The 55762-nt window shown below is 71.8% G+C and carries 50 protein-coding genes and 1 pseudogene; 27 read left to right on the top strand and 24 right to left on the bottom strand.

Going from position 1 to position 55762, the window contains the following annotated elements; genetic code table 11:
- Positions 1-146 precede the first annotated feature (146 nt).
- A complete protein-coding gene (locus ACZ6KY_RS03065; protein WP_469308566.1) occupies positions 147-1187 on the bottom strand; it encodes an NAD(P)-dependent alcohol dehydrogenase in 1041 nt (346 codons plus the stop codon).
- Positions 1188-1361: 174 nt separating this feature from the next.
- Between ACZ6KY_RS03065 and ACZ6KY_RS03070 the strand changes: the two genes are divergently transcribed.
- Positions 1362-2276 (top strand): helix-turn-helix domain-containing protein, encoded by a 915-nt coding sequence (locus ACZ6KY_RS03070; protein ID WP_469308955.1) that lies wholly within the window; start codon positions 1362-1364, stop codon positions 2274-2276.
- Positions 2277-2403: 127 nt separating this feature from the next.
- On the opposite strand, the gene ACZ6KY_RS03075 is transcribed toward ACZ6KY_RS03070, so the two are convergent.
- From ACZ6KY_RS03075 to ACZ6KY_RS03095, 5 genes are all read right to left on the bottom strand, one after another.
- Entirely contained in the window at positions 2404-3174 is a 771-nt protein-coding gene (locus ACZ6KY_RS03075; RefSeq protein ID WP_469308567.1) for a globin domain-containing protein, read from the bottom strand.
- Between the two features lie 75 nt (positions 3175-3249).
- A complete protein-coding gene (locus tag ACZ6KY_RS03080; protein ID WP_469308568.1) occupies positions 3250-3933 on the bottom strand; it encodes an ABC transporter ATP-binding protein in 684 nt (227 codons plus the stop codon).
- A gap of 41 nt (positions 3934-3974) precedes the next feature.
- Positions 3975-5441, bottom strand: coding sequence for an ABC transporter permease (locus ACZ6KY_RS03085; RefSeq protein WP_469308569.1), 1467 nt, complete (start codon positions 5439-5441; stop codon positions 3975-3977).
- Between the two features lie 190 nt (positions 5442-5631).
- A complete protein-coding gene (locus ACZ6KY_RS03090; protein WP_469308570.1) occupies positions 5632-6900 on the bottom strand; it encodes a L,D-transpeptidase in 1269 nt (422 codons plus the stop codon).
- Between the two features lie 227 nt (positions 6901-7127).
- On the bottom strand, positions 7128-7472 hold the full coding sequence (locus ACZ6KY_RS03095; protein WP_469308571.1) for a hypothetical protein: 345 nt from the start codon (positions 7470-7472) through the stop codon (positions 7128-7130).
- A gap of 110 nt (positions 7473-7582) precedes the next feature.
- Between ACZ6KY_RS03095 and ACZ6KY_RS03100 the strand changes: the two genes are divergently transcribed.
- On the top strand, positions 7583-7915 hold the full coding sequence (locus tag ACZ6KY_RS03100) for a hypothetical protein (RefSeq protein WP_469308572.1): 333 nt from the start codon (positions 7583-7585) through the stop codon (positions 7913-7915).
- Positions 7916-7953: 38 nt separating this feature from the next.
- Positions 7954-8706 (top strand): DUF2625 family protein, encoded by a 753-nt coding sequence (locus ACZ6KY_RS03105; protein ID WP_469308573.1) that lies wholly within the window; start codon positions 7954-7956, stop codon positions 8704-8706.
- A gap of 199 nt (positions 8707-8905) precedes the next feature.
- Here ACZ6KY_RS03105 and ACZ6KY_RS03110 read toward each other — a convergent pair whose 3' ends face one another.
- The 5 genes from ACZ6KY_RS03110 to ACZ6KY_RS03130 all read right to left on the bottom strand — a co-directional run bounded on the left by ACZ6KY_RS03110 (position 8906) and on the right by ACZ6KY_RS03130 (position 15268).
- Positions 8906-10729: a DEAD/DEAH box helicase gene (locus ACZ6KY_RS03110; RefSeq protein WP_469308574.1), complete on the bottom strand. Its 1824-nt coding sequence runs from the start codon at positions 10727-10729 to the stop codon at positions 8906-8908.
- Positions 10730-10864: 135 nt separating this feature from the next.
- Positions 10865-11068: a cold-shock protein gene (locus ACZ6KY_RS03115; RefSeq protein WP_261702157.1), complete on the bottom strand. Its 204-nt coding sequence runs from the start codon at positions 11066-11068 to the stop codon at positions 10865-10867.
- Between the two features lie 244 nt (positions 11069-11312).
- Positions 11313-12851 (bottom strand): histidine ammonia-lyase, encoded by a 1539-nt coding sequence (hutH, locus tag ACZ6KY_RS03120; RefSeq protein WP_469308956.1) that lies wholly within the window; start codon positions 12849-12851, stop codon positions 11313-11315.
- 191 nt (positions 12852-13042) lie between these two features.
- Positions 13043-14197, bottom strand: a complete 1155-nt coding sequence (locus ACZ6KY_RS03125; protein ID WP_469308575.1) for a GGDEF domain-containing protein — start codon at positions 14195-14197, stop codon at positions 13043-13045.
- A 243-nt stretch (positions 14198-14440) separates the two neighbouring features.
- Entirely contained in the window at positions 14441-15268 is an 828-nt protein-coding gene (locus ACZ6KY_RS03130) for an enoyl-CoA hydratase/isomerase family protein (RefSeq protein ID WP_469308576.1), read from the bottom strand.
- Between the two features lie 203 nt (positions 15269-15471).
- On the opposite strand from ACZ6KY_RS03130, the gene ACZ6KY_RS03135 reads away from it, so the two are divergent.
- Positions 15472-17628, top strand: coding sequence for a hypothetical protein (locus tag ACZ6KY_RS03135; protein ID WP_469308577.1), 2157 nt, complete (start codon positions 15472-15474; stop codon positions 17626-17628).
- A gap of 73 nt (positions 17629-17701) precedes the next feature.
- Here ACZ6KY_RS03135 and ACZ6KY_RS03140 read toward each other — a convergent pair whose 3' ends face one another.
- Positions 17702-18784, bottom strand: coding sequence for an adenylate/guanylate cyclase domain-containing protein (locus ACZ6KY_RS03140; protein WP_469308957.1), 1083 nt, complete (start codon positions 18782-18784; stop codon positions 17702-17704).
- 476 nt (positions 18785-19260) lie between these two features.
- Positions 19261-20133: a biotin--[acetyl-CoA-carboxylase] ligase gene (locus ACZ6KY_RS03145; protein ID WP_469308578.1), complete on the bottom strand. Its 873-nt coding sequence runs from the start codon at positions 20131-20133 to the stop codon at positions 19261-19263.
- A gap of 134 nt (positions 20134-20267) precedes the next feature.
- Here ACZ6KY_RS03145 and ACZ6KY_RS03150 point away from each other — a divergent pair, with 134 nt between their 5' ends.
- The 4 genes from ACZ6KY_RS03150 to ACZ6KY_RS03165 all read left to right on the top strand — a co-directional run bounded on the left by ACZ6KY_RS03150 (position 20268) and on the right by ACZ6KY_RS03165 (position 23188).
- A complete protein-coding gene (locus tag ACZ6KY_RS03150) occupies positions 20268-21860 on the top strand; it encodes an acyl-CoA carboxylase subunit beta (protein WP_469308579.1) in 1593 nt (530 codons plus the stop codon).
- Positions 21861-21891: 31 nt separating this feature from the next.
- A complete protein-coding gene (locus tag ACZ6KY_RS03155) occupies positions 21892-22101 on the top strand; it encodes an acyl-CoA carboxylase epsilon subunit (protein ID WP_469308580.1) in 210 nt (69 codons plus the stop codon).
- A 153-nt stretch (positions 22102-22254) separates the two neighbouring features.
- On the top strand, positions 22255-22383 hold the full coding sequence (gene mmpB, locus ACZ6KY_RS03160; RefSeq protein WP_469308581.1) for a morphogenic membrane protein MmpB: 129 nt from the start codon (positions 22255-22257) through the stop codon (positions 22381-22383).
- A gap of 184 nt (positions 22384-22567) precedes the next feature.
- Positions 22568-23188: a Maf family protein gene (locus tag ACZ6KY_RS03165; RefSeq protein ID WP_469308582.1), complete on the top strand. Its 621-nt coding sequence runs from the start codon at positions 22568-22570 to the stop codon at positions 23186-23188.
- 200 nt (positions 23189-23388) lie between these two features.
- Here ACZ6KY_RS03165 and ACZ6KY_RS03170 read toward each other — a convergent pair whose 3' ends face one another.
- Complete coding sequence (locus tag ACZ6KY_RS03170) at positions 23389-23976, bottom strand: hypothetical protein (RefSeq protein ID WP_469308583.1); 588 nt, start codon at positions 23974-23976, stop codon at positions 23389-23391.
- A 355-nt stretch (positions 23977-24331) separates the two neighbouring features.
- Here ACZ6KY_RS03170 and ACZ6KY_RS03175 point away from each other — a divergent pair, with 355 nt between their 5' ends.
- Both ACZ6KY_RS03175 and ACZ6KY_RS03180 read left to right on the top strand, forming a co-directional pair.
- Entirely contained in the window at positions 24332-26104 is a 1773-nt protein-coding gene (locus ACZ6KY_RS03175; protein WP_469308584.1) for an acetyl/propionyl/methylcrotonyl-CoA carboxylase subunit alpha, read from the top strand.
- A 477-nt stretch (positions 26105-26581) separates the two neighbouring features.
- The gene (locus ACZ6KY_RS03180; RefSeq protein WP_469308958.1) at positions 26582-27127 is read left to right on the top strand and encodes a TetR/AcrR family transcriptional regulator; all 546 of its coding nucleotides are present in this window, start codon (positions 26582-26584) and stop codon (positions 27125-27127) included.
- Between the two features lie 149 nt (positions 27128-27276).
- Here ACZ6KY_RS03180 and ACZ6KY_RS03185 read toward each other — a convergent pair whose 3' ends face one another.
- Entirely contained in the window at positions 27277-28209 is a 933-nt protein-coding gene (locus ACZ6KY_RS03185; protein ID WP_469308585.1) for a DeoR/GlpR family DNA-binding transcription regulator, read from the bottom strand.
- Between the two features lie 203 nt (positions 28210-28412).
- The gene (locus ACZ6KY_RS03190) at positions 28413-29861 is read right to left on the bottom strand and encodes an NAD(P)H-quinone dehydrogenase (protein ID WP_469308586.1); all 1449 of its coding nucleotides are present in this window, start codon (positions 29859-29861) and stop codon (positions 28413-28415) included.
- A gap of 107 nt (positions 29862-29968) precedes the next feature.
- Between ACZ6KY_RS03190 and ACZ6KY_RS03195 the strand changes: the two genes are divergently transcribed.
- From ACZ6KY_RS03195 to ACZ6KY_RS03210, 4 genes are all read left to right on the top strand, one after another.
- Positions 29969-30406: a gamma-glutamylcyclotransferase family protein gene (locus ACZ6KY_RS03195; RefSeq protein ID WP_261709132.1), complete on the top strand. Its 438-nt coding sequence runs from the start codon at positions 29969-29971 to the stop codon at positions 30404-30406.
- Positions 30407-30709: 303 nt separating this feature from the next.
- A complete protein-coding gene (locus tag ACZ6KY_RS03200) occupies positions 30710-31534 on the top strand; it encodes a purine-nucleoside phosphorylase (RefSeq protein ID WP_469308587.1) in 825 nt (274 codons plus the stop codon).
- A 94-nt stretch (positions 31535-31628) separates the two neighbouring features.
- Entirely contained in the window at positions 31629-33260 is a 1632-nt protein-coding gene (locus tag ACZ6KY_RS03205) for a phospho-sugar mutase (RefSeq protein WP_469308588.1), read from the top strand.
- A gap of 171 nt (positions 33261-33431) precedes the next feature.
- The gene (locus ACZ6KY_RS03210) at positions 33432-34652 is read left to right on the top strand and encodes a hypothetical protein (protein ID WP_469308589.1); all 1221 of its coding nucleotides are present in this window, start codon (positions 33432-33434) and stop codon (positions 34650-34652) included.
- A gap of 63 nt (positions 34653-34715) precedes the next feature.
- On the opposite strand, the gene ACZ6KY_RS03215 is transcribed toward ACZ6KY_RS03210, so the two are convergent.
- Both ACZ6KY_RS03215 and ACZ6KY_RS03220 read right to left on the bottom strand, forming a co-directional pair.
- On the bottom strand, positions 34716-36398 hold the full coding sequence (locus ACZ6KY_RS03215; protein ID WP_469308590.1) for a hypothetical protein: 1683 nt from the start codon (positions 36396-36398) through the stop codon (positions 34716-34718).
- Positions 36399-36514: 116 nt separating this feature from the next.
- Positions 36515-37192 (bottom strand): PH domain-containing protein, encoded by a 678-nt coding sequence (locus tag ACZ6KY_RS03220; protein WP_469308591.1) that lies wholly within the window; start codon positions 37190-37192, stop codon positions 36515-36517.
- Between the two features lie 516 nt (positions 37193-37708).
- Here ACZ6KY_RS03220 and deoC point away from each other — a divergent pair.
- Genes deoC through ACZ6KY_RS03235 form a run of 3 tightly spaced genes read left to right on the top strand, consistent with a single transcriptional unit; the run spans position 37709 to position 41074 of the window.
- Positions 37709-38704 (top strand): deoxyribose-phosphate aldolase, encoded by a 996-nt coding sequence (gene deoC / locus ACZ6KY_RS03225; protein WP_469308959.1) that lies wholly within the window; start codon positions 37709-37711, stop codon positions 38702-38704.
- Between the two features lie 6 nt (positions 38705-38710).
- The gene (locus ACZ6KY_RS03230) at positions 38711-40168 is read left to right on the top strand and encodes an aldehyde dehydrogenase family protein (RefSeq protein ID WP_469308592.1); all 1458 of its coding nucleotides are present in this window, start codon (positions 38711-38713) and stop codon (positions 40166-40168) included.
- On the top strand, positions 40169-41074 hold the full coding sequence (locus tag ACZ6KY_RS03235) for an aldehyde dehydrogenase family protein (RefSeq protein WP_469308593.1): 906 nt from the start codon (positions 40169-40171) through the stop codon (positions 41072-41074).
- A 182-nt stretch (positions 41075-41256) separates the two neighbouring features.
- On the opposite strand, the gene ACZ6KY_RS03240 is transcribed toward ACZ6KY_RS03235, so the two are convergent.
- Positions 41257-41667, bottom strand: coding sequence for a hypothetical protein (locus ACZ6KY_RS03240; RefSeq protein WP_469308594.1), 411 nt, complete (start codon positions 41665-41667; stop codon positions 41257-41259).
- A gap of 240 nt (positions 41668-41907) precedes the next feature.
- Between ACZ6KY_RS03240 and ACZ6KY_RS03245 the strand changes: the two genes are divergently transcribed.
- Complete coding sequence (locus tag ACZ6KY_RS03245) at positions 41908-42546, top strand: uridine kinase family protein (RefSeq protein ID WP_469308595.1); 639 nt, start codon at positions 41908-41910, stop codon at positions 42544-42546.
- A gap of 286 nt (positions 42547-42832) precedes the next feature.
- Here the strand turns inward: ACZ6KY_RS03245 and ACZ6KY_RS03250 are convergent, their stop codons facing one another.
- A complete protein-coding gene (locus tag ACZ6KY_RS03250; RefSeq protein ID WP_469308596.1) occupies positions 42833-43627 on the bottom strand; it encodes a SigE family RNA polymerase sigma factor in 795 nt (264 codons plus the stop codon).
- A 296-nt stretch (positions 43628-43923) separates the two neighbouring features.
- On the opposite strand from ACZ6KY_RS03250, the gene afsQ1 reads away from it, so the two are divergent.
- From afsQ1 to ACZ6KY_RS03275, 5 genes are all read left to right on the top strand, one after another.
- Positions 43924-44601 carry a two-component system response regulator AfsQ1 gene (gene afsQ1, locus ACZ6KY_RS03255; RefSeq protein ID WP_355851816.1) on the top strand — a complete coding sequence of 226 codons (678 nt, stop codon included), beginning with the start codon at positions 43924-43926 and terminating at the stop codon, positions 44599-44601.
- A complete protein-coding gene (locus ACZ6KY_RS03260; RefSeq protein WP_469308597.1) occupies positions 44598-46178 on the top strand; it encodes an ATP-binding protein in 1581 nt (526 codons plus the stop codon). Before afsQ1 ends, ACZ6KY_RS03260 begins: the two co-directional genes overlap by 4 nt.
- Positions 46175-46864: a hypothetical protein gene (locus ACZ6KY_RS03265; protein WP_469308598.1), complete on the top strand. Its 690-nt coding sequence runs from the start codon at positions 46175-46177 to the stop codon at positions 46862-46864. The genes ACZ6KY_RS03260 and ACZ6KY_RS03265 overlap by 4 nt, the downstream gene beginning before the upstream one ends.
- Before the next feature lie 63 nt (positions 46865-46927).
- Complete coding sequence (locus ACZ6KY_RS03270) at positions 46928-47479, top strand: VanZ family protein (protein ID WP_469308599.1); 552 nt, start codon at positions 46928-46930, stop codon at positions 47477-47479.
- A gap of 114 nt (positions 47480-47593) precedes the next feature.
- A complete protein-coding gene (locus tag ACZ6KY_RS03275) occupies positions 47594-47797 on the top strand; it encodes a PspC domain-containing protein (protein WP_469308600.1) in 204 nt (67 codons plus the stop codon).
- Between the two features lie 172 nt (positions 47798-47969).
- Here the strand turns inward: ACZ6KY_RS03275 and ACZ6KY_RS03280 are convergent, their stop codons facing one another.
- Both ACZ6KY_RS03280 and ACZ6KY_RS03285 read right to left on the bottom strand, forming a co-directional pair.
- Positions 47970-48323, bottom strand: a complete 354-nt coding sequence (locus ACZ6KY_RS03280; RefSeq protein ID WP_469308601.1) for an ATP-binding protein — start codon at positions 48321-48323, stop codon at positions 47970-47972.
- A gap of 143 nt (positions 48324-48466) precedes the next feature.
- Positions 48467-49621, bottom strand: a complete 1155-nt coding sequence (locus ACZ6KY_RS03285; protein ID WP_469308602.1) for an adenosine deaminase — start codon at positions 49619-49621, stop codon at positions 48467-48469.
- 288 nt (positions 49622-49909) lie between these two features.
- Between ACZ6KY_RS03285 and ACZ6KY_RS03290 the strand changes: the two genes are divergently transcribed.
- The gene (locus ACZ6KY_RS03290) at positions 49910-50671 is read left to right on the top strand and encodes a dienelactone hydrolase family protein (protein ID WP_469308603.1); all 762 of its coding nucleotides are present in this window, start codon (positions 49910-49912) and stop codon (positions 50669-50671) included.
- Positions 50672-50820: 149 nt separating this feature from the next.
- Here ACZ6KY_RS03290 and ACZ6KY_RS03295 read toward each other — a convergent pair whose 3' ends face one another.
- Positions 50821-51783, bottom strand: a complete 963-nt coding sequence (locus ACZ6KY_RS03295; protein ID WP_469308604.1) for a LysR family transcriptional regulator — start codon at positions 51781-51783, stop codon at positions 50821-50823.
- A 62-nt stretch (positions 51784-51845) separates the two neighbouring features.
- Between ACZ6KY_RS03295 and ACZ6KY_RS03300 the strand changes: the two genes are divergently transcribed.
- On the top strand, positions 51846-53168 hold the full coding sequence (locus ACZ6KY_RS03300; protein ID WP_469308605.1) for an MFS transporter: 1323 nt from the start codon (positions 51846-51848) through the stop codon (positions 53166-53168).
- A 140-nt stretch (positions 53169-53308) separates the two neighbouring features.
- Positions 53309-54385 carry a sigma-70 family RNA polymerase sigma factor gene (locus ACZ6KY_RS03305; RefSeq protein ID WP_469308606.1) on the top strand — a complete coding sequence of 359 codons (1077 nt, stop codon included), beginning with the start codon at positions 53309-53311 and terminating at the stop codon, positions 54383-54385.
- Between the two features lie 39 nt (positions 54386-54424).
- On the opposite strand, the pseudogene ACZ6KY_RS03310 reads toward ACZ6KY_RS03305, so the two are convergent.
- A pseudogene (locus ACZ6KY_RS03310) lies at positions 54425-54664 on the bottom strand (STAS domain-containing protein); the annotation flags it as partial.
- A gap of 122 nt (positions 54665-54786) precedes the next feature.
- Here ACZ6KY_RS03310 and ACZ6KY_RS03315 point away from each other — a divergent pair.
- Positions 54787-55707, top strand: a complete 921-nt coding sequence (locus tag ACZ6KY_RS03315) for an AEC family transporter (RefSeq protein WP_469308607.1) — start codon at positions 54787-54789, stop codon at positions 55705-55707.
- Positions 55708-55762: the final 55 nt, after the last annotated feature.

A 55762-nucleotide genomic window follows, 5' to 3' on the forward strand; every position in this document is an offset into this window, starting at 1 on the left:
CTGTTTTTCTCCGCCCCCCCCCCCCCCACCCGCCCCCCCCCCCCCCCCCCCCCCCCCCCCCCCCCCCCCCCCCCCCCCCCCCCCCTTTCCCCCCCCCCCCCCCCCCCCCGCCCAGGAGCCTTGCGTGTCAGGACGGCGCGATCAAACTAGATCGTGGCCGTGTCGATCACGAAGCGGTAGCGGACGTCGCTCGCCAGCACCCGCTCGTACGCCTCGTTGATCTCGCTCGCGTCGATCAGCTCGATCTCGGCGCCGAAGCCGTGCTCGGCGCAGAAGTCCAGCATCTCCTGGGTCTCCTGGATGCCGCCGATGCCGGAGCCCGCGAGGGTCTTGCGGCCGCCGATCACCGAGAAGAGGTTCAGCCGGACCGGCTCCTCGGGCGCGCCCACGTTCACGAAGGCGCCGTCCGTCCGCAGCAGGGCGAGGTAGGCGTCCAGGTCCAGCGGGGCGGAGACGGTGGACAGGATCAGGTCGAACGTGCCGCGCAGCTCCTTGAAGGTCGCCGGGTCGCTGGTGGCGTAGTAGTGGTCGGCGCCGAGCTTGAGGCCGTCGTCCTTCTTGCGCAGCGACTGGGAGAGGACCGTGACCTCGGCGCCGAGCGCGTGGGCGATCTTGACACCCATGTGGCCGAGACCGCCCATGCCGAGGACGGCGACCTTCTTGCCGGGGCCCGCGTTCCAGTGCTTGAGCGGGCTGTACGTGGTGATGCCGGCGCAGAGCAGCGGCGCGGCCACGTCGAGGGAGATGCCGTCGGGGATGCGCAGGGTGTAGTTCTCGTCGACGACGATCTTCTCGGAGTAGCCGCCGTAGGTGGGCTCGCCGTCCTTGCCGACGGAGTTGTACGTGCCCACGCCGCCGCCGGTGCAGTACTGCTCCAGACCGGCCTCGCAGTTGTCGCACTCACGGCAGGAGTCGACCAGGCAGCCGACGCCCACCCGGTCGCCGACCTTGAACTTGGTGACACCGGAGCCGACCTCGGAGACGATGCCGGCGATCTCGTGGCCCGGCACCATCGGGAAGGTGGCCTCTCCCCAGCCCTCGCGGGCCTGGTGGATGTCGGAGTGGCAGATGCCGGCGAACTTGATGTCGATCAGGACGTCGTGCTCTCGGACCTCGCGGCGCTCGATGGTGGTGCGCTCCAGCGGGGCCTTGGCGGCGGGAGCGGCGTACGCGGCGACAGTGGTCATGCCGGGGTTCTCCTCGGGAGGGGGGTGGACCGTGCCCGGCTGTCTTCCGTCGGGCACGGCAACCAGCCTGCCCGATCCCTCAGGATTCACCCAGGTCACGGTTCTGCGTATGTCCACTGGTCCTACTACTGGCGGGGTCAGGCTCCGCAGCGTACGACCGTGAATACTGGACGGATGGACGAACAGCTCTCCGCGGGGCCCGCCGGGGAGGCGGCCCACCCGCTCGACCGGCGCGCCGAACTCAGCGAGTTCCTGCGCAGCCGCCGCGCCCGGCTGAAGCCGGAGGACGTCGGGATGCCCGACTTCGGGCGGCACCGCCGGGTGCCCGGACTGCGCCGCGAGGAGCTGGCCCAGCTCGCCGGTGTGTCCGTCGCCTACTACACGCGCCTGGAGCAGGGCAACGGGCGCAATGTGTCGGCCGAGGTCCTGGACTCCATCGCGCGGGCGCTGCGGCTGACGGACGCCGAGCACAACCACCTCACGCACCTCGCGAAGCCCAAGCAGCACAAGAAGAAGCAGGCGGCCCGGCCGCAGCAGGTGCGCGGTGCCCTGCGTCAGCTGCTCGACACGCTCGACGGCGTCCCGGCGTACATCACCGGACGGCGCTCCGACGTGATCGTCTGGAACCGGATGGCCGCGGCCGTCTTCGGGGACTGGTCGGAGCTGCCGCCGCAGGAGCGGAACTGGGCCCGGATGGTCTTCCTCAGGCCCGAGTACCGGGACCTGTTCGTGGAGTGGGAGCAGAAGGCGATCGACATCGTCTGCCTGCTGCGCATGGACGCGGGCTGCCATCCCGACGATCCGCGGCTGGCCGCGCTGGTCGGGGAGCTGTCCGTGAAGAGCGAGGACTTCCGGCGGCTGTGGGCGACGCACGACGTGAAGGAGAAGAGCCACGGGGTGAAGCTGCTGCGGCATCCGCTGGTGGGCGACCTCGCGTTGCAGTTCGAGTCGTTCCGGCTGGTCGGCGATACCGAGCTGGCCCTGGTCACGTACCACGCGGAGCCGGGGTCGAGCTCGGCGGAGGCGCTGCGGCTGCTGGCGTCCTGGGGAACGGACGCGACCCGCGCGGGCACGTCCTCATCCCAGTGACCGGCCCCCGCCGGCCACTCCGGCAACCACCCCGCCGACCCTCGCATCGCGGCCTCGCGCGGGGCCACGGCTCACGGATCGCCGGCTCTCGAACGTCGATCACTGATCGCTGATCGCCGGTCACGGCTCACGGTTGGTACGGCGGTGCGGCCCCCCAGGTCCACTTCGGTACCGGCTGTTCCGCCGGCGGCTTCGCGTCCGGGCCGGAGTAGTGAACGGCCAGCCGCGTGCCCCACTCGGTGTACGCGAGGAAGGCGGAGCGGAACTCGGCGTCGGTGGGCAGGTCCGCGTCGTCGGCGGCGTCCTGGAGCAGGTTGACCCAGCGGCGGCGCTGGACCTCCGTGATTCCCTTGCCCAGGTGTCTGGCGACCATGTGACCGTGACCGCCCTGGGTCTCGGAGTACGCCGGCGGTCCGCCGAAGACCTCGCCGAGCCAGAGGGCGACATGAACGGCGTGTTCGGGCGCGAGGTCCGCGAACAGGGGCGCGAGGAGATCGTCTTTGAGGACCTTGTCGTAGAACGCCTCGGTGAGACGGGTGAAGGCCTCGGCTCCGCCCGCCCAGGCGTAGAGCGTGGGCACGGAGGCGCCCCGGCCCCGCACCGATGTCGGCTTGTAGTGCCGCATCTCCTCGATGCTGCCGACGTAGGGGCTGATCTCGGCGAGGAAGTCGGCGAAGAGCTCCGAGTTGCGGAAGCCCTCGACGTGGTCCTCCGTCGACGTCCAGGTGATCCTGAGGATGAAGTGCTCGAAGTCCTCCTCGCAGCGCGCGAGTTCGTAGTCCACGCACTGCGGGGCCGCTGCGAGCCGGCCGGCGGCCCGGGTGTAGGCGGCCAGGAACTCGGCCGACTGCCGCTCGGGAATCCGGTACCGGATGTATTCGACTGTCGAAACGGTCATGCCCCCACACAAACACGAACGGCCACCGGAAGTCCTGTTTCCGGTGGCCCGTTCGCTGCGGGCTCACTTCCCCCGCTACGCTCCGGCGTTCTCCTTGACGGTGATCTTTCCCTTGCGGATCGTCGCGACCCGCGGGGCCTTCTTCGCTATCGAGGAGTCGTGCGTGACCATGATGAAGGTGAGCCCGTGCTCCTTCCACATGGCTTCGAGTACGTCCATGATCTCGTCGCGCATGGACTCGTCGAGGTTTCCGGTGGGCTCGTCGGCGAGCAGCACCTTGGGCTGCTTGACCAGGGCGCGCGCGATGGCCACCCGCTGCTGCTGACCGCCCGAGAGTTCGGCGGGCAGATGTCCGAGCCGCTCGGCGAGCCCCACGGACTCCAGTGCGGCGGCGGCCCGTTCGCGCCGTTCCTTCGCCTTCACACGCAGCGGTACGAGCGCGGTCTCGACGTTCTCCTGGGCGGTGAGCGTGGGGATCAGGTTGAAGCTCTGGAAGACGAAGCCGATGTTCTCGCTGCGGACCTTGGTGAGTCTCGCCTCGGACAGCTTCGCCATGTCGGTGCCGTCGAGTTCGACACTGCCCAGGGTGGGACGGTCGAGCCCGCCGAGCATCTGGAGCAGGGTGGACTTGCCGCCGCCGGTGGGGCCCTGGATGACGAGCCGGTCACCGTCCGCGATCGTCAGGTCGACTCCGTCGAGCGCGTTGATCGTTTCCTTGCCCCGCTGGTAGCGCTTGGTGACGCCTCTGAGTTCGTACATGGTGCGACTCCTGGGATACGTAAGTACGTAAGGGGCGGGGCTTATTCGACGCGGCGCAGGGCGTCCGCGGGACGCAGCCTGGAGGCGCGCCAGCCGCCGAAGGCGCCGGCGATCAGACCGCCGGTGACGGCCAGGGCGACCGCGACGGCGATGATGTCGACGCTGACGGGCGCGGTGAGCGCGACGTCGAGGGCCTTGGAGGCGGTCTGCCGCCCCGGGCCGCCGAAGCCGCCGCCGCCACCGCCGCCGAAGCCGCCACCCCGGCCGCCGCCCGTGCTTCCGAGCTGTGCCTGGAGGGTGGGGCTGATCTCGGTGACGACGTAGGCGCCGGCGAGGCCGAGGGCGATACCGAGGGCGCCGCCGACCAGACCGTTGACGATGGCCTCGCCGACCACCTGGCGGGTCACCCGGCTCGACGTCCAGCCGAGCGCCTTGAGGGTGCCGAACTCGCGCACCCGGCGGGAGACCGCGGAGGAGGTGAGCAGACCGGCGACCAGGAACGCGGCCACGAGCACCGCGATCGACAGCCACTTGCCCACGTTTGACGCGAGGTTGGAGGCCGTGGAGAGGGAGCCGGAGACCGTGCTCGCGAGGTCCGCGGAGGTGGTGACCGTCGTGCCCGAGATGTTCTTCTGGATGGTGCTCTTGACGCCGGAGATCTGCTGCGAGTCGGACGCCTTGACGTAGATCGTGGTGACCTTGTTCTTGGAGTCGCTGAGCGTCTGTGCCTGCTGGAGCGGGATGTAGAGGTTGGCCGCCGCGTCACCGCTGTCGGGCGTCGCGATGCCGACGATCTTGTACTTGACGCTCTTGATGGTGACGGTGCCACCGAGCTTGAGCTTCTTCTCCTTGGCGTACGACGTGTCCGCGACGACGACCTTGGCGTTCGTCTCGGAGGTCTTGAACGTACGGCCGCTGGTGATCTTCGACGAAGTCAGCGGGCCCAGCGCGGGCTTGGTGACGTCGGTGCCGTAGACCGAGTAGTTGTTGACGTCGAAGTTGGCGCCGCCGCCCTTGACGGTGCCCTGCGGCGAGGGCTGGGCACCACCCCGACCGCGCTGCCCGCTACCGCTGTTGGGGTTCTGCTGGAACTGACCGCGGGTGAACTGGCCGTTGATCCTGATGACTTGGAGGCTCAGTCCGCCGACGGCGTCCGCGACGCCCTTCTGGGTGTCGACCTTGGCGACGGTGGAGGAGGCCAGGGTCTGGAAGCCCTGGACCAGGACGCGGTCGCTGCTCTGCTCCTTGTCGGAACCGTTGTCGTTCGCGCCGAAGTTGAAGCGCGGGCGCTGGCTGGTGCTGGTGGCCGGCGCGGCGGCCTTGGTGACCGTCATGTCGGTCCCCAGCCCGTAGAGCGACTGGAGGACCTTGCCCTGGGCCGTCTGCATGCCCGAGGACACCGAGCTGACCACGATGACCAGGGCGATGCCCAGGGCGAGCCCGGAGGCGACGACGAGGGCCGCCTTTCTGCGGCGGCGCAGTTCGCGCCTCAGGTAGGTGAAGAACATGGCCGCAAGCTAGGTACGGCATGTGATGAAGCCATAAGGCCGAAATAAGAGAACGATGAGAAGGCTGTGGCCGGGCCCAGAAACCTTTGGGAAACGCCGATGCGGCGGCGGCCCGTGGGGGCCGCCGCCGCATCGGCGTCGGGTCGTGCGTCCCGGTCCCGGTCCCGGACCGTCAGATCGTGCCTCGGTCTCAGACCGCCGAACCGGCCTTCCAGGCCGCCCAGTCCAGGTTCCAGCCGTTGAGGCCGTTGTCCGGGGCGATGGCCTTGTCGCCGGTGTTCTTGACGACCACGACATCACCGATCAGCGAGTGGTTGAAGAACCACGCGGCGGGCGTGTTGGGGTCGCCCGCGCCCTTGGTGTCGGACAGGCCCACACAGCCGTGGCTGGTGTTGACGGAGCCGAAGACCGACTTCGCGCCCCAGTAGTTGCCGTGGATGAAGGTGCCGGAGTTCGACAGACGCATCGCGTGCGGCACGTCCTTGATGTCGTACTCGCCCTTGCCGTCGTTCTTCTTGAAGCCGACCGTCGAGCCGTCCATCCGGGTCTCCTTGAACTTCTCGGAGATCACCATCTGGCCCTGGTACGTCGTGTGGTCCGGAGCACCCGCGGAGATCGGGATGGTCTTGACGACCTTGCCGTCCTGGGTGACCTTCATCGTCTTGGTCTGGGCGTCGACGATGGAGACCTGGTTGCGGCCGACCTTGAAGGTGACCGTCTTCTGCTGCACGCCGTAGACACCGCTCGCGCCCTGGACGCCGTCCAGGTTCAGCTTGAGGGTGACGGTGGAGCCGCCGGTCCAGTAGTTCTCGGGGCGGAAGTCCAGGCGGTTGGCGTTGAACCAGTGCCCGACGACCTCCTGGCCGCTGCTGGAGGAGACGGTGATCCCCTTCTGCACCGCGGCCTTGTTGGTGATCGCCTTGTCGAAGTTGATCGAGACCGGCATGCCGACACCGACGGTGGAACCGTCCTCCGGCGTGAAGTTGCCGATGAAGCTGTTGGCCGGGGAGACCGTGCTGAACGACGCGTTCTCGTTGGCCGTGCGGCCCGCGGAGTCGGCGGCCACGGCGGCGATCTTGTAAGTGGTGGCGCGGTCCAGCCGGTTGAGGGGCTTCCAGCTCTTCTTGTCCGCTGATATCTGACCGGCCACGGCGGTGCCGGTGGCGGTCTTCATCGTGACGGACGTGAGCGAGCCCTTGCTGACCGTGACCGCGGTGCCGTTGTTGATCGAGGCGTTGTCGGAGCCGTCCGCGGGCGTGATCTTGATCTGGGCCTCGGAGGTCTTCTTGGCTGCCGCCTCGTCGACCTTGGCCTGCGACGTGGGGTCGCCGCCGTCCGATGCGCTGGCCTTGCTTCCGCCTCCGCTGCACGCAGAGAGCACCAGCACCCCGCCGAGCAGTGCGGACGCGGTCATCAGACGCTTGCGCCGCTTACTGTCCGTCATCACACGCTTCTCCATCGTTGCCGAATCCCGAAAGGACCACGGGAGCCCCGTAAGTACTGTCAACGCCGCAACCGGTTCGTCCCGTTCCACTTCACGCGGAAGTGTGGCCCATGCCACGTTCGCCGCGTTCGGATACGCGGACCGAAGTACCGAAGTGGTGCGGAGGCTGCCAGTGCGTCACCGAGGACGGGGGAACCCCGGACGACGACGGCCGGCCGGGGTCATGCTCTTCCCGAACCGCGTCAGCCGCGCACGTCTTGCTCGTCGCCCTCGTCAGCATCATCCTCGTCGATGTCCCAATCCGGCGAATCGGGATCGTAGTCAATGGGCTCACTGCTCCACGAAGCCTGGGCCAGTTCGATGCCTGGCACCTCGCTGACCAGGTCGAACGGGTCCACGAGATAGGCCAGGGCCTCGGCCGTGTCTTCCGTCACTGCGCCCTCGGCGTGCGACCGTTCATCGGCCGGCAAGTCCGTGTCGTCGCCGATCCGGCGCAGCGCGGCCTTGGTGACGGCGTCGGCGTCATCGATTTCCAGCACAAGTTCGACACGAAGCCGGACAAACCGTGATGTCTCAGGGGTACTCATGGGAGGGAGCGTACGGCCCCTGGGATGCGCGACTTTCCCGCGACCCGCGCCTTTCATTAGCATCGCCCCACACGGCCAATTCGCAAGCGCCACAAGGGGATCGATATTTCGTGTCCGCCGCACGTCGATCGTTGCTGACCGCCACCGCAGCGGGGACCCTCCTGGGAGCCCTGTGGTTCGTCCCGTCCGCCAACGCGTCCCAGGACATACCCACTCCGAGCGCGACGACGCCGACGTCCGCACCGAGCGTCACCGCCGCGACACGGAACTCCACGGAGCCGGACACCGGGCCGCACACGCTGTCCGGCGACGCCGGGACCCGGCTCGCCGACACCGGCGCCGTGGACACGACGCCGTATCTCTTCGGCGGCACGCTCTTCCTCTGCCTAGGTGCCGGATTCGTGACGTATTCCGTGCGCCGTGAGCGCATGATTGCCTACTGAGCGCATCGACCGCGCTCCGGACAACCCACAGGGAAGCCATGCGAGAGCTGAGCGAGCTGACGGACGTCGAGGAACCGGCCTGGCCGCTGCTGGCCAAGGCGCTCGCCGCCAGCGGAGTGTCCATGGAAGTACCTCCGGTGGACCCCGGTCTGGGCCGCGCGAGCCTGCACCAACTGCAGATCACCGCTCGGTCCTGGCTGGGCGGGATGGTGCTCAACTGCGGCGGCGTGGTGCTGGACAGCGGCTGGCTGCGGATCTACGGCAGTCCCGGCGAGGACCTGTCGACGGGGGTGCCGGACGGTACGACGGACCTTCCCTCGCTGGCCGAGGTCAACGGATTCCCCGAGCGGTTCGACCCGGACTGGCGCCCGCGGGACGGCGGACTCGTCGTCGGCCACGACGTGCTGGGCGGGGTGTTCGTCCTCAACGGCACCGACCCGGAGTCCGTGGGGCGTCCCGGGCATCCGGGCGAGGTCGTGTACTTCGCGCCGGACTCACTGAAGTGGGAGGCGCTCGAAGTGGGCCACGGGGCATGGCTCCAGTGGCTCCTCAGTGAGGGCACGGACCAGTTCTACGACACCCTGCGCTGGCCCGGCTGGCGGGCGGAGTCCGGGGCGCTGACGGGCACGCAGGGACTGTCCGTGATGCCGTTCCTGTGGTCGGCTGAGGCACGGCGCGACCTCATGTCGACGAGCCGCCGCGCGGTGCCGCTGGCCGAACTCCTCAGCCTGCACCGGGACTTCGCCCTCAAGCTGGACGGCGTGGACCCGGGTTTCCTCGGCGACGTCTGAACTCCCGCGGTAATCGGCCCGGTTGCCGGGCACGGCACGAACCCCGCGACCGCCGGCCATAGGTGACCGGTCATGGCTGGTCACGACCAGTCACGTCCGGTCACGGCTGGAGGAGGCGTGCCCGGGCGCCGGGCACGCGGCGGCCCCGCGCCCCGGAGGGGGCACGGGGCCGCGGTGAAGCCGAACGGATCCGATCCGGTCAGGCGGCCCGGCGGCCGCCACCGCTCTGGCCGCCACTCTGACCACCGCGCTGCGGAGCGCGACCGCGACCGCCGGAGCGACCGGCACCCGCGCCGCCACCGGCCTCCGTACGACGACCGGCGCTACCGCCCGCCTCCGTACGACGCCCGGCGCCACCGGCTTCCGTACGACGGCCCGTGCCGCCGCCGGGCTCCGTACGACGGCCCGCGGATCCTGCTCCGCCCGTCTCCGTACGACGGCCCGCGGATGCTCCGCTGGTGCTCGTGCGGCGTCCGGTGGCCGTGCCACCCGTCGCGCCGCCGGTGCCCGGACGTCCGCCGCGCTGCTGACGGCCCTGGCCGTCCGACCCGGCGCCCGAGCGCGCGGCCGTGCCGCCGCCCGCGACCGAAGGCCGCCTGGCGCCGCCCCCGGTGGGGGCACGGCGCGCCTTGGGCCGCTGCTTCGGCTGCTCGGCCTGCTGCGGGACCTCGATGACGACCGGGACCCCGGAGGGCTCGCGGGCGCCGGTGAGGCGGGCGAGTTCCTCGTCGCTGGACTTGACGCGGGCGGTGCGCGGCGTGATGCCGGCGTCCAGCATCAGCCGGGTCATCTCACGCTTCTGCTCGGGGAGCACGAGAGTGACGACGCTGCCGGACTCTCCGGCGCGGGCGGTACGGCCGCCGCGGTGGAGGTAGTCCTTGTGGTCGGTCGGCGGGTCGACGTTGACCACGAGGTCGAGGTCGTCGATGTGGATGCCGCGGGCGGCCACGTTGGTGGCGACGAGCGCGGTGACCTGACCGTTCTTGAACTGGTCGAGGGTGCGGTTGCGCTGCGGCTGGCTGCGCCCGCCGTGCAGGGCGGAGGCCCGGACACCGCTGGCGAGCAGCCGCTTGGTGAAGCGGTCGGCGCCGCGCTTGGTGTCGACGAAGAGGATCACCCGGCCGTCGCGGGCGGCGATCCGCGTCGCGACCGCCTTCTTGTCGGTCTCGTCGGCGACGTGCAGCACGTGGTGCTCCATGGTCGTCACCGCGCCCGCGGACGGGTCGACGGAGTGCACCACGGGGTCGGTGAGGAACATCTTGACGAGTTTGTCGATGTTCTTGTCGAGCGTGGCCGAGAAGAGCAGCCGCTGGCCGCCCGGCTCGACCTGCTTGAGCAGCGCGGTGACCTGCGGCATGAAGCCCATGTCGGCCATCTGGTCGGCCTCGTCCAGCACGGTGATCGCGACCTGGCCGAGAGCGCAGTCGCCCCGCTCGATGAGGTCCTTGAGCCGCCCGGGGGTGGCCACGAGGACCTCGACGCCACGGCGCAGCGTGCCGGCCTGGCGGCCGATCGACATGCCGCCGACGGCCGTGGCCACACGCAGGTTGACCGCGGTGGCGTACGGCGTGATCGCGTCGTCGACCTGCTGGGCGAGTTCGCGGGTGGGGACGAGGACGAGCGCGAGCGGGTTCCTCGGCTCGGCACGGCGGCCGGCGGTGCGGGCGAGGAGCGCGAGCCCGAAGGCGAGCGTCTTGCCGGAGCCGGTGCGTCCCCGGCCGAGCACATCGCGCCCGGCGAGGGAGTTGGGCAGCGTGGCGCCCTGGATCGGGAAGGGATCGGTGACACCCTGGGCCGCGAGGGTCTTCGTCAGGGCGGCGGGCATGTCCAGCGCGTCGAAGGACTCGACGGCGGGCAGCGCCGGTGTGACGGTCTCGGGCAGGGAGAACTCCTGCGGCGGCGTCACCTTGCGGGTGGCGCCACCTCGGCCGGCGCCCCGGCCTGCGCTCTTCGCGGAGCCGGCGGTCTGCGCGGCACGGGCGTTTGCCGGCCGCTTACGGACGGGACGTTCGGATCGAGTCATGCTGGATCTGGATTTCCTTCCTGGGCCCCACGGACTGCACACACAGCGCTCACCGACTGCATGAGCTGTCACAGCGCTGAGCCGGGACCCGCACCCGAAGGGGCGGGACCCGGCTCTGGAAAAGCGCGCCTCGAACTAGGCGGGGAGGATGTTCTCCGCCTGCAGGCCCTTCTGGCCCTGCGTGACCTCGAAGGAGACCTTCTGGCCCTCGACGAGCTCACGGAAGCCGGAGCTGGCGATGTTCGAGTAGTGGGCGAAGACGTCGGGGCCGCCGCCGTCCTGCTCGATGAAGCCGAAGCCCTTTTCCGAGTTGAACCACTTCACGGTGCCAGTAGCCATGTTGTTCTCCTGAACAGGTAGTGGGCCCCCATCCGGAGATGCACCGGGTAATGCCGGAGATGCCGGTAAAACAAAACGCGCCTGCGGAGGATTCCGATCAGGCGCACAAAGTAAATGGGTACCAAAAACGTATCAATGAGACAGTAGCACACGCCGAGGCGAGGGTGCGAGGCGAGGTACGTGGGCCGGGACACACCCGGCCCACGTACGACGGAACGCCATCGGCACAGCGCTGGGACCTGTCCTAGGCGAGCGGGCCGGTCACCGGCTCCACCGCGGCCACCACGCCGCCGGCACGCACGAACGCGTCCGCCGCCGCCAGGTCGGGGGCGAGGAAGCGGTCCGGGCCGGGGCCCTGGACGCCGGCCGCGCGGACGGCGCCGATGACCGCCCGCGACGCCGGGGCCGGGGTCAGGCCCTCGCGCAGCTCGATCGCGCGCGTGGCGGCGTACAGCTCGATCGCCACGATGCGGGTCAGGTTGTCCACGGAGGCGCGCAGCTTGCGCGCGGCCGACCAGCCCATGGAGACGTGGTCCTCCTGCATGGCGGAGGAGGGGATGGAGTCCGCGGACGCCGGTACGGCCAGCCGCTTCATCTCGCTGACCAGTGCGGCCTGCGTGTACTGGGCGATCATCAGGCCCGAGTCGACGCCGGCGTCGTCCGCGAGGAACGGCGGCAGGCCGTGCGAACGGTTCTTGTCGAGCAGCCGGTCGGTACGGCGCTCGGCGATCGAGCCGAGGTCGGCGGCGGCGATGGCGAGGAAGTCGAGGACGTAGGCGACCGGGGCGCCGTGGAAGTTGCCGTTCGACTCGACGCGGCCGTCGGGCAGCACGACCGGGTTGTCGACGGCGGAGGCCAGCTCGCGCTCGGCGACCGTGCGGGCGTGCGCGAGGGTGTCGCGGCCCGCGCCGGCGACCTGCGGGGCGCAGCGCACGGAGTAGGCGTCCTGGACGCGCGGGGCGCCGTCCTGGTGGTGGCCGGTGAGCTCCGAACCCTTCAGCACGGCCAGCATGTTGGCGGCGCTGGCACCCTGGCCGGGGTGCGGGCGGATGGCGTGCAGTTCGGGCGCGAGGACCTTGTCCGTGCCGAGCAGCGCTTCGAGGGAGAGCGCGGCGGCGACGTCGGCCGACTTGTACAGCGTCTCCAGGTCGGCGAGGGCCATGACCAGCATGCCGAGCATGCCGTCGGTGCCGTTGAGGAGGGCGAGGCCCTCCTTCTCGCGCAGTTCGACGGGGGCGATGCCGTGGGCGGCGAGGAGTTCACCGGCCGGCCGGACGACTCCGTCGGGGCCCTCGGCGTCGCCCTCGCCCATCAGCGTCAGGGCGCAGTGGGACAGCGGCGCCAGGTCTCCGGAGCAGCCGAGGGAGCCGTACTCGTGGACGACCGGGGTGATGCCCGCGTTCAGGATGTCCGCCATGGTCTGCGCGACCTCGGGCCGCACACCGGTGTGGCCGGAGCAGACGGTCTTGAGCCGCAGGAACATCAGCGCGCGGACGACCTCGCGCTCGACGCGCGGGCCCATGCCGGCGGCGTGCGAGCGGACGATGTTGCGCTGGAGCTGGGCGCGCAGTTCCGGGCTGATGTGCCGGCTCGCCAGGGCGCCGAAGCCGGTGGAGACGCCGTAGACGGGCTCCGGCTTCGCGGCCAGCGCCTCCACGATCTCGCGGGCCGCGGCGAGGGCCGCCACCGCCTCACCGGAGAGCTCGATCCGGGCGCCGTCGCGCGCCACGGCGAGAACGTCGGACGCGGTCACTCCGGACGTCCCCACCACCACAGTGTGCATATCCATATTCAGGAGCGTACGCAGTGAATTCGATGATGTCACTAGCGGGTGACCCGTTGACCCCTTACTCCGGCGTACGTCACAGCGCCCTCCGGCGCCCCGTCATGGGCGGGGCCCGATCACCGGTGAATCCGCTCATATCGCCATCGCGTACATCGCATACATCGCGTACGGGGCCGGTCGTATCGTCATCACGCAGGGGGCCGGTCGTGCCGCCCGCGGAACCTGCGGCGTTCGCCGGCCGTGGGCGACGGCGCGTCGGCGAGGCGTACGACGGGATCGTCGGGGCCCTCGCGCCCGGCGACCACGGGCTTCGCGGCCCGGACGGCCTTCGCGCGGTACTGGGCCGCGTCCGCCAGCCGGAACAGCCGGCGCGCCGACCGTACGGGCCCGATCGGGTCCTCGGTCGAGGCGACCCCGCACGCCACCCCCTCGCCGAACTCCAACTCGGCCGCACGGCGGCAGAGTTCGTCGGCGATTCGGACCACGTCGTCCGCCGGCGGCCCCACCGCCAGCAGACAGAACTCGTCGCCGCCGAGCCGTGCGGCGAGGGTGCCGGGGAGCATGGCCCCGCACAGCGAGAGCACCGACCCGAACCGTTCGAGGAGCCGGTCGCCGACTGCGTGTCCGCGGGTGTCGTTGACGCGCTTGAGCCCGTTGAGGTCGCAGACGACGAGGCTGACCACGACCCCGTCCTCCTTGTGCAGTTCGATGGCCTCGTCGAGACGTACGTCGACGGCGCGACGGTTGGCGAGTCCGGTCAGGGCGTCGGTGTAGGCGAGCCGCCGGGCCTCCTCCAGGCGCTCGGTCTGGGCGATCCCGGCGGCGACGACGGAGGCGAGGACGGTCGCGAAGTCGGCGTCGGCCCGGCCGAAGACGGGGGCGCCGGCCGGCCGGGCCACGTAGAGCTCGCCCCAGGCCCGTCCGTGCAGCACGATCGGCGCGACGACGCAGCAGCCGCGCCCGCGTCTGCGCAGCGCGGCGACGCGCTGGTGGCAGTACCCGGCGGGACCGGCCGCCGGGCCGTCGGCGGTCTCGACCCAGGCGTTGGGCTCGCCGCCGCCCGCCCACCGCTCGTGCAGGAACTCGGTGATCTCCGGGAACTGGTGCACCGGGTAGGCCTCCCCGTCGGGGAACTCGTCCTCGTCCGGGGCGCGGTCGCCCACGTTGGCGAGCACCCGCAGCCGGCCGAGTTCGCGCTCCCACACGGAGAGCGCGGCGAAGCTCCCGGCCAGCGCGTGACACGCGCCGAGCGCCGCGGCCCGCCACGACTCCCGCGGGGTGTGCGCCGCCGCCATCCCCTGCGCCAGCGTCACCACGGCCCTCAGCCGACTGTCCTCACCCATCACCCCAGGCTAGGGATATTTGGGCACATTTGGGATATCGGTGCGGCGAACAGGGGTCCGGTCGTGCGGCCCGGACCGGGGGGAGCGGACCGTGGAGCGGACTGCGGGCCGAACCCGGGAACAGGCCGTGAGCGAACCCGTGAGCGGACCGTCGACCGAACCCGGGAGCCGACCGGGAAGCGAGCCGGAAAACGGGCCGGGAAGCGGGCCGGGAAGCGGCGGATCCCGGGGGCTACTCCCCGGCTACTCCCCCGGCCACTCCGGCTTGCGCTTCTCGTTGAACGCGGCGACTCCCTCCGCCCGGTCCCCGGAGAAGGCGACGGACCGCCAGGCCGCGTCCTCGACCTCAAGACCGGCCCGCAGATCGAGTCCGTGCCCCAGCCGCAGGGCACGCTTGGCGGCACGCAGCCCGACCGGCGAGTTCGCGGCGATACGGGCCGCCAGGGCGAGCGCTTCCGCCCTGTCCTGCCCCGCCTCCACCAGCTCGTCGACCAGCCCCAGTTCCCGCGCCTCGGCCGCCTCCAGCCGCCGTGCCGAGAAGATGAGCTCGGCCGCGCGCGCGGCACCGACCCGGCGCGGCAGCAGCTGCGTACCGCCGCCTCCGGGGATCACGCCGACGGACACCTCGGGCAGTCCGACGACCGCCGTACGGTCGGCCACGATCAGGTCGCAGGACAGCGCCAGCTCGAACCCGCCGCCCAGCGCGAAGCCGTGCACAGCGGCGACGGTCGGCATCGGCAGCTCCAGGACACCGGTGTACGCGGCTCGCGCGACCGGCCGCTGCCGCACAAGCTCGGCGTCGGTGAAGGAGTTGCGCTCCTTCAGGTCGGCGCCGACGCAGAAGGCGCGTTCATGGGTGGAGGTGAGCACGACCACGCGTACGTCCCGGTCGGCGGCGAGTGCGTCGCAGGCACCGGCGATCGAACGCGCCATGTCCGTGGACACGGCGTTCATGGCCTTGGGCCGGTCGAGGACGAGCTCGGCGACGTGTCCGTGCCGCCGTACGGCGACGAACTCCCCGAACCTCCGCTCGTCCGACTCCGTCCCCTGGTCCGCCCCTTGCTGCGCCATGACACCCTCCCGGTTAACGCGGGTTAACAATCGACGTCCCGATCATCGCAGCCGAGGCCGTCCGGCGAAACCCGCCCCCTCGCGCCGTACCTCCTCGTTCGAGTGACATCCCGCCCAAATTCGTTTCTCCTCTCTCAGACCGCGCATAACCTGCGCACCGCCGCAGCGCATTCGGGACACCGGCACACCGGGGAGGGACGACCATGACGAACCGCGAAACACCGCAGGCCACCAGCACCCGGCCGGGCCCGCGACCCACACTCACGCGACCGCCGGCCCCGAGGCCGCCGTCCGAGCCCACCGCGCCCGGCACCCCGCCGGGCTGCCCGCCTCCGGCCGGCACAGCGGCGCCGTCGAATCCGGCGCCGCCCCGCTCCACGGCAGTGGGCGCCCAGCGGTCCGGCTCCGCGACGGCCGGGGCCACACCGGCGGACTCCCGGTGGATCCGGGTCACGCCGCTCAACCGGGCGATGTCCGCCCCCACGCCGCTCAGCACCACCCCGCTCGACGCCCTGGACGCACCCACGGTGAGCACGAGCACCGTGGGGCCGGGCACAGCCCGGGCCGCCACCACGAGGAACGACGCGACGACAGCGGAGTCCGCGACAGCCAAGGCCACGACGGCGGGCAGCACAGCGGTCAGGGCGACCGGATCCGCCCCGGCAGGAGCCACGAAAGCCGACGTCGGTGCTACCCGGCCCCTGACGGTCGGCGCCGCGAAGGCGGTGAACCCGAACGCGGGAACCACGGCGGTCGGGTCCACACCGACCGGTGCCGGGGGTGCCCGGCCGTCGGCCGTCGGCGCCCCTGCGGCGGGTGCCATCGCCGCACGGGCCACGGCGACCGGAGTCGCACCAGCCGCCGGTGCCGGGCGGCCACAGAGCGTCGGAGCGGCGACGCCCGCGACCCGCCTCGCACCGACTGTCGACTCCGGTGCCGGCGCTGCTGCCGGTGCCGGTGCCCCGAAAGCCGGGCCCACGACCATCGGTCCCGCGACGGCGGCCGGGGTCGGCGCACAGGCCACGGCAACCCGCCCCACACCGGGGCTCGGCACGCAGCAGGCCCGGCCCAGCGTCGTCGTCGGCGGCGCTCGGACCAGTGCCCCGGACACGCGGGCCGCGGCGGTCGGAACCACAACGCCCGGCTCCGGAGCGGCCGGCTCCATGAACCCCGAGGGCACCCCGGGCAGGGCCGCCAAGGTCTGGGCCACCTCACCCGGGGGACTGACGGCCGGGGCTACGGCGAGCGCGAAGGTACGAGAGGCGGCCCGGGCCGCGTCAGGCACACGAGCACAGCAGGCCGGGGCTGCGGCGGGCACGCAGACACGCGGGGCCGAAATCGCGGCAGGCACTCCGGTGCGGGAGATCGGCGCCCCGTCAGGCACGCGCGCGCAGGAGAACGGGGCCGCAGCGAGCACGCAGGCACGAGTGACCCCGTTCTGGGCAGGCAGCACTCCGGTGCCGGAGGCCAGCGCCGCGCCGGTCACGCGCGCACGAGGGGCCGGGGCTGCATCGGGCACGCAGGCACGTAGGGCCGGATTCGCGGCTGGCACTCCGGTGCCGGAGACCGTGGCCGCGTCAGGCACGCCCGCGAAGGAGACCGGGGCCGCGCCGGGCACGCGCACGCAGGCACGAGAGGCCCGGGTCGCGGCAGGCACTCCGGTGGCGGACGGTGGTGCCGGTCGGAGGCGAGGGATCGTTCCGGCACCGCGGTCGGGCGGCTCGCGCGGGGCCGCGGACGCACTCGGCGGCAACGAACCCGCCCCCGTCCGGCTCCGTACCGTCCGGGGCCGGCACCGCCGACCCCGGCCACGCCGGGTGCTCTTCGCCGTAGGAGGACTCGCCCTCGCCGCGGGAGTGCTGAGCCTCGCCCGGATGACACCGGAGTCGGTGACCGCAGGCGGCGGGAACGCGGAGGCGGAGCCGGTCGCGACGGCCACGGACACCGACGGAGCGGGCGACGCCGTCCCCACCGTCGAGGCCATGCCCTCGCCCACGCATCCCGGGGCCGCGCCGGCGAGCGCCGCGATGGGCGGGACGAGCCCGGCGCCCTCCTCGGACGCCGGCCGGATCCCGGCGTCGATCCCGACAGCCCCAGCCACCATCCCGGCGGCCCGCGGCGAAGCCCCCGTCACCACCGCACCGGACACCACAGGCATCCCCACGGCCCCCATGACGACACCACCGCCAGCGCGATCGACACCGACGCCGACGGCCATCCCGACCACCGCGGCGCCGCGGCACACACCGTCCCCGTCCCCGACCACCCCGGCACCGGCGCCGCACCAGCCGCCCGGCGTGTGCGTACCGATCGTAGGGATCTGTGTGAACGGGTTGCTGGCACCCGGCCACGACGATTGACCGGGCAGGGCAAGGCAGGGCAGGGCCCGACTCGGGTCGACTCGACCCGGCCCTGGTCTGCTGAGAAGTGGCGCTACGTCCCGTTGGCCCGGCGGGCCAGCAGCCACGGTTCGATGACGCCGAGTCCGCGAACGGGCCGCTGCCACATCGGCTGGAGCGCGAAGCGGTACGAGGGGGGTTCCTCGCCCTCCTTCTCCGCCGAGGCCGCGGCCTCGGCGGCCTCCGCCTCGGAGGCGGGAGCGTCACCCGTGCGGGTCAGCTCCTCCGCGAAGGCGCCGTCGACGAGCACGGCGTCGCGCGGCGCTATCGACGTGAGCCGGCTCGCCAGGTTCACGGTCGTACCGAACACGTCGCCCATCCGGGTGGTCACCGTGCCGAAGGCGATGCCGACGCGCAGCTCCGGCATCGTCTCGTCGTTCGCCATCGTCTCGATGAGCCGCAGCGCGATCTCGGCGGCGACACCGGCGTCGTCCGCGGAGTAGAGCACCTCGTCGCCCAGGGTCTTGATGAGCCGGCCTCCGTGGGCCGCCACCAGGTCCGCCGCGGTGGTCTCGAAGGCCTCGACGAGTTCGCCGAGCTCCTCTTCCTCCATGCGGCGGGTCAGCCGGGTGAAACCGACCAGGTCGGCGAAGCCGACGGCGAGCCGGCGGTCGACCATCTCCTCGTCGTCCGCCGCCTGCACGACCCGGCCGGTGGCGGCGGCGAGCTGGCGGCGCCAGACGTAGACGAGGAACTCCTCCAGTTCGGGCAGGAGCAGTTCGATCAGGGGGTACGTCACCTCGGTGCGCGTCATCCCCGGTTCCGGGGGCTCGGTCAGACCCTCCAGAAAGGAATCGATCTGCCATTCGGCCAGACGGGCGGTGGTCTGCCCGGTGGACCGGGCCACCTGGACGGCCATGGCCTCGCTCAGCAGGCCCGCCTCGACGAGACCGGCGAGGCGGCGCAGGGCCAGTACGTCGGCCTCGGTCAGCGCCTTGGCCTGGCCGATGTCGGCGAAGCCCATCGCCCGCCAGAAGCGGGAGGCCAGCTCCATGGAGACGCCCGCGCTGCGGGCCGCCTGGAAGGGGGTGTACCGCCGCTCGGCGCCGAGGATGAGCCCCTCCAGGCGCAGCGCGAGCGGGTCCTCGCCGGAGTCCGGCTCGGCCTCGGGGTCCACCCGGCCGTTCGCCTCGTGCCGCGCGTCGGGCCGGACGTCCGGCCGCGCGTCGGTCCGGTCGCCCCTGCGGTCGTCCCTGCGGATGTCGCTCCCCACGTCGAAACGGTCGTCCCTGCGGATGCCGGTTCCCGCGTCCGAGCGGTCCTCCGGGCGGTGGTCCAAGCGGTCCTCCGGGCGGGTGCCGGTCCCGGCGTCGGGACGGGCGTCCTGCCGGGCGTCGCCGTCCGCGGCGGCCCGTGCGGGTGTCGCGTCCGTGACCGGCCCGGCGGTACGGCCCGGCTCGCCGTCGGGGGCGGGGTGGGCGCCCGTGCCGGAGCCGGTGTCGTCGACGGTCACTCCTGCTGCCCTTCCGATCTGCCATGGTCAGGTATCGACCGCGCTCAACTCTACGGCAGGTGTGCGCTGGCTCACTCCCGACGGCGGGACCGAGGCCGGGGACGGTGCCGAGGGCTCACACCGCCCACCGGCCCGTCCCTTCACACCGCCCGCAGATGCACCACGTCCCCGGCCCCCACCGGCTCCCGCACGCCGTCCTCCGTCGCGATGACGAGCCGCCCGTCCCCGTCCACGGCCACCGCCTCCCCGACGATCGACCGGCCCCCGGGCAGCTCGGCCCGCACCGTCCGCCCGAGCGTCGCGCACCCGGCCGCGTAGGCGGCCTGGAGGCCCGAGGCCACGGGATCGCCGGCCGCGTCGCGCCAGCGCCGGTACCACTGGTCGAGGGAGCGCAGCACGGCCCGCAGCACGGTGTCACGGTCCGTGGTCGTCGCGCCCGCCAGCGCCAGTGATCCGGCGCCCGGCACGGGCAGTTCGTCGGCGCGCAGCGAGACGTTGATGCCGATGCCGACCACGACCGCGTCGGTGCCCGCGCGTTCCGCGAGGATGCCGCCGGCCTTGCGTTCCTCGCCGTCCACGGTGACCAGGAGGTCGTTGGGCCACTTGAGTGCCGTGTCGACCCCGGCGGAGCGCGAGAGCGCCGTCGCGACGGCGACGCCGGTGAGCAGCGGCAGCCAGCCCCAGCGCTCGACGGGAACACCGGTGGGCTTCAGCACGACGGAGAAGAAGAGGCCGGAGCGGGCCGGTGCCGTCCACTGGCGGTCCAGACGGCCGCGCCCGGCGTTCTGTTCCTCGGCTACGAGGACGGCGCCCTCGTCGGCCCCCCGTTCGCCGGTGACGACGCCGACCAGGTCGGTGTTGGTCGACCCGGTGCGCTCCACCACCTCCACGTCGCACCAGAGACTGTCCTCCGGTGCGACCAGCGCCCTGCGCAGGGCGGCCCCGTTCAGTGGCGGACGGTCCAGATCGGACCACCGATTGTCGTTCACGTCTGCTGCATCTCGCGGCGTCATGCAACCCACCCTAGGTGTGGTAAACGCCGCACTGCCGATCGGTAGGCACGCCACTACGCTACGGATGAGTAGCAAGCCCCCCTTCTGAGCACCTCACTCTCACGTCCCCTTAGCAGGCAGGGAGCCGCACCCCGATGTCCGAGCCGGAAGAGCTGCAACACCCCGACATCCACACCACCGCGGGCAAGCTCGCGGATCTGCAACGCCGCATTCAGGAAGCGACGCACGCCGGCTCGGAGCGCGCCGTCGAAAAGCAGCACGCCAAGGGCAAGTTGACGGCTCGTGAGCGCATCGAACTGCTGATGGACGACGGTTCCTTCGTCGAGTTCGACGAGTTCGCGCGGCACCGGTCGACCGACTTCGGTCTTGAGCACAACCGCCCTTACGGCGACGGTGTGGTCACCGGCTACGGCACGGTCGACGGGCGCCCGATCGCCGTGTTCTCCCAGGACTTCACCGTTTTCGGCGGTGCCCTCGGCGAGGTCTTCGGCCAGAAGATCATGAAGGCGATGGACTTCGCGCTGAAGACCGGCTGCCCGGTCATCGGCATCAACGACTCGGGTGGCGCGCGGATCCAGGAGGGTGTCAGCGCGCTCGGCATGTACGGCGAGATCTTCCGCCGCAACACGCACGCGTCCGGTGTCATCCCGCAGATCAGCCTGGTCGTCGGCCCGTGCGCGGGCGGCGCGGTGTACTCCCCCGCCATCACCGACTTCACGGTGATGGTCGATCAGACCTCGCACATGTTCATCACCGGTCCTGACGTCATCAAGACGGTGACGGGCGAGGACGTCGGCTTCGAGGAGCTGGGCGGCGCCCGTACGCACAACGCCGTGTCGGGCGTGGCCCATCACATGGCGGGCGACGAGAAGGACGCCATCGAGTACGTCAAGCAGCTGCTGTCGTACCTGCCGTCCAACAACCTCAGCGAGCCCCCGGTGTTCCCGGAGGAGGCGGACCTCGCCCTCACGGACGAGGACCGCGAGCTGGACACGATCGTGCCGGACAGCGCGAACCAGCCGTACGACATGCACACGGTGATCGAACACGTCCTGGACGACGCCGAGTTCTTCGAGACGCAGGCGCTGTTCGCGCCGAACATCCTCACCGGCTTCGGCCGGGTCGAGGGCCACCCGGTGGGCATCGTCGCCAACCAGCCGATGCAGTTCGCCGGCTGTCTGGACATCGACGCGAGCGAGAAGGCCGCGCGGTTCGTCCGCACCTGCGACGCGTTCAACGTGCCCGTCCTCACCTTCGTGGACGTGCCCGGCTTCCTCCCCGGCGTCGACCAGGAGCACACCGGCATCATCCGCCGCGGCGCCAAGCTGATCTACGCCTACGCCGAGGCGACCGTCCCGCTGATCACGGTCATCACCCGCAAGGCCTTCGGCGGCGCGTACGACGTCATGGGCTCCAAGCACCTGGGCGCCGACCTCAACCTCGCCTGGCCCACCGCGCAGATCGCGGTCATGGGCGCGCAGGGCGCGGTGAACATCCTGCACCGCCGCACGATCGCGGCCGCCGAGGACCAGGACGCCACCCGGGCCCGGTTGATCCGGGAGTACGAGGACACGCTGCTGAACCCGTACACGGCGGCCGAGCGCGGCTACATCGACGGCGTGATCATGCCGTCGCAGACCCGCTCCCACGTCGTACGCGGCCTGCGTCAGCTGCGCACGAAGCGGGCATCACTGCCCCCGAAGAAGCACGGCAACATCCCGCTCTAGAACCCCGCAGACCCGGATCCTGGGAGCAGACATGACGATCAAGGTCGTACGGGGCAATCCGACCCCGGAGGAGCTGGCCGCCGCACTGGCGGTGGTTCGCGTACGCGCCGCGGCGGTGGCGTCCGCCCCGTCCGGCGCGTCCGGGCCGCGTGACTCCTGGTCCGACCCCGCCCGCATCGCCGCGCGCCGGCTCCCGCGGCCGGGCCCGACGACGTGGGGCCGGAGCTACTGGCCGGGCTAGGACGCTCCGGCCGGCCCCCGTCCCGCCGACGTCGGCGCGGCCGAGCGTGAAGGCCGCCGATCCCCCCTGTGGACCGTGTCCCAGGGGGGATTCCCGCAAGTTGAGTACGCGTACTCAGGCGCCCGGCGGCCCCGTCGTCGCACGATCGGGAGCATGCTGTGGTCCGACCCGGAGAACGAACCCCCCAAGGATCTCCGCGACATGCAGGACATGTTGCGACGCCTGGGCATTCTCCTGGCACTGGCCATGGTGATCGCGATGGCCCTGCTGGGCATCCGCTGACCCGGCCTCCGCCGAACCGGGCTCCACTCCCCCAGCCTCCGCCGAGCCGGGCTCCGCTGCCCCGGTTCAGCACCCGGTGTCCCGCCGATACGGACCGCGTCCGGCATCGCGACGGTCCCGCCACGCCCGCGTCGGGCGAACGGCAGCCGAGGCAAGGGCCCATCGGCGCCGATACCCTGAGCGCATGACCGATCAGCCGCGCCGCCGTCTCGTCCTCGCCTCGCAGTCCCCCGCCAGGCTCAACCTGCTGCGGCAGGCCGGACTCGCCCCCGAGGTGATCGTGAGCGGGGTCGACGAGGACGCCGTCACCGCACCCACCCCCGCCGAACTCGCCCTCGCGCTGGCCGAGGCGAAGGCCTCCGTCGTGGCGGCGCGGCCCGAGGTCCAGGGTGCCCTGGTGATCGGCTGCGACTCGGTGCTCGACCTGGACGGCGAGGCCCTCGGCAAGCCCGCGGACGGCGAGGAGGCCACCGCGCGCTGGAAGGCGATGCGCGGCCGGGTGGGCACGCTCCAGACGGGGCACTGCGTCTGGGACACGACACAGAAGCGGTGGGAGTCCGCCACCGCCTCGACCGTGGTCCGCTTCGGCAAGCCGACCGACGCGGAGATCGCCGCGTACGTCGCCTCGGGCGAACCCCTGCATGTGGCGGGCGCGTTCACCCTCGACGGCCGCTCCGCCCCCTTCATCGAGGGCATCGACGGCGACCACGGCAACGTCATCGGCATCTCGCTCCCGCTGCTGCGCAGGCTGCTGGCCGAACTGGGCGTCGGCATCACGGAGTTGTGGACATCCGGGGAGCAGTGAGCATCACGGCGTTGGACGGCCGGCCAGCCGGCGGGGAAGGGCCTGACCGACCGGAAGGGCCCTCGTCCGGCACGAAACACCTGGCCGCGCCCGGAGGGCGGCCAGGTGACCGAGGCGGCCCCCACGTGGCCGAGGCAGCGATCAGGTAGCCGAGAAAGCTGCCAGGCAGCAGAGAGAGCCGCCAGGCAGCCGAGGGAGCGTCAGGAGGCCGAGGCGGCCGGTGGCGGTGTCACCGCGGCCTCCGCTTCGGGACGTGCGCCCTTCGCCTCGGCGCCCTTCCCCAGGTCGACACTCCCGGTGGCAGCACCCTCCCCCTGTCCGGCACTCCCCGCGTCGGCCTCGCCCTCGCCGTCACCGTTCCCGCCGGCCTGCGGCGCGGCGTCGACGGGGCCGGTCTCCCGACGGTCGTACGCCAGGAGGGTGAACACGATCAGCGCGAGCGCGACCATCATGAAGGTGAAAGCGCCCCAGCCCACCAGGCCCACCGTGAAGGCACCGAGCAGGGCGTGCACCACGGCCGCGCTGATCAGCAGGACACGCCCGAGAAGGCCCGGGGGGCGCTGGCGGAGCGCGACCAGCAGCGCGGCCACGGCGCACGCCGCGAAGTAGAGGCCGAAGACCAGTCCGCCGATCTTCGACGACAACGACATCAGGTCGGAGTCGAGCCCCGCCAAGGACATGTCCTGGCGGTCGACGACCACGCCGAGGAACCAGTTGAGGAGTGCGATCCCTATCGCCTCCACGAAGAGCACGATCGCCGCCACCCACACCACCGGTCTGCGCACCACCGGCCCCACCCACTTCCGCGTGCTGTTACCCCAAGTACGTTCGAGACATCCCGAACGCTACTAACGGGTAAACCCCGGGACAAGGGTTCTGCCGAGGGCAAAGAATCGTTGGGCCATTCGTAGGGACTCCACAAAGAATCGTTGTGGGCCGCAGCACGGAGTCACAGAGACCTTGGCCACACCTGCGGGCTAGGGTTCAGGGAAGGATTCCGGCGTGCCTTGGCACGACAAGGGATTTCGCGGGTAGGGCGAGCCTCGTATCACGCTCCGTGTGGGCAAGCTCACCACTGGGGACAGGTCGAAACGTCGTGTTGGCTGTCCCTAAACTCGGCTTGTTTTCAAGGAGGGAGCCATCGTGCGCAAGGTGCTCATCGCCAACCGTGGCGAAATCGCTGTCCGCGTGGCCCGAGCGTGTCGGGATGCCGGGATCGCGAGCGTTGCCGTGTATGCGGAACCGGACCGGGACGCTCTGCATGTCCGTGCGGCGGACGAGGCGTTCGCGCTGGGCGGTGACACCCCGGCCACCAGTTACCTGGACTTCGCCAAGGTGCTGCAGGCCGCCAAGGACTCGGGCGCGGATGCCGTTCATCCGGGTTACGGCTTCCTTTCGGAGAACGCGGACTTCGCCCAGGCCGTTCTCGACGCGGGGCTGACCTGGATCGGTCCGCCGCCGCAGGCGATCCGCGACCTGGGTGACAAGGTCGCCGCCCGGCACATCGCGCAGCGCGCGGGTGCGCCGCTGGTGGCCGGTACTCCGGACCCGGTCTCGGGTGCGGACGAGGTCGTCGCGTTCGCCGAGCAGCACGGTCTGCCGATCGCGATCAAGGCCGCCTTCGGTGGCGGCGGGCGTGGTCTGAAGGTGGCCCGGACGCTGGAGGAGGTGCCGGAGCTGTACGAGTCGGCGGTGCGTGAGGCGGTCGCGGCCTTCGGGCGTGGCGAGTGCTTCGTGGAGCGCTACCTCGACAAGCCCCGGCATGTGGAGACGCAGTGCCTGGCCGACAGCCACGGCAACGTGGTCGTCGTCTCCACGCGTGACTGCTCGCTGCAGCGCCGTCACCAGAAGCTGGTCGAGGAGGCCCCGGCGCCGTTCCTGTCCGAGGCCCAGGTCCAGGAGCTGTACTCGTCTTCCAAGGCGATCCTGAAGGAGGCCGGCTACGTCGGCGCGGGGACCGTGGAGTTCCTGGTAGGCACGGACGGCACGATCTCCTTCCTGGAGGTCAACACCCGTCTCCAGGTCGAGCACCCGGTGACCGAGGAGGTCGCCGGCATCGACCTGGTCCGCGAGATGTTCCGGATCGCGGACGGCGAGGAGCTCGGCTACGGCGATCCCGAACTGCGCGGTCACTCCATCGAGTTCCGTATCAACGGCGAGGACCCGGGCCGCGGCTTCCTGCCCGCCCCCGGCACCGTCACCACCTTCGCACCGCCGTCGGGCCCCGGCGTCCGACTGGACGCGGGCGTGGAGTCCGGCAGTGTCATCGGCCCGGCGTGGGACTCGCTGCTCGCCAAGCTGATCATCACCGGCGCGACCCGCAAGCAGGCCCTGCAACGGGCGGCCCGCGCGCTGGCGGAGTTCCAGGTGGAGGGCATGGCGACCGCGATCCCGTTCCACCACGCGGTGGTCACCGATCCGGCCTTCGCCCCGGAGCTGACCGGCTCCAGCGACCCGTTCACGGTCCACACCCGGTGGATCGAGACCGAGTTCGTCAACGAGATCAAGCCCTTCACCGCGCCGGCCGTCACCGACGCCGATGACGAGCCGGGCCGCGAGACGGTGGTCGTCGAGGTCGGCGGCAAGCGCCTGGAGGTCTCCCTCCCGGTCTCGCTGGGCATGTCGCTGGCCCGTACCGGTCTGGCCGCCGGCGCGAAGCCCAAGCGCCGGGCGGCGAAGAAGTCCGGTCCGGTCGCCTCGGGCGACACGCTGGCCTCACCGATGCAGGGCACCATCGTCAAGGTGGCCGTCGAGGAGGGCCAGGAGGTCAAGGAGGGCGATCTGATCGTCGTCCTGGAGGCCATGAAGATGGAACAGCCCCTGAACGCACACCGCTCCGGCACCGTGAAGGGCCTGAGCGCGGAGGTCGGCGCCTCCGTCACCTCCGGCGCCCCCATCTGCGAAATCAAGGACTGAGCAACACGGACGGGTGACACACCCGTCTGATCGCTCCGAAGCGCCCGGCGAACCGCGTCTGCGGCCCGCCGGGCGCTTCGCTGCGCGGGCGGTCAGCGTACGAGCCTGCCGACCTCGTACGTACGACGAGCCTGGCGACCTCGTACGTACGGGCCTGACGACCCCGCGCGTAGCAAGCCTGCGCCGGTGTACGAGCCCGACGACGACGCACGAGTCCGCCCCGCCCCGACACCGCACGAGTCCGCCCCTCGCCCGCCGACGGCGCTTGCCCCCCCGTCCGCGCAACCGGCAATGATGCTTCGAGCCGTCCACCGCGCAACCCGTGGGCGTCCGTCCAGGGGCTGCCGGTGGCATCCTGGAGCGCACCGGGCGGTGGGAGAGGGCGGTGGAGGGCTGGTGGAAGCCATGGTGGGCGCGACCGCGGAGGAGCGGGCCGGTACGTCCGGGCCCGCTCCGAGTCCAAGAGCGCCGCGCGTCATGCGCGCGGACGCCCGGCGCAACTACGGGCGGCTGGTCGCCGAGGCGCGTTCCGCGTTCGCCGAGCACGGCACGGACGCGTCCCTGGAGGATGTGGCCCGGCGCGCGGGTGTCGGCATCGGCACGCTGTACCGGCACTTCCCGAATCGGCACGCCCTGATGAGCGCGGTCTTCGAGGAGGCCGTGAGTGATCTGCTGGCCCGCTCGCGTGAGCTGCTCGACGCCCCGCAGCCGTGCACCGCCCTGGTGGAGTGGCTGCGCGAGATCATCACGCACGCGGGTGAGTACCGAGGGCTCGCACGCGCCCTCATGTCGGCCTCGCGGGACGACGGTTCGCATCTCGCCCGGTGCAGCGGCCCGATGCGTGAGGCGGGCAGCGCCCTGCTGCTCCGCGCCCAGGAGTCGGGGGCCGTACGCCCCGACGTCTCGATCGGTGATCTCCTCCAGCTGACCAACGCCATCGCGCTGGCGGCGGAGGAAACCGCGGACGGCCCCGCGCTGGCCGACCGTCTGCTGAGCCTGACACTGCGCGGCCTGAAGCCGTGAGCCGAACGGACCCGACCGGACCGGATCCGAGCGGACCTGCATGAACCGGTACCGGATCCGAGCGAACCGACCTGAACCCGTACCGGACTTGACCTGACCTGAGAGGGAAACTCACCGCCGGCCCCACGGCCCTCCCTCCTCCACACCGCTCAGCGGCGTCGAAGGTCGGCCACCCGTGCCCTTTCGGCCGGGGGCTGGTCCCCCATCACCGTCGCGCTCCGTAGTTGTGGTCCCGAGCCCGGGACCACCTGGCCGCGCCGCGGGCCCGGGAGCGGTACGTCCCGGCGCGGCTGGCGGCCGGCCGGGAGTGGATCTCCTCCCGCGCCGCCCGATGCCGATGACCCGGCCACCGTGATCTGCACGCCCTGATCGGCCAGGGCCTGCAGTTCGGTGGCCGCGCGGTCGTCGTGGGCGGGCGGCTCGTCCGTGACCAGGCGGGTGATGAGGTCGGTCGGCACGGTCTGGAACATGGTGTCCGTCCCGAGCTTGGTGTGGTCGGCGAGGACCACGACCTCCGCGGCAGCCTGGACGAGAGCGCGGTCCACGGACGCCGAGAGCATGTTGGACGTGGAGAGTCCGCGCTCGGCGGTCAGACCGCTCCCGGAGAGGAACGCCCGGGAGACGCGCAGCCCCTGGAGGGACTGCTCCGCACCCGAGCCGACCAGCGCATAGTTGGAACCGCGCAGGGTGCCGCCGGTCATCACGACCTCCACACGGTTGGCATGGGCCAACGCCTGGGCCACCAGCAGGGAGTTGGTGACGACGGTCAGGCCGGGCACCCGCGCGAGCCGGCGGGCCAGCTCCTGCGTGGTGGTACCCGCCCCCACCACGATGGCCTCGCCTTCTTCGACGAGACCCGCGGCGAGATCGGCGATGGCCGTCTTCTCGGCGGTCGCGAGATGCGATTTCTGCGGAAAGCCGGACTCCCGCGTGAACCCGCCCGGCAATACCGCACCGCCGTGCCGGCGGTCGAGGAGTCCTTCTGCCTCCAGTGCGCGCACGTCCCGCCGTACGGTCACTTCGGAGGTCTGGACGACGCGGGCGAGCTCACGGAGCGACACGGCCCCATTCGCTCGCACCATTTCGAGGATCAATTGGCGACGTTCTGCAGCGAACACGAAACTGACAGTAACCCCAACGACCGTCTGCTTTCAGCAGTTTGCGCCGAATAACAGAAGTTGTTCGCATGACAGGACGCCGAGTGGTATACGTGCCTACTCGCGCCGCCTATGCCGTGCGCACGGTCACCAACTCCCCGTGACCAGCGGGGAGTCGCCCGGAGCCGTCAGCCCTCGCTCGTGGTCTTCCTGGTGTGCAACTGCCGTGCCACCTCGGCGATCGAGCCGGACAGGGACGGATAGACGGTGAACGCGTTCGCGATCTGTTCGACCGTCAGATTGTTGTCGACCGCGATCGAGATGGGGTGGATCAGCTCCGAGGCGTGCGGGGAGACGACCACACCGCCGACCACGATGCCGGTGCCGGGGCGGCAGAAGATCTTGACGAAGCCGTCGCGGATGCCCTGCATCTTGGCGCGCGGGTTGCGCAGCAGCGGCAGCTTCACGACCCGGGCGTCGATCTTGCCCGCGTCCACGTCCGCCTGGGAGTAGCCGACGGTGGCGATCTCGGGGTCGGTGAAGACGTTCGAGGAGACCGTCTTCAGGTTCAGCGGGGCCACCGCGTCGCCGAGGAAGTGGTACATGGCGATACGGCCCTGCATGGCGGCGACGGACGCGAGGGCGAAGACACCGGTCACGTCACCGGCCGCGTACACGCCCGGAGCGGTCGTGCGGGAGACCCTGTCCGTCCAGATGTGCCCGGAGTCGCGGACCCTGACACCGGCCTCCTCCAGACCCATCCCGCTGCTGTTCGGGATGGCGCCGACGGCCATCAGGCAGTGCGTGCCGCTGATGACCCGGCCGTCGGAGAGCGTGACCTCGACACGGTCGCCGACCCGTTTGGCGGACTCGGCGCGGGAGCGGGCCATGACGTTCATACCGCGGCGGCGGAAGACGTCCTCCAGGACGGCGGCGGCGTCCGGGTCCTCGCCCGGCAGCACGCGGTCGCGGCTGGAGACGAGCGTGACGCGGGAACCGAGTGCCTGATAGGCGCCGGCGAACTCGGCACCGGTGACACCGGAACCGACCACGATGAGCTCCTCGGGCAGCTCGTCGAGGTCGTAGACCTGGGTCCAGTTCAGGATGCGCTCGCCGTCGGGCTGCGCGTCGGGCAGCTCGCGCGGGTGCCCGCCGGTGGCGAGGAGCACGGCGTCGGCGGTGAGGATCTCCTCGGTGCCGTCCACGGCGCTCACGACGACCTTGCGGGAGCCGTCCAGGGACTGCATGCCCTCCAGCCGTCCGCGTCCGCGCAGGACACGGGCGCCGGCGCGGGTCACCGAGGCCGTGATGTCGTGCGACTGGGCGAGCGCGAGGCGCTTCACCCGGCGGTTGACCTTGCCGAGGTCGACCCCGACCACACGGGCGGCCTGCTCCAGGGGAGGAGTGTCGTCGGCGACGATGATCCCCAGCTCCTCGTAGGAGGAGTCGAAGGTCGTCATCACCTCGGCCGTGGCGATGAGAGTCTTCGACGGCACGCAGTCGGTGAGCACCGACGCCCCGCCCAGACCGTCGCAGTCGACGACGGTCACCTCCGCGCCGAGCTGCGCGGCTACCAGCGCCGCTTCATATCCGCCGGGTCCGCCACCGATGATCACGATCCGAGTCACGTACTCCATTGTCCCGCACGCTTCAAGGTGCTTCCGCCCAGGGGCCCCGAGTCCGCGGCATCCGAGCCACTTTGTTACGCGAGAGGCGTACGTGTCGCTGCCGTACCCTCGACCCCATGTCGCTCTACGCCGCGTACGCCGGCAATCTCGACCCGCGGCTCATGACGCGCCGCGCCCCGCATTCGCCGCTGCGCGCCACGGGCTGGCTGAACGGCTGGCGGCTGACCTTCGGTGGCGAGCACATGGGCTGGGAGGGCGCGCTCGCGACGATCGTCGAGGCGCCGCGGTCCCAGGTCTTCGTGGCGCTGTACGACATCGCACCGCTGGACGAGGACTCCATGGACCGCTGGGAGGGCGTCGGCCTCGACGTCTACCGCCGGATGCGTGTACGTGTGCACACACTGGAGGGTGAGGAAGCCGCGTGGGTTTACGTACTGAACGGGTACGAGGGGGGACTGCCCTCGGCGCGTTACCTGGGCGAGCTCGCCGATGCCGCCGAGTCCGCGGGGGCACCGCACGACTACGTCATGGAGCTCCGCAAGCGGCCCTGCTGAGGCCTTTCGCGGTGGACGCGCCCGGCCGCTCCGCGGCGGCGTCTTCGCCGCTCCGCGGCGTCTTTCCCGCCGACCCGCCCGACTCGCCCCGCCGTCAGGGCACCCCCGCCGCTCCGCGGCGCGCCTTTCCCACCCGCCCGCCCGCCTCGGCCGGTTCTCCGCCCGAGCCCCCGAGCGGCTGCTCAGACACCGCCCTCTCCCCCTCTTGTCGGAAACACTTGTCGGAAACGACAAGACAACGATCGCAAGACCGTGAGCTCCATCATCTACGCGCGTAGGCCCAGACCGGCTACCCTCTTGCGCGTGAACGCATCTCTTCTTCCGGACGACATCCAGGGCGACCCCCATGCCGCCGCTGACGCCGCCGCCACGCGCCTGCGCGAGCTCACGGGCGCCGAGACCCACGACGTCGCCCTCGTGATGGGCTCCGGCTGGGCTCCCGCCGTGGACGCCCTCGGCACCCCCGAGGCCGAGTTCCCGGTCACCGAGCTGCCCGGCTTCCCGCCGCCGGCGGTCGAGGGCCACGGCGGCACGATCCGCTCGTACCGGATCGGCGACAAGCGCGCCCTGGTCTTCCTCGGCCGCACCCACTACTACGAGGGCCGCGGGGTCGCCGCCGTCGCGCACGGCGTACGCACCGCCGTCGCCGCCGGCTGCAAGACCATCGTCCTCACCAACGGCTGCGGCGGCCTGCGCGAGGGCATGCGCCCCGGCCAGCCCGTGCTGATCAGCGACCACATCAACCTGACGGCCACCTCGCCGATCATCGGCGCGAACTTCGTCGACCTCACCGACCTGTACTCGCCGCGGCTGCGCGCGCTGTGCAAGGAGGTCGACCCCTCCCTGGAGGAGGGCGTCTACGCGCAGTTCCCCGGCCCGCACTACGAGACGCCCGCCGAGATCCGGATGGCCCGGGTCATCGGAGCCGACCTGGTGGGCATGTCGACGACGCTCGAAGCCATCGCGGCGCGCGAGGCGGGCGCCGAGGTGCTCGGCATCTCCCTCGTCACCAACCTCGCCGCCGGTATGACGGGCGAGCCCCTCAACCACGAGGAGGTCCTCCAGGCGGGCCGCGACTCGGCCGCGCGCATGGGGGAACTTCTGACCCAGGTACTGGATCGTCTGTAAGCGACGGAGTGTCGGCCCCGGCGCCGGGGGCGGAACGACCCGGGAGACACCCGGGGTACACGAAACCGTACGACCGAAGAGAGGTGCACCCGAGGTGCAGGACGAACTCATCGCGCGGGCCAAGGCGTGGCTGGCCGAGGACCCCGACGCGGAGACCCGTGACGAACTCGCCAAGCTCGTCGACGCCGAGGACGTCACCGAACTGGCCGCCCGCTTCAGCGGCACGCTCCAGTTCGGCACCGCGGGCCTGCGCGGTGAACTCGGCGCGGGACCGATGCGGATGAACCGCTCGGTGGTCATCCGGGCCGCGGCCGGACTCGCCGCGTACCTGCTGGCCAAGGGCGAGAGCGGCGGACTCGTCGTGATCGGCTACGACGCCCGCCACAAGTCCGCGGACTTCGCCCGGGACACCGCGGCCGTGATGACGGGCGCGGGCCTGCGCGCCGCCGTCCTGCCCCGGCCGCTGCCCACCCCCGTCCTCGCCTACGCCATACGGCACCTCGGCGCGGTCGCGGGCGTGGAGGTCACCGCCAGCCACAACCCGCCCCGCGACAACGGCTACAAGGTGTACCTGGGCGACGGTTCGCAGATCGTCCCGCCCGCGGACGCGGAGATCGCCGCCGAGATCGACGCGATCCGCGCGCTCGCCGACGTTCCCCGGCCCGACTCCGGCTGGGAGACCCTCGGCGAGGAGGTCCTGGACGCCTATCTGGCCCGTACGGACGCCGTCCTGGCCGAGGGCTCGCCGCGCACCGCCCGCACCGTCTACACGGCCATGCACGGCGTCGGCAAGGACGTGCTGCTCGCGGCCTTCGCCCGGGCCGGCTTCCCGGAGCCGGTGCTCGTCGCCGAACAGGCCGAGCCCGACCCGGACTTCCCGACCGTCGCGTTCCCCAACCCGGAGGAGCCCGGCGCGATGGACCTCGCCTTCGCGGCGGCCCGCGCGGCGGAACCCGACCTGATCATCGCCAACGACCCGGACGCCGACCGGTGCGCCGTGGCCGTGAGGTCCGGCGCCGACTGGCGGATGCTGCGCGGCGACGAGGTCGGCGCGCTGCTCGCCGAGCACCTGGTGCGGCGGGGCGCGCGCGGCGTCTTCGCCGAGTCGATCGTCTCCTCCTCGCTGCTCGGCCGGATCGCCGAGGGCGCGGGGCTTCCGTACGAGGAGACGCTCACCGGCTTCAAGTGGATCGCCCGCGTGGAGGGTCTGCGGTACGGCTACGAGGAGGCGCTCGGCTACTGCGTCGACCCCGACGGCGTACGGGACAAGGACGGCATCACCGCCGCCCTGCTCATCACGGAGCTGGCCTCCGAGCTCAAGGAGCGGGGCCGGACCCTGCTCGACCTCCTCGACGACATCGCCGTCGCCTACGGGCTGCACGCCACCGACCAGCTCTCGGTGCGGGTGGAGGACCTGTCGGTCATCGCGAACGCCATGCGCCGGCTGCGCGAGCGGCCGCCCACGGAGCTCGCGGGTCTGGCCATCACCAAGGCCGAGGACCTGACCAAGGGGACGGACCGGCTGCCGCCCACGGACGGTCTGCGCTACACCCTGGACGGCGCCCGGGTCATCGTCCGCCCGAGCGGCACCGAGCCCAAGCTGAAGTGCTACCTGGAGGTCGTGGTGCCCGTGGGCGGCCACGCCGATCTCCCGGCGGCCCACGCGAAGGCCGCCGAGCTGCTGACCGCGGTCAAGCGGGACCTGTCGGCCGCGGCCGGCATCTGAGCCCCGCCCCGGCGGGAGACGGCCCATGCCGTCTCCCGCCGGACCATCACACGCACATCCGCCCTCTTACGGGTGATTTCCGCACGGCAGTTGACGCAGCGCTCCGGTGCGCCACCGGGTGACCGAGGAACGGTAGGCGGTAGCGCACCGTCGAGTCCCAGGAGCTGCCGCGTGCCCTCGACCGATTCCCGGCCGGCGTCCGCCCCGCCCCACGGCGCCCCGGGCGGAAGCGGCCCCGGTGTCCCGGCCGCCCGGCGCGCGCCGGGCGCCCCCGGCCCCCTCGCCGCGGTCCACGCCTCCTTGCGGCACGCGGCCCCCGCCCTCCTCGCCTTCGCGGCCGTCCGCCTCACCGGCCTGATCACGCTCGCGCTCTGGGCGCACCGCAGACATCACGGCGTCTGGCCGATCCTCGCGGCGCAGTGGGACGCCGAGTGGTACCTCGGCATCGCCGACCACGGCTACGCGCACCACTTGGGCCACGCGTTCGACGCGAACAACCTGGCCTTCTTCCCGCTCTACCCGGTCCTGGTCAAGGCCGTCGCCGTCCTGACACCCGGTTCGCGCGCGACGACCGGGCTGGCGCTCGCGGTCGGGAGCTCGTTCCTCGCCGCCTGGGGCGTCCACGCGGTGGGCGGTCATCTGCACGGCCGCCGCGCCGGAGTGCTGCTGACCGTGCTGTGGGCGGCCCTGCCGGTGGGTCTGGTCGAGTGGATGGGCTACACGGAGTCGCTGTTCACGGCGTTCGCCGCGTGGGCGCTGTACGCGGTGCTCACCGGCCGCCCGCTGTGGGCGGCCTCGCTGGCGGCGCTGGCCGGACTGACCCGGCCCACCGGCGTCGCGGTGGCCGCCGCCGTCGCGGTGAGCGCGCTGCTGTCGCTGCGCCGGGGCTTCTCGGTCCGGGCGCTCGCGGCGTCCGCGCTGGCCCCGGCCGGCTGGCTCGCGTACGTCGGCTGGGTGGGCCTGCGGCTGGGCCGCTGGGACGGCTACTTCGCCGTACAGCGGCTGTGGCACAACGAGTGGGACGGCGGTGCGGAGACCGTGCGCCGGCTGCGGGAGGTACTGGCGCAGAACTCCTCGCCCGAACTGTTCCTGATCATGGTGACGGTGACCCTGCTGGCGGCGGTGGTGCTGTACGGGCTCTCCATGGCGGACCGCCAGCCGCTCCCCCTCCTGGTCTTCACCGGGATCCTGCTGCTGATCGTCCTGGGCAGCGGCGGCGTCTACTTCCCGCGCGCCCGCTTCCTGCTCCCCGGCTTCCCGCTCCTGCTCCCCGCCGCCCTGCACCTGGCCCGCGCCTCGCGCCGCTACCGGACGCTGTTCCTCACGGCCGCGGTGCTCGGCTCGGCGTACTGCGGCGCGTACATGGTCCTGGTGTGGCCGAGCGCGCCCTAGGAGCCCCTCACCGGCTGCCACCTCCCTGGAGCCGCGGCCCCGTCTCGCCCGACACGCCCCGGCTCACCAGTCCGGGAACCCCACCAGACCGACCAGCACGGCCGTCAGCCACGCCAGGACGAACGGCACCGCCAGCGGCCACAGGGGGCGGCCCCGCTCCCGCTCCTCGCTGTCGCCGGTGGGGCGCAGGGTGCGGTCGGTGTGCATGGCGGTCACCTCGGCGGCCAGGGCGTCGTACGGGTGGGTCACGCCGCGTACGCGCTGGAACCAGGCCCAGCGGGGCGCGGAGACCGCCCAGGACCCGTCGCCGCACCAGCGCAGCTTGAGCTCCAGGCCCTCCCGGCGGGCCGAGCGGATGTCGTCCCACGGGACGTGGGTGGTCCCGCGCAGACCGTTCAGCCAGAGCCCGGTGCGGTCGGCGGTGATACGCCAGCACAGCTTCACGGGGATGCGGAAGGCGCCGTACAGGCCCAAGACGAGAGCGCCGATCTGCTTCCAGAGGCCCCCGTCGGTGAACGCGGTCCAGCACAGCAGGAAACCCCACGGCACCATCAGGAAACCGGCCAGCCGGTCCACCGCGCCCGCGCGCCAGCGCCGTACCGGCGCGGTGTCCATCAGGCGGGCGGCCGCCACCAGGCCGTAGTGCTGTTCGTCGTCCGCCGCCTTGCGGGCCGCCGTTCGCTTCGCCTGCCTGAGCCGTCGCCGCACGGTGCTCTCCGGCACCGGGCGTACGGGCCCGGACGACCGTTCCGCGACGAGCGGACCGCCGGGCTTCGGCGCGGCACTGACGAGCACGACCTCGGCACCGTCGTACGGCGCCCCGTACAGGACGGCCTCCCGCAGCGGTCCAGGCAGGTCGGCGTAGAGCGGGTTCGTCTCCACCGGGCCCGCGATGTCCGCCACGTCCGCCACGACGTCCACCGCGCCGTCCGCTTCGTGGTCCTTGCCAAGGTCCAGCGGGACCACGCCGACGGTGAACAGCGGTCGCAGGCCCGCCACGTCGTCGGCGGCGAAGACCCCGGCGACGCCGCTCCGGGCCTCGCGCGTCAGGACGCGCAGGACGGGCGCGGGCGCGGCGCGCAGCGCGGCGGCCCGCCGTCCGCCCAGCACTCCGGAGAGCAGCGCGGTGACGCCCAGCCCGGCCACGAAGCAGCCGGCGCCGACCACCGTCCGGCGGTCCTCCGAGGAGCCCCACACACCGGCGGTCGCGATCAGCGGGACGCCCGCGAGGATCAGGACGGTCCCGAGCCCGGAGAGGAACCGGCCGCGCCGGACCGGCCGGTCCGCGTCCGGCAGAGGTGCCGTCACCCCTCCGGAGGCGACCAGTGCCGCGTCCCGCTGCCGGTCCCGCGCCCGCAGTCGCAGGCCGGAGACCGCCAGGGCGGTCGCGGTCAGCAGCAGTCCGCCCGCGACCACGGGGAGGACCGGCGCGGGGTGCAGGACCACGGCCGCCAGGGCCAGGGCCGGCGCCGACACCCGTACGATCTCGGGCCGCAACGGCAGCCATACGAGGTGGAGCCCGGCCACCGCCGCGAGGTACGGCGGCAGACCGGCCCAGGTCAGTCCCAGGGTGGCCGGCACGCCTGCCGCCAGCGCCAGCTCGAGGCCCCGCAGCCTGAGCCGCTGCACGGATGTCCAGCCCGGCGGCAGCACCCGCGTCCAGCGCTGGGCGTGCTCCGTGTTCCAGGGGAGGCAGCCGTCGGGTATCGCGGTGGCGGGCAGGGTCCGCCGGACGTCGGTGTTCATCGTTTCCCAGAGACTCGGACCACGGGGGCGGTGTTACGGCAGGCCCTCGGCTTCGGCTCCGGGTGGAGGAACGGCGGTCGCGGCCGAGGCGGGGCACGGCCCCGCGAAGGGGTTCGTCAGCCCGCGATCAGCAGGATGGCCAGAACCACGGCGCCCGCGAGGGCGGGGCCCAGCACCTCGTACGCCCAGCGCACCGTGACCTCGCCCTGGGCGCCGTCCGCGGTGGATCTGGCCTCGGCCAGCTCGCGCAGTTCGTCCACGATCCGGTCGGTCTCGGGGCGGGTCGGCGTGTCGGTGGCGGCGCCCCGGCCGAAGGCGGACGGACGGCCGAGCGACGACAGCCGGCCGTCACCTCCACGGCCTGCCGCACCGGCCACCGGCTGCCTGGCCGCCTTCTTGCGGGCGCGCAGCGAGACGGGCACCGCCCACAGCTGGTACTTCGTACCGGAGGTGTCGACGACCTCGTTCGAGTAGTGCGAGCGCAGCGAGGCGACCTTGCCCCAGGGGAGCACGATCACGCGAAGCGGGTTGCGCACCCGCAGCCGGTCCTCGTTCGCGTAGACCGCGGGGCGCAGGGTGAAGGCGGCCACGATCGGGACGCCGAGGATCAGCCCGGCGAGCGCCAGCCAGGGAGTGCGGCCGTGTCCGGAGATCAGCGCGTCGACGCCGAGCCAGCCCACGATGAACAGCAGAAGGACGCCGCCCGCGATACCGGCGGGCGACCGGTAGACCCGGTCCCTGGCCTCGGGTCGCGAGGCGTCCGGAAGGGGTGACTGGTGGTCGGGGGTGGTCATGGTCCCGATTGTGCACGACGTGCGCCACGCGCTTGAGCTCGGTGGGGTCTCACTACGGTCGCGAAAGTCCTCGCGACGGCCCCTTCCCCGGCATCATGACCGCGCCGGACGCGACGGCCCCAGGATCCGGCGGAAGGCGGGACATTCCACGTGGCTCGGCACGGGACAGGCGGCGGCGTGCCGCGGGGAGTCGCGCGGCACCCCGGGTTCGCGGATCGTCCGGTCCAGTTCGTCGGCCTGCCGGCGAGCACCTGACGGTCGATGCGCGGGTGCCCGTCCGGATCGACACCCAAGCCCCCGGCCCCGCACCCGGCGGGAGCCCCCGCCTGCCGGCCCGCCCTGCTTGCCGGGCTCGCCCCCGCACCCCCTCCCCGTCACCCACAGCCCGCCACCGGTTCCCCCACGTGAGCACAGTCGTCCTGCCACCCGAGCGCCCGTCCCGGCAGGCGAGAAATCCTTCGGTCATACCGTGGGCTGTACAGCCGCTACGCGCGTAGATATGCTCGTGTGGTGACCATGCCCACCTCTGCACCCTCCCCCAAGCTCTCGACTCCGCTCGAGCAGGGTGGTGCCCCCACCCACGCACTCGGCGACGTAACCGCGTCCGACAGCACCCTGCGCCGCTTCCTTCACGGGCTGCCCGGCGTCGACGCGGTCGGCCTGGAGGCGCGCGCCGCCTCGCTCGGCACCCGTTCCATCAAGACCACCGCGAAAGCGTACGCCATCGACCTCGCCATCTCGATGGTCGACCTGACGACGCTGGAAGGCGCGGACACCCCGGGCAAGGTCCGGGCGCTCGGCGCCAAGGCGGCCCTCCCGGACCCGACCGACCGCACCGCGCCCACCACCGCGGCGGTCTGTGTCTATCCCGACATGGTGGCCGTGGCCAAGGAGGCCGTCGCCGGCTCCGGGGTGAAGGTCGCCTCGGTCGCGACCGCCTTCCCCGCGGGCCGCGCCGCGCTCGGCGTGAAGCTGGCCGACGTGCGCGACGCGGTCGCCGCGGGCGCCGACGAGATCGACATGGTCATCGACCGCGGGGCGTTCCTCGCGGGCAACTACAAGAAGGTGTACGACGAGATCGTCGCCGTGAAGGAGGCCTCGGGCGCCGCCCGCCTGAAGGTCATCTTCGAGACCGGCGAGCTGTCGACGTACGACAACATCCGACGGGCGAGCTGGCTCGGCATGCTGGCCGGGGCCGACTTCATCAAGACCTCCACCGGCAAGGTGGCCGTGAACGCGACGCCCGCGAACACACTGCTGATGCTGGAGGCCGTCCGCGACTTCCGCGCCCAGACGGGGGTGCAGGTCGGCGTGAAGCCGGCCGGCGGCATCCGCACCACCAAGGACGCCATCAAGTTCCTGGTCGTGGTGAACGAGACGGCGGGTGAGGACTGGCTGGACAACCACTGGTTCCGCTTCGGCGCGTCCTCGCTCCTGAACGACCTGCTGATGCAGCGTCAGAAGCTGGCCACCGGCCGCTACTCCGGCCCCGACTACGTGACGGTGGACTGATCCATCATGGCTTCCGCATTCGAATACGCACCGGCGCCCGAGTCCCGCTCCGTCGTCGACATCGCGCCCTCCTACGGCCTGTTCATCGACGGTGAGTTCACCGAGGCCGCCGAAGGCAAGGTCTTCAAGACCGTCTCCCCCTCCACCGAGGAGGTCCTCTCCGAGATCGCCCAGGCGGGCGAGGCGGACGTCGACCGCGCGGTGAAGGCGGCCCGCAAGGCCTTCGTGAAGTGGTCCGCGCTGCCGGGCTCCGAGCGCGCCAAGTACCTGTTCCGCATCGCGCGGATCATCCAGGAGCGCAGCCGCGAGCTGGCCGTCCTGGAGACGCTGGACAACGGCAAGCCGATCAAGGAGACCCGGGACGCCGATCTCCCCCTGGTCGCCGCGCACTTCTTCTACTACGCGGGCTGGGCCGACAAGCTGGACCACGCGGGCTTCGGCGCGAACCCGCGCCCGCTGGGTGTCGCCGGCCAGGTCATCCCGTGGAACTTCCCGCTGCTGATGCTGGCGTGGAAGATCGCCCCGGCCCTCGCGACCGGCAACACGGTCGTCCTGAAGCCCGCCGAGACCACGCCCCTGTCGGCGCTGTTCTTCGCGGACATCTGCCGCCAGGCGGGCCTGCCCAGGGGCGTCGTCAACATCCTTCCCGGGTACGGCGACGCGGGCGCGGCCCTCGTCGAGCACCCGGACGTGGACAAGGTGGCCTTCACCGGCTCCACCGCCGTCGGCAAGACGATCGCCCGCCAGGTCGCGGGCTCGCACAAGAAGGTCACGCTCGAACTGGGCGGCAAGGGCGCGAACATCGTCTTCGACGACGCCCCGATCGACCAGGCCGTCGAGGGCATCGTCAGCGGCATCTTCTTCAACCAGGGCCAGGTCTGCTGCGCGGGTTCGCGTCTGCTGGTCCAGGAGTCGATCCACGACGAGCTGCTCGACTCGCTCAAGCGCCGTCTGTCGACCCTGCGCCTCGGCGACCCGCTCGACAAGAACACGGACATCGGCGCGATCAACTCCGCCGAGCAGCTCTCGCGCATCACCTCGCTCGTCGAGCAGGGCGAGGCCGAGGGTGCCGAGCGCTGGTCCCCGGCCTGTGAACTCCCGTCCTCCGGCTACTGGTTCGCCCCGACGCTCTTCACGAACGTCACGCAGGCGCACACCATCGCCCGTGACGAGATCTTCGGCCCGGTGCTGTCCGTCCTCACGTTCCGCACGCCGGACGAGGCGGTCGCCAAGGCCAACAACTCCCCGTACGGCCTCTCGGCGGGCATCTGGACCGAGAAGGGCTCCCGCATCCTCGCCGTCGCGAGCAAGCTCCGCGCGGGTGTCGTCTGGTCCAACACGTTCAACAAGTTCGACCCGACCTCGCCGTTCGGCGGGTACAAGGAGTCGGGCTTCGGCCGCGAGGGCGGTCGTCACGGCCTGGAGGCGTACCTCGCCCCGTCGAGCCCGGAGGGCGAGCGATAAATGAGTGCAGCCGAGAAGTCCGAGCAGCAGCGTCTGAGTGTCTTCAAGACCTACAAGCTGTACGTGGGCGGGAAGTTCCCGCGTTCCGAGAGCGGCCGGGTGTACGAGGTGACCGACTCAAAGGGCAAGTGGCTGGCGAACGCTCCGCAGTCGAGCCGCAAGGACGCCCGTGACGCGGTCGTCGCCGCGCGCAAGGCGTTCGGCGGCTGGTCCGGCGCGACGGCGTACAACCGCGGGCAGATCCTGTACCGCGTCGCCGAGATGCTGGAGGGCCGCAAGGAGCAGTTCGTCCGCGAAGTGGCCGAGGCGGAGGGCCTGTCGAAGGCGAAGGCGGCGGCCGTCGTCGACGCGGCGATCGACCGCTGGGTCTGGTACGCGGGCTGGACCGACAAGATCGCCCAGGTCGTGGGCGGCGGGAACCCGGTCGCGGGTCCGTACTTCAACCTGTCCTCCCCGGAGCCGACCGGTGTCGTCACGGTGCTCGCCCCGCAGGAGTCGTCGTTCCTCGGCCTGGTCTCGGTGATCGCCCCGGTGATCGCCACCGGCAACACGGCGATCGTGATCGCCAGCGAGAAGTCCCCGCTCCCGGCGCTGTCGCTGGGCGAGGTGCTGGCCACCTCCGACCTGCCGGGCGGAGTGGTCAACATCCTGTCCGGACGGACCGCGGAGATCGCGGCCCCGCTGGCCGCGCACCAGGACGTCAACGCGATCGACCTGGCCGGAGCGGACGACGTACTGGCCAAGGAGCTGGAGATCGCGGCCGCGGACAACCTGAAGCGCGTTCTTCGTCCACAGGCTGTGGATTACGCGCGGACCCCCGGGACCGAGCGTCTGACGGCCTTCCTGGAGACGAAGACGGTCTGGCACCCGACGGGCTCCCTGGGCGCCTCGGGCTCGTCCTACTGAGCCGTGTCCGCCCGCCCCGAAGCCGTGTCCGCCCGCCTCGCGGCGCGCTGACGCGCTGAGATGCCGGGGCCCCGATCCGTGTCCCCGGGGCTCCGCGCACGAGAGAGCCGCGCTTCCCCTCCGTCCAGGGGGAGCGCGGCTCTCTCATGCCCAGGTGCCGTCGACGGCCCGTGCGGGAGCTTCTAGTGCAGGAGCCCGGCCACCTGCCCCACCACCGGGATGCCGCCGATCGACTGCGCCTCCGCCACCGGCCCCGTCAGGGCCTTCGAGGACAGCGGTTTGAAGTCGGCGAGCTGGGTGCCCACGGCGTTGTCGAGCGGGTCCACGCCGGTGCCGGCCAGCGGGTTGGGCTTGAGTCCCTCGACGGGGCCCGTGACATGCCCCACGGTGCCGGTCAGGGCCTGGAGACCCGCCTGCGGGTCGACGTTGCCGAGCGAGGCGGGCCGGGTGTGCAGGGCGTCCACGACGGGGGCCGTGCTCGCGAAGGCCGCCGGGGAGGCCGCGGCCGCACCGGCAGCGGCCACACCGACCATTGCGGCGATCCGCGCGGTCGTACGGGCCAGGGTGTTCTGCTGGGCTGCGTGTCGCGCCATCAGGTTTTCCTCTTTGACTAGCGGAGAGCGGAAAGCGGAGAGCAATTGGAGCGACACGCAGAGTAGTTGACCCGGGCCGCGTCAGGGGCGGTCATGGCATCCGGTTCGCCCCTGCGGGTCAACAGGCATATCAGCGCCAGTCGGTCCGGGCGTCGGAGCCGGGTGCCGGAGCCAGGGATAATGGCCGGGAGCCGCGCCGACGCGCGGCGCCGCCGGACCTGTCACAGAAGGTACAGACCATTGGGTTCCCCTCCCCCGATACCCGCCCGCGTGGTGCTGCTCTGCGGCCCCTCCGGCTCCGGGAAGTCCCTTCTCGCCGCCGACTCCGGGCTCCCCGTGCTCCGCCTCGACGACTTCTACAAGGAGGGCACGGACCCGACGCTGCCCCAGGTCGAGGGCAGCGAGGACATCGACTGGGACCACCCGCTGTCGTGGGACGCGGACACCGCCGTCGCCGCGATCGGGGAACTGTGCCGTACGGGACGTACGACCATCCCCGTCTACGACATCTCACTGAGCGCCCGCACCGGGACCGAGGCCCTGGGCATCGGGCGGACACCGCTGTTCATCGCGGAGGGGATCTTCGCCGCCGAGATCGTCGAGCGCTGCCGCGAACTCGGCGTGCTCGCCGACGCGCTGTGCCTGTCCCGCGGCGCGGTCACCACGTTCCGGCGGCGCTTCGTGCGGGATCTGAAGGAGGGCCGCAAGTCGGTGCCCTTCCTGCTGCGGCGCGGCTGGCGGCTGATGCGTGCCGAGCGCTCGATCGTGGCCCGTCAGGCGGCGCTGGGCGCCCACCCCTGCGACCGGGACGAGGCACTCGGCCGGCTGACGGCCGCGGCGGCCGGACAACGGGTGTCCGCCCGCACGACAGCCGCGTAGCCGAGGCCCCGCACCGGGCGGACACCGCTCCGGCGCGCGAACCGACCGCCCAACTCCCTTCGGGACCGCGCCCGTCGGCTCCCGGGCAAGCGGGCAAGCGGGCAAGCGGGCAAACGAAAAGAGGTCCAGGCGAACCCCTGTCCGCCTGGACCTTCTTCCGTTTCCCCCGTGGTCCCCCGTGACACGGTTGTCTCCCCGTGACCCGTTTCCCCGTGACCCCGTTGTGCGCCGGCTCCCCCCGGAACCGACTCCCCGTCTTACCTGTTACCGCTCCCCCCCCAGACCTTCAGGCGACAAGCTCCCCGAAGGACTCCTCCTCGTCACGGCCGAAGCTGAGGACCTCGTCCTCGCGCATCCGGCGGAGCGACCGCCAGATGCTGGACTTCACCGTGCCGACACTGATGTCGAGGATCTCCGCGATCTCCGGGTCGGTGCGGCCCTCGTAGTAACGGAGGACCAGCATCGTGCGCTGGAGTTCGGGCAGCCGGGCCAGCGCCTGCCACAGGACCGCGCGCAGCTCGGTGCCGCGCATCGCGTCCGTGTCACCGGGCGTCTCCGGCAGTTCCTCGGTCGGGTACTCGTTCAGCTTGCGGCGGCGCCACGCGCTGATGTGCAGATTGGTCATGGTGCGGCGGAGGTAGCCCCCGACCGCGGCCTTGTCACTGATCCGGTCCCAGGCCCGGTACGTCGAGAACAGCGCGCTCTGCAGCAGGTCCTCGGCCTCGAAGCGGTCACCGGTCAGGTGATAGGCGGTTGCGTACAGGGAGGCGCGGCGCTCCTGGACGTAGGCGGTGAAAGCCGCTTCGGCCTCCACCGTCCCCGCCCCGGAGTGACGCTCCCCCGTGACCTCCCCGTACGCGGCTCCCCCGTGAGCCTTCCCCCCGGCCGTACCCACGGCGTCGGCCGCCGTGGTGTTCTCCCCCGTGCAGGCGTCAACCACCGTCATGTACGTGGTGTGCTGACGCCCGGCGCCGCGATCGCACCCCCGCCCGATCACGGCGCCGGACTTCTCCGTGGCCCTGTTGACGTCATGGAGCCGCGTGACTACTGCGCCAGTGTTGGTGCTGTGCAGCGTGTTCATCTCGCGCCCCCCGTCGTGGAGTCCCGGTTCTTCGGTTCGTTCCGTCGTGCGTCCTGCCTTGTGTCGAAAAGCTTGCCGGGCCCACTTCATGGCCGTGTCCGCCGACTGTCACAGACCTGTCACAGGGGCCGTTCCCGGGCGCGGCACAGCGCGATCACAGAGAAGAGCGGTACGACTACGCAGATGGCCACTTGAGCCCCGGCCGCAGCCCGCGAGGGCGTTCGTTGCGTGCGGGAGACGAGTGGGAGCGCTCCAACGGTCGATACCCGAGCATGACATGGGCCAGAATGACGTCCGTGCCTTCCCTGTTGCTGATCGAGGACGACGACGCCATCCGTACGGCCCTGGAGCTCTCTTTGACGCGCCAGGGACACCGCGTGGCCACCGCTGCCACCGGCGAGGACGGTCTGAAGCTGTTGCGCGAGCAGCGGCCGGACCTGATCGTGCTGGATGTGATGCTGCCCGGCATCGACGGATTCGAGGTGTGCCGGCGCATCCGGCGCACCGACCAGCTGCCGATCATTCTGCTGACGGCCCGGAGCGACGACATCGACGTCGTGGTCGGCCTTGAGTCCGGCGCGGACGACTATGTCGTCAAGCCGGTGCAGGGCCGGGTGCTCGACGCCCGGATCCGTGCCGTGCTGCGCCGCGGCGAGCGGGAGGCCAACGACTCGGCGGCGTTCGGCTCGCTGGTCATCGACCGTGCCGCGATGACGGTCACCAAGAACGGCGAGGATCTGCAACTGACGCCCACCGAGCTGCGGTTGCTCCTGGAGCTGAGCCGCCGGCCCGGACAGGCCCTGTCCCGGCAGCAGTTGCTGCGTCTGGTGTGGGAGCACGACTACCTGGGCGACTCGCGCCTGGTCGACGCCTGTGTGCAGCGGCTGCGTGCCAAGGTGGAGGACGTGCCGTCCTCGCCGACCCTGATCCGTACCGTGCGCGGCGTCGGCTATCGGCTGGACAATCCTCAGTGACCAAACCGCAGGACAAGCTCCGCGGCTGGGCCGCGGCGCGCAAGGCGTTGCTGTCCGTGCGCTTCACCAGTCTGCGGCTGCGCCTGGTCGTGGTGTTCGGGCTCGTCGCGCTCACCGCCGCCGTGTCCGCGTCGGGCATCGCGTACTGGCTCAACCGCGAGGCCGTGCTGACGCGCACCCAGGACGCGGTGCTGCGCGACTTCCAGCAGGAGATGCGCAACCACGCGAGCATGCTGCCGGTGCACCCCGCGCAGGACGAACTCCAGCGCACGGCCGGGCAGATGGCGAACAGCAGCCAGCGTTTCAGTGTGCTGCTGACCGCCGAGGACGTGAACGGCAAGACCATCACCGGCAACTCCGAGCTGGACACCTTCACGCTGGAGGACGTACCCAAGTCCCTCCAGAAGGCGGTGAACAAGCAGCAGCCGCTGACCTCGACCAACACGTCGGCGTACCACCTGTACTGGCAGCGGATCACCGAACACGACAAGCCGTATCTCGTGGGCGGCGCGCGGGTGATCGACGGCAGCACGACCGGCTACATGCTCAAGTCCCTGGAGCCGGAGGCCAAGGATCTCAACTCCCTCGCCTGGTCACTGGGGATCGCGACGGGGCTCGCGCTGATCGGTTCGGCGCTGCTCGCGCAGGCCGCGGCGACCACGGTCCTCAAGCCGGTCCACCGGCTGGGCATCGCGGCCCGCCGGCTCGGCGAGGGCAAGCTGGACACCCGGCTGCGGGTGTCCGGAACGGACGAACTCGCCGATCTGTCACGGACGTTCAACCGGACGGCGGAGGCCCTGGAGAAACGGGTCGCGGACATGAGCGCGCGGGACGAGGCGTCGCGGCGCTTCGTCGCCGACATGTCCCACGAACTCCGTACGCCGCTCACCGCGATCACCGCCGTCACCGAGATCCTCGAAGAGGAACTGGACGCGGAGACCGGCAGCGTCGACCCGATGATCGAGCCGGCCGTACGGCTGGTGGTCAGCGAGACGCGGCGCCTGGGCGACCTGGTGGAGAACCTGATGGAGGTGACCCGCTTCGACGCGGGCACCGCCCGGCTCATCCTCGACGACGTGGACATCGCCGACCAGATCACCGCGTGCATCGACGCGCGCGCCTGGCTGGACGCCGTCGACCTGGACGCCGAGCGCGGCATGACGACCCGGCTCGACCCGCGCCGTCTCGACGTGATCCTCGCGAACCTGATCGGCAACGCGCTCAAGCACGGCGGTTCGCCGGTCCGGGTGTCGGTGCGGCTGGAGGGCGAGGAGCTGGTCATCGAGGTGCAGGACCACGGCCCCGGTATCCCCGAGGACGTCCTGCCGCACGTCTTCGACCGTTTCTACAAGGCCAGCGCGTCCCGCCCGCGTTCCGAGGGCAGCGGCCTCGGCCTCTCCATCGCCCTGGAGAACGCGCACATCCACGGTGGCGAGATCATCGCGGCGAACGCGCCCAAGGGCGGGGCGGTCTTCACACTGCGCCTGCCCCAGGACGCCTCGGAACTGCTCGCCGACGACCCGCAGGGCCGAAACGGCCCTCCGCGCGGGAACGGCACGGAAGGCACCGCCGGATGACCACCACCCACCCCACCGGCCCCGTGGTCACCCCGATCCCGCGGACCACGGACTCCGTACGGCCAGGACGCCCGTTCCGGCTGCCGAGGGTGCGGCCCTGGCTGGCCGTTCCGCTGCTCGCCGTGCTGCTCACGGGGTGCGGTATCCGCTCCACGCAGGTGCCGACCGACTTCGGTCCGGCGCCCTCGCGGGTGCCGTGTGCCCTCTCCGGCCCCGACATCTCCACCCAGGCCTCGCACGGGGTGCCGGTCCAGGTCTTCCTGCTCTGCTCGGCGCAGCTGGTGACCGTCGACCGGTCGGTGCGGATCCCGGACGGTACGGCGGAGGCCGCGCGCCGGGTCCTGGTGGCCCAGGCGCTGCTGGACGAGCTCGCGGAGGCACCCTCGACGCCCGAGGAGCAGGCCGGATACACGACGGACGTACGCGGCGGCATGACGGTCGGCGGGCCCCACGGCGGGGACCCCGAGGACACGCTCCGGCTGAGCACCTCGCCGGAGGACCTCACCTCGACGGCCCTCGCCCAGATCGTCTGCACCTTCTCGGACTCGGCCGCCGCGCGGGACGACGGCAGCGTCGTCCTGGGCGGTCCCGCCCCCTCTCCCCTGCGCAGTTACGAGTGCACCCCCGAGGTGCGCGCCGCCCCGGGCGACGAGTCCCCGGCGTCGACGGCGGTCCAGGGTTCATGACGTGACGGGGGCGAAAACCCCCGCCACGGAACCGATCGTGCCGGACCCCGCGTCTTGGGGGGCGTGCAGCGTCAAGGTTCAGACGGCGACAGCGCCGTCACCCGCGTCCGTGTGGCAGGAGGTGTCCTCCTTGTCGCACACCTGGCGCTCGTCGCCTGGATCACGCTGCGCCCGCTGGACGTCCCCTGGGTGAGCGCCGCCAATCTGCGGCCCTTCGCGGGTATCAGAGCCGACCTCGCGCTGGGCCCCGCGGTGGCGGCCCGCCGGATCGCCGCGGGCCTCGGCCTGCTCGCCCCGCTGGGCGTCCTGCTCCCGATGGCGGGGGGCAGGCTCGCCGTCTCCCCCCTCGGCTCCCTCCTGCGGACGACCGCCGCCGGGGTGCTGCTGTCGCTGGGCATAGAGCTGCTCCAGACCGGTGTCCCGGGCCAGGTCGTGGACATCGACTCGATCATGCTGAACACGCTCGGCGTGGCCCTCGCGCACCTCGCGATCGTGCCCGCCGCCAGGGCCCGGTTCCGCCGCTGGGCGGAGACGCGGCGCCGCGCGGCCGTCCTTCGGGAGGACCCCGCTCAGGGTCGGACCCCGACGATTCCCAGGGTCGGGATCGCTCCGTAGAGCGAGGCTTCGCCCGCTTCGTCCCCGTAACGTTGAAGACATCGGTGAAAGCACCGATGAGGACGACGAAACCGGCCCCGCCGGCACTCGACGACGGTTCGCGAAGGAGCCACCATGACCGCCCTTGCCCGCCCCACGAACGGCCGCATGATCGGCGGAGTCTGTGCTGCGCTGGCACGGCGCTTCGGCACCTCCGCGACGACGATGCGTGTCGTCTTCGTCCTGTCCTGCCTGCTTCCCGGCCCGCAGTTCCTGCTCTACATAGTGCTGTGGATCCTCTTCCCCTCCGAGGACGACGCCTCCCGCACCGCCTGGTGATCCGGGCACGTACCCGGCGGACACACGGCGAACGCCGGTGGGGCGCGCCCGACGAGGGTGCGCCCCACCGGCGTTCGTACAGCCGGAGTGCGTTCGTTCCGTGCAGCCGGAAGTCCCCGGGCTCGGACAGGCGGGGGACCTCCGTGCGACGGAGAGCCGAGGGCGGAGAGCGTCAGCCCAGCGGAATCCCGTTCACGGGCAGACCGTGCGTGGGCAGCCCCTGCACCGGCATCCCTCCGAGCAGTCCGGTCACGGGCGCGGCCGACCTGTCGGCGAGCAGACGCGCGGCGGCGGGCTGCGCGGCGGCCATGCCGGTACCGACGGCGCTCTGGCTCTGGGCGAGCGCCTGACCGGCGGCGGGCAGCGCCGAGGTGACGTTCTCGGCGGGCAGCGTCCTGGTGACGGTGTCCAGGGCCGAGGAGGCGTCCGGCACGGCCGGGGCGGCGTTCGCGGCGCCCGCGCCGACAGCGGCGAAAGCGGCGCCGAGAGCGGCGACACCGAGGGTCTTGGCAGCAGACTGCTTCATCGTGAGTGCGTCCTTGGGATGGGTGAGACGGGGATGTGAGCGGTCCAAAACCGTAAACACGCGAACCCGCCCTCCGCAAACATCGAAAAGCGGCCAAGTCATGGAGAAGAAGTGAAGACCCGGCCGATTTCCACCCACCCCGATCAGGCCTGATCTCCTACAGAACCGCTGGTGGAAGCGGTCTGCCGGAACAGCCACTCGGATTTCAGTTCTGCATATCCGGGCTTGATCACGTCATTGATCATGGCCAGTCGTTCATCGAAAGGAATGAATGCTGACTTCATAGCATTGACCGAGAACCACTGCATGTCGTCGAGCGAATAACCGAACGCTTCGACAAGGTGCTCGAATTCCCGGCTCATGCTCGTACCCGACATCAGGCGATTGTCGGTATTGACCGTGGCGCGGAAATGCAGTCGGCGCAGCAGCCCGATGGGGTGGGCCGCGTACGAGTCGGCGGCACCGGTCTGGAGATTGGAACTGGGGCACAGCTCCAGCGGGATGCGCTTGTCCCGGACGTACGACGCGAGCCGCCCGAGCCGCACCGAGCCGTCCTCGTTCACCTGGATGTCGTCGATGATGCGGACGCCGTGCCCGAGCCGGTCGGCGCCGCACCACTGGAGGGCCTGCCAGATGGACGGCAGACCGAAGGCCTCGCCGGCGTGGATCGTGAAGTGGTTGTTCTCGCGCTTGAGGTATTCGAAGGCGTCGAGATGCCGGGTGGGCGGGAAGCCGGCCTCGGCGCCCGCGATGTCGAAGCCGACGACACCCAAGTCGCGGTAGCGGTTCGCGAGTTCGGCGATCTCCAGGGCGCGGGCCGCGTGCCGCATCGCGGTGAGCAGGGCGCCGACGCGGATGCGGTGGCCGTTCTCCCGGGCCAGCCGTTCCCCTTCCCGGAAGCCCTCGTTGACCGCCTCGACGACCTCTTCGAGGCTGAGGCCGCCCTCCAGATGCTGTTCGGGCGCGTACCGCACCTCGGCGTAGACGACCCCGTCCTCGGCGAGGTCCTCGGCGCACTCGGCGGCGACCCGCACCAGGGCCTCGCGGGTCTGCATGACGGCGCAGGTGTGGGCGAAGGTCTCCAGGTACCGCTCCAGCGAACCGGAGTCGGCGGCCTCACGGAACCAGAGCCCGAGCTTGCCGGGATCGGTCTCGGGGAGGTCGGCGTATCCCGTCTCCCGGGCGAGTTCGACGATCGTGCCGGGGCGCAGTCCCCCGTCGAGGTGATCGTGCAGCAGGACCTTGGGCGCCCGGCGGATCTGCTCCGAGCTCGGGGTGTTCCGGATCTGGCTCGTCATTTCCGCACTCTAGCCCCTACGCGCGTAGATCTCCTGTTGTACGAATCCGTCGATACGTAACGGTGACCGCGCGGACGGGTGGCGTACACCCTTGCTTCTGACACTGTTCTGTCGTGACTCCTCCCCCTCGCGGGGGCTTCTCACTCGACTCCAAGGAGTCTCATGACGGCCAAGCCCTGACCGCTGCCGAAGGCAGACGCCAGGCGTACTGCGCCACGTGGCGTCTCCGGCACACACGGTGCGTTTCCCGCCCGGGCCCAGGGACCGGGATCCCACGCAAGGAGAGAGATGGCACAGCAAGCGACGCCGGTTCGCAGGGCCCGGCTGGGGAGGGCGCTCGGCCCGGAGCCGACGGCGGTCAGCGGAGTTGTTCTGCTCCTGCCGGGCGGCGAGGAGACCTCGGCCCGAAGACCCTCCCCCATGATGGCGACCGCCTCCGTACGCGCGTTGGGACGTCGGCTGACCCGGGCCGGACGCGCGGAAGGCCTGGTCACCCACGTGGTGCACTATCGCGTCCGCGGCTGGAACGGCAGCGAGGCCCGTCTCGCGGCCGACGCGTCCTGGGCCGCGGACGAGGTCGTCCGCCGCTACGGCGACGTCCCCGTGTGCCTGGCCGGCATCGACATGGGCGGCCGGGCGGCGCTGCGCGCCGGCGGGCACCCGGCCGTCAACTCCGTGCTGGCGCTGGCACCCTGGCTGCCCGAGGACGATGTCGCCGCGCCACCCGAACCGGTGAAACAGCTGGCCGGGCGGCGCGTGCTGATCGTGCACGGCACCAACGACCAGCGCACCGACCCCGAGTTGTCGTTCCGGTTCGCGGCGCGCGCGAAGAAGGCCAACCGCGGCATCTGCCGCTTCGAGGTCCACTCGGACGGGCACGCGCTGCACCAGCACCGGCACGAAATCCTCGCCCTCGCGGAGGACTTCGTACTGGGCGCGCTGTTCGGGCACTCCTTCTCCCGCCCGGTCGAGGACGCCTTCGCGGCGCCGCCGCCCCTGGGCCTGCGGATGCCCCTCGCGGCGGGCTTCGGGCAGTCGCTGCGGCGGTAGCGGGTCCGCCGCGCTTCGGACTCCGAGGCCGGTGGCGGTTCCGCCGGGTCAGCCGACGGCGGGCCGGGGCAGGCAGCGGACGGGAAGCGGCGGGCGGCAGCCACCCGGGCAAGGCGCGGCGGCGCCCCGAGGAAGGGCCGCCCGGCCGGTCAGTCGGGCAGCAGGTGGCCGCGGCGGGACAGCAGGAACCTCTTGAAGGCGGCCACCGGCGGGGTGTCCGGGTGGCCGTCGAGCCAGGCGACGCCGATCTCGCGCACGGCGCGCGGGGCGGTGACCGTGAGTTCGACAACTCCCGGGCGGGCGACGGCCGGTGGCGGCAGCAGAGCGACCCCGAGTCCGGCGGCGACAAGGCCCCGGAGCGTCTCCGCCTCCTCCCCCTCGAAGGCGATGCGCGGCCGGAACCCCGCCTCCTGGCAGAGGTCGTCGGTGATGCGGCGCATCCCGTAGCCGGGTTCCAGGGTCACGAAGGTCTCGTCGGCGGCCTCGGCGAGGCGGATGCGCTTGCGGGAAGCCAGCGGGTGGTCGGCGGGCACGACCAGGCGCAGCTTCTGCTCGTCGAGCCGGCGCCCCACCAGGTCGGGCGCGTCCGGGACCGGCGAGGTGAGACACAGGTCCAGTTCGCCCGAGCGCAGCCGCTCCAGCATCGCCTCCCCGTAGTTCTGCACGAGGCTGAAGCGGACCCGGGGATGGTCGGCGCGGAACGCCCGGATCAGCCCCGGCACCGTCTCCGAGCCCATCGTGTGCAGAAAGCCGAACGCGACCTTGCCGGTGGCCGGGTCGGCGTCCGCGCGCACCTCGTCGGCGGCTCGCTCGACCTCGGCGAGGGCGCGCTCCACGGAGGAGAGGAAGGTGCGGCCGGCGGGGGTCAGCGACACCGTCCGGCCGCGCCGCGCGAACAGGTCGACGCCCAGGTCCTGTTCGAGCCGGACCATGGCCCGGGACAGCGTCGACTGCGGGACGCCCATCTGCTCCGCGGCCCGGGTGACGTGCTCGGTGCGGGCGACGCCGGCGAAGTACGCGAGGCGGGGGGCGAGCAGCCTCGAAAAGCGCGCGCCGTCTTCTGTGTCACTGAACGGTGACAGGTGAGCCTCTGACCTCTGCTGATGCGCCATGGGATCGATTATGGCGATTCCATGCATTGGACGGATGAACGGCGGGTCCCTACGTTCGAGGCATGCCTTCCGCCAGTACCGGGGCGTCCACCACCGTGGGCGCCGCCGCCTCCGCCGCTTCCCTCCCCGTCGCCGCTCCCCTCTCCGTGGCCGGCTCCGTCCCTGTCACCGACTCCCGTATGGCCCCCGGCGGGCCCGGCTACCGCCGGATGAGCTTCGCGCTCTTCCTCGCGGGCGTCGCGACCTTCGCGCTCCTCTACTCCACCCAGGCCCTGCTCCCGCTGGTCTCCGCGGACTTCGGGGTGAGCGCGAGCGAGGCGAGCTGGACGGTGTCGGCCGCGACGGGCGGGCTGGCACTGTTCGTCCTCCCGATGAGCGCGCTGTCGGAGCGCTTCGGACGGCGTACGTTGATGACGGCGTCCCTGGCGGTGGCGGTCACCGTCGGTCTCCTGGTCCCCTTCGCGCCGTCGATCGGCGCGCTGGTGGCGCTGCGGGCGGTGCAGGGCGCGGCGCTCGCGGGGCTTCCCGCGTCGGCGACTGCGTATCTGGCGGAGGAGGTCCGTCCCAAGGCGCTGATCACCGCGATCGGTCTGTTCGTCGCGGGCAACAGCGTCGGCGGGATGAGCGGCCGGGTCATCACCGGCTGGGTCGCGCAGGAGTGGGGCTGGCGGGTGGCCGTCGGCACGATCGGGCTGATCGCCGTGGTCTGCGCGGTGGCCTTCCGGCTGCTGCTTCCGGCGCCACGGCACTTCGCGCGGGGTTCGCTGCGGCCCCGGGTGCTGGCCCGTACGGTGCGCGACCATCTCGGGAACCCGCTGCTGTGCCGGCTGTACGCGATCGGCGCGCTGTTCATGATGGTGTTCGGCGGGGTCTACACGGTCATCGGCTACCGCCTCGGCGAGGCGCCCTTCTCGCTCCCCCAGGGCATCGTCGGCTCGGTCTTCCTGGTCTATCTCGTCGGTACGGTGTCGGCCTCGACGGCGGGTCGGCTGGCCGGCCGCGTCGGCCGCCGCGGCTCCCTCTATCTGGCGGGCGGCACCACGGCCGCCGGTCTGCTCCTGACCCTCGGCGACTCGGTGGCGCTGGTCCTGCCCGGTCTGGTCCTGATCACCGCGGGCTTCTTCGCGGGCCACGCGGTGGCGTCGTCGTCGGTGAGCCACACGGCGAGGAAGGGGCGGGCGCAGGCGTCGGCCCTCTACCAGTCCGCGTACTACATCGGCTCCAGCGCCGGCAGCACGCTCGGCGCGGTCGCCTTCCACGCGGGGGGCTGGGCGGGCACGGTGGCCATGGGGCTGTTCGCGGTGCTGGGCGTCGTCTCCATCACCCTGTTCGGCTCCCACGCGGCCCGCACCGCCTCCCGCCGCGAGCCGGCACTCGCCCACTGATTCCACGGAACCCTCCGATACACCCCCTTTGACCTGCACCTTTCGCCGCTCCGCACGCCATTGTCAGTGGGCTGCGGTAGCTTCCGAAGTGCCGGCGCAATGACGCGCCGAACGGAAACAGCCACAGGGGTGGGTTGGCCATGAGCGAGGGTACGGCGACGACCGCGGACCTGGACGTCCGGCTGGAGAAGCACCGGGTCGAGCTGACCGGGTACTGCTACCGGATGCTCGGCTCGTCCTTCGAGGCCGAGGACGCGGTGCAGGACACGATGGTCCGGGCCTGGCGCAGTTACGACAAGTTCGAGGGCCGGTCCTCGATGCGGTCCTGGCTGTACCGGATCGCGACGAACGTCTGCCTGGACATGCTCAACGCGGGCAACCGAAGGGCTCGTCCCATGGATCTCTCGGCTCCCTCGCCGCTCGCACAGGCGGCGCTCACCCCGCGCCCGGACAACACCTGGCTGGAGCCGGTGCCGGACGCCCGCGTGCTGCCCTCGGCCGGTGATCCGGCGGAGGCGGCGGTCGCCAAGGAGTCGGTGCGCCTCGCCTTCATGGCGGCTCTCCAGCACCTGCCGCCCAAGCAGCGCGCGGTCCTCATCCTGCGCGAGGTCCTCGCGTGGAAGGCGAGCGAGGTAGCCGAGCTGCTCGGCACCACGGTCGCGTCGGTCAACAGCGCGCTCCAGCGGGCCCGCGCCACCCTCGCGGAGAACGACGGGGCGGGCGCGGACGCCGCCACCTCCGACCCGCTCGACGAGGAGCAGCAGAAGCTCCTGGAGCGCTATGTGGCGGCGTTCGAGGGGTACGACATGACGGCTCTGACGGCACTCCTCCACGAGGACGCGATCATGACGATGCCGCCGTTCGACCTGTGGCTGCGCGGCCCGGAGGACATCACCGGCTTCATGACCACGCTGGGTGCCGCCTGCGCCGGCTCGCATCTGATCCCGGTCGAGGTCAACGGTCTGCCGGGCTTCGCGCAGTACAAACCGGACGAGGAAGGGGGCGGCTACACGCCCTGGGCGGTGCAGGCGCTGGAGATCTCAAAGGGCCGCGTCACCGGGTTCCACTGCTTCCTGGACACGGCCCGCTGGTTCCCGCTCTTCGGGCTCCCTCTCCATCTCGACGGACCCGAGGGTGCTGAGGCCCTCAGAACCCGGGGAGCCGGCGGGACCGGAGCTGTCGGAGGTCTCGAAGCGGAGGCCGACCAGGTCGAGTAGGGCGCGCAGCGCCGGGTCCGGGCCGTGCAGGCGGATCCGGCCCCCCGCCCGGCGGGCCGCCAGCTGCATGCGCGCCAGCGCCTCGACGGCGGCGAGGCCGGGCGGTCCGAGGCCCGCGACATCGCAGACCACGACCCCACCCCCGGCCATCCCGAGGTGGGCTCGGACGGCCTCGCAGAGCCGGGGCACCTCGTCCCGGGTGACGAGTCCTGGCAGCACGAGTACGGCCGGTGTCGCGGAATCCACAGTCAGTAGACCGTCCGGGGGGACGGAACTCATCGCGGGCGGCGCGGAAGATCACATTGACCCGCGTCGGCTCCTCCCCGTTGAGTTGGATGCGTGCCCCACGAATCGGTTCCGCCCGCGATACCCGACGGCCCTCTCCCCGCCGAGGGGGCGCCGTGCAAGGGGTGTTGACGGGCTTCGCGGTCATCGCGGTGGTCATCGGCGTCGGGTACGTCATCGGACGGCGCGGCCATCTCGGGGACAACGGGCGGGAGGTGCTGACGAAGCTCGCCTTCCACGTGGCGTCGCCCGCGCTGCTGTTCACGACGCTCGCGCAGGCCGATCTGTCGGTCATCTTCTCCAGCCGGCTGCTGGTCACGGCGGTGAGCACGGCCGCGGCGGCCGGGGTGTTCGTCGCGGTGGGGGCCGTACGCCGCTGGGGCCTCGGCAGGACGACGATCGGCGCGCTCTGCTCCAGTTACGTCAACTCCGGCAACCTCGGTATCCCGATCGCCGTGTATGTGCTGGGCGATGCGTCGCTGGTGGCGCCGGTGCTGCTGTTCCAGCAGATCATGGTCACACCGATCGCCCTGACCGTGCTCGACCTGTCCGGGGCGGGCGAGAAGGGTCCGCTGTGGCGGCGGCTGATCACACCGCTGCGCAATCCGATCGCGGTCGGTTCGCTGAGCGGGGTCGCGGTGTCGGCGACCGGTCTGACCGTGCCGGGCCCGATCCTGGATCCGCTCCGGCTGATCGGCGGTATGTCGGTACCCGCGGTGCTGCTGGCGTTCGGGATCTCGCTGTGCGGCAGCAGTCTGCCCGGCCGCGGCGCGGACCGGGGTCCGGTGCTGCTGTCCGTCGCGCTGAAGGCGGTGGGGCAGCCGCTGGCCGCCTGGGCACTGGCCGTCGGCGTGTTCGGCCTCGGCGGCGCGCCGCTGCTCGACGTGGTGGTCACCTCGGCGCTGCCCGCCGCGCAGAACCTGTTCACGTACGCCTCGCGCTACCGGGCCGGCGAGTCCCTGGCCCGCGAGTCGATCCTGCTCTCGACGATTCTGGCCGTGCCGGTGCTCGTGGTGATCGCGGCCGTGCTCGGGTGAGACGCGAACGGGGACCGGCGCGAGCGCGCCGGTCCCCGTCGTGGAGCGGAGTGGA

It is taken from the genome of Streptomyces sp. NPDC042002 (assembly GCF_055588305.1).

Excerpts from the sequence above, each read along its gene's own strand:
- ACZ6KY_RS03195 (WP_261709132.1), top strand. The coding sequence starts at position 29,969 with ATGTCGCTCTACGCCGCGTACGCCGGCAATCTCGACCCGCGGCTCATG.
- mmpB (WP_469308581.1), top strand. The coding sequence starts at position 22,255 with ATGCTGTGGTCCGACCCGGAGAACGAACCCCCCAAGGATCTCCGCGAC.
- ACZ6KY_RS03235 (WP_469308593.1), top strand. The coding sequence starts at position 40,169 with ATGAGTGCAGCCGAGAAGTCCGAGCAGCAGCGTCTGAGTGTCTTCAAG.
- ACZ6KY_RS03130 (WP_469308576.1), bottom strand. The coding sequence starts at position 15,268 with ATGGCGCAGCAAGGGGCGGACCAGGGGACGGAGTCGGACGAGCGGAGG.
- ACZ6KY_RS03295 (WP_469308604.1), bottom strand. The coding sequence starts at position 51,783 with ATGGCGCATCAGCAGAGGTCAGAGGCTCACCTGTCACCGTTCAGTGAC.
- ACZ6KY_RS03080 (WP_469308568.1), bottom strand. The coding sequence starts at position 3,933 with ATGTACGAACTCAGAGGCGTCACCAAGCGCTACCAGCGGGGCAAGGAA.
- ACZ6KY_RS03180 (WP_469308958.1), top strand. The coding sequence starts at position 26,582 with ATGCGCGCGGACGCCCGGCGCAACTACGGGCGGCTGGTCGCCGAGGCG.
- ACZ6KY_RS03290 (WP_469308603.1), top strand. The coding sequence starts at position 49,910 with ATGGCACAGCAAGCGACGCCGGTTCGCAGGGCCCGGCTGGGGAGGGCG.
- ACZ6KY_RS03240 (WP_469308594.1), bottom strand. The coding sequence starts at position 41,667 with ATGGCGCGACACGCAGCCCAGCAGAACACCCTGGCCCGTACGACCGCG.
- ACZ6KY_RS03150 (WP_469308579.1), top strand. The coding sequence starts at position 20,268 with ATGTCCGAGCCGGAAGAGCTGCAACACCCCGACATCCACACCACCGCG.
- ACZ6KY_RS03300 (WP_469308605.1), top strand. The coding sequence starts at position 51,846 with ATGCCTTCCGCCAGTACCGGGGCGTCCACCACCGTGGGCGCCGCCGCC.
- ACZ6KY_RS03070 (WP_469308955.1), top strand. The coding sequence starts at position 1,362 with ATGGACGAACAGCTCTCCGCGGGGCCCGCCGGGGAGGCGGCCCACCCG.
- hutH (WP_469308956.1), bottom strand. The coding sequence starts at position 12,851 with ATGCACACTGTGGTGGTGGGGACGTCCGGAGTGACCGCGTCCGACGTT.
- ACZ6KY_RS03185 (WP_469308585.1), bottom strand. The coding sequence starts at position 28,209 with ATGGTGCGAGCGAATGGGGCCGTGTCGCTCCGTGAGCTCGCCCGCGTC.
- deoC (WP_469308959.1), top strand. The coding sequence starts at position 37,709 with ATGCCCACCTCTGCACCCTCCCCCAAGCTCTCGACTCCGCTCGAGCAG.
- ACZ6KY_RS03115 (WP_261702157.1), bottom strand. The coding sequence starts at position 11,068 with ATGGCTACTGGCACCGTGAAGTGGTTCAACTCGGAAAAGGGCTTCGGC.
- ACZ6KY_RS03280 (WP_469308601.1), bottom strand. The coding sequence starts at position 48,323 with ATGAAGCAGTCTGCTGCCAAGACCCTCGGTGTCGCCGCTCTCGGCGCC.
- ACZ6KY_RS03095 (WP_469308571.1), bottom strand. The coding sequence starts at position 7,472 with ATGAGTACCCCTGAGACATCACGGTTTGTCCGGCTTCGTGTCGAACTT.
- ACZ6KY_RS03065 (WP_469308566.1), bottom strand. The coding sequence starts at position 1,187 with ATGACCACTGTCGCCGCGTACGCCGCTCCCGCCGCCAAGGCCCCGCTG.
- ACZ6KY_RS03145 (WP_469308578.1), bottom strand. The coding sequence starts at position 20,133 with ATGACGCCGCGAGATGCAGCAGACGTGAACGACAATCGGTGGTCCGAT.
- ACZ6KY_RS03220 (WP_469308591.1), bottom strand. The coding sequence starts at position 37,192 with ATGACCACCCCCGACCACCAGTCACCCCTTCCGGACGCCTCGCGACCC.
- ACZ6KY_RS03165 (WP_469308582.1), top strand. The coding sequence starts at position 22,568 with ATGACCGATCAGCCGCGCCGCCGTCTCGTCCTCGCCTCGCAGTCCCCC.
- ACZ6KY_RS03155 (WP_469308580.1), top strand. The coding sequence starts at position 21,892 with ATGACGATCAAGGTCGTACGGGGCAATCCGACCCCGGAGGAGCTGGCC.
- ACZ6KY_RS03230 (WP_469308592.1), top strand. The coding sequence starts at position 38,711 with ATGGCTTCCGCATTCGAATACGCACCGGCGCCCGAGTCCCGCTCCGTC.
- ACZ6KY_RS03105 (WP_469308573.1), top strand. The coding sequence starts at position 7,954 with ATGCGAGAGCTGAGCGAGCTGACGGACGTCGAGGAACCGGCCTGGCCG.
- ACZ6KY_RS03250 (WP_469308596.1), bottom strand. The coding sequence starts at position 43,627 with ATGAACACGCTGCACAGCACCAACACTGGCGCAGTAGTCACGCGGCTC.
- ACZ6KY_RS03075 (WP_469308567.1), bottom strand. The coding sequence starts at position 3,174 with ATGACCGTTTCGACAGTCGAATACATCCGGTACCGGATTCCCGAGCGG.
- ACZ6KY_RS03285 (WP_469308602.1), bottom strand. The coding sequence starts at position 49,621 with ATGACGAGCCAGATCCGGAACACCCCGAGCTCGGAGCAGATCCGCCGG.
- ACZ6KY_RS03090 (WP_469308570.1), bottom strand. The coding sequence starts at position 6,900 with ATGGAGAAGCGTGTGATGACGGACAGTAAGCGGCGCAAGCGTCTGATG.
- ACZ6KY_RS03275 (WP_469308600.1), top strand. The coding sequence starts at position 47,594 with ATGACCGCCCTTGCCCGCCCCACGAACGGCCGCATGATCGGCGGAGTC.
- ACZ6KY_RS03265 (WP_469308598.1), top strand. The coding sequence starts at position 46,175 with ATGACCACCACCCACCCCACCGGCCCCGTGGTCACCCCGATCCCGCGG.
- ACZ6KY_RS03135 (WP_469308577.1), top strand. The coding sequence starts at position 15,472 with ATGACGAACCGCGAAACACCGCAGGCCACCAGCACCCGGCCGGGCCCG.
- ACZ6KY_RS03110 (WP_469308574.1), bottom strand. The coding sequence starts at position 10,729 with ATGACTCGATCCGAACGTCCCGTCCGTAAGCGGCCGGCAAACGCCCGT.
- ACZ6KY_RS03190 (WP_469308586.1), bottom strand. The coding sequence starts at position 29,861 with ATGGAGTACGTGACTCGGATCGTGATCATCGGTGGCGGACCCGGCGGA.
- ACZ6KY_RS03125 (WP_469308575.1), bottom strand. The coding sequence starts at position 14,197 with ATGGGTGAGGACAGTCGGCTGAGGGCCGTGGTGACGCTGGCGCAGGGG.
- ACZ6KY_RS03305 (WP_469308606.1), top strand. The coding sequence starts at position 53,309 with ATGAGCGAGGGTACGGCGACGACCGCGGACCTGGACGTCCGGCTGGAG.
- ACZ6KY_RS03215 (WP_469308590.1), bottom strand. The coding sequence starts at position 36,398 with ATGAACACCGACGTCCGGCGGACCCTGCCCGCCACCGCGATACCCGAC.
- ACZ6KY_RS03085 (WP_469308569.1), bottom strand. The coding sequence starts at position 5,441 with ATGTTCTTCACCTACCTGAGGCGCGAACTGCGCCGCCGCAGAAAGGCG.